This window comes from Roseomonas mucosa ATCC BAA-692 (assembly GCF_000622225.1).
Taxonomy (GTDB): Bacteria; Pseudomonadota; Alphaproteobacteria; order Acetobacterales; family Acetobacteraceae; genus Roseomonas; species Roseomonas mucosa.
This window is the reverse complement of sequence record NZ_KK211413.1, coordinates 55,321-110,658: the sequence shown is the minus strand read 5'-3', so window position 1 is coordinate 110,658 and position 55,338 is coordinate 55,321. Positions and strand designations below refer to the sequence as shown.

Genomic DNA, 55,338 nt, shown 5'->3' with positions numbered 1-55,338 from the left:
ACTTGGTTCTCTTCCAGGCCGGTGCGGGTGATGGCCAAGTTGTCGGCTCCTCCGTGGTGAGCGGGCAACCGATGTCACGCCGCGGGTGTGGTGACGTGGTTAGGCTCGCCAGCCGCAGCAGGCAGCCCGCTTTGCAAGGACCGGAACGGAAAGGTCTTCCAGGAAGGTGCACCGGCTGGCCGGGCCCCGGCGCAAGCCGCCGTGCCATACCCCAGGAAGCCGCGCCCTCGCTGTGGCGCCTGCCCACCTGCTGCTCCTGCCAAGGGCAGCAACGATGGGCAGCGCCGTTATCATCATGCCTGTTGCATGCACCACCAAGCAGGCAAGCTGATAAGTTGATGGCGGCTATCGGTCGGACTGCTGTTCTCCCTGGCCTGCCTTATCAAGGTCGCTACGAGCATCACGGATGATTGCCCAGGCGGATTGCAGGAACAGCCCGGCGATGACGAACGCCACGGCGAGGTCTGGCCACGCAGTTTCGGTCCACCAGACCAGGCCCGCCGCGACCACCACGGCCAGGTTGCCGATGGCATCGTTGCGACTGAACAGCCAGACGGCCCGGACGTTGGCGTCGCCCTCGCGGTGCGGCATGAGGACCGCTGCGGAGGCCACGTTCACCACCAGCGCGACGGCGCCGAAGAGGCCCATGAGCTCGGCCTCGGGCTGGTTCAGCACCAGCACCCGATAGCCGGTGGTGGCGAGCACGCCCACGCCAAGCACGGCAAGAAACAGGCCCTGAATGAGGGCGGAGCGGGCACGCCAGGCGAGGCTCCAGCCGATCGCCAGCAGGCCAAGGAAGCTGATTAGGCCATCGCCGAGGAAGTCGAGGGCGTCCGCCTTGAGCGCCTGGCTGCCGGAGATGAAGCCGCCGACCATCTCCACCAGGCCATAACCGACATTGAGGCCGACCACGATCCAGAGCGCCCGGCGGTAGGCGGGCGTGATGTGGGCGAGGTCCTTGGGCAGGTCGTCGTCGTCGCTCATCCGATGCTCCCGAGCCAAGACCGTACCGATACGTTCAGGGGGTGCCGGATCTGAAATAGCGGACCGGCGCGGCGCCCATGGCCATCAAGATGTCGCGTGCTACGAGGTGACGGGCGCCTTTCGTACATTGGAAAGACCTCAGCACCGCCACCCAGATGCACGGCCCAAGATGACCGTGAGCTCAATGCTGGGATCGCTGGCCGCTTCGGAGAGGCCGTCCAAAACCGGCCGATCATTCTGCGTCCATCGCCCTGGCAGCGCTCGTTCGAAAGCGGTCAATCGGCAGCTTCAGGTATGAGGTGCCATTCGCTTCCGGCTTCGGCAGACGTCCGCCGCGGAGGTTCACTTGCAATGCAAAGAGCATCATCGCTGGCAGAGGAAGCGTTCGATCACGTTCCTCCCGCAGCCGAACGAACCCGTCCTCTCCGCCGCTGTCCCGTAGGTGAATGTTGGTTGCCCGCTGCTCCGCTACGGTGGACTCCCAACGCGGTTCGCGCCCGCCCGGACGGTAATCGTGGCCGGTGAAGAGGCGTGTCGTCGGTGGCAACGCGAGGATGCTCTGGATGCTGCGGTACAAGGCCCGCGCGTTACCACCAGGGAAGTCGGCTCGTGCCGTGCCCGCATCCGGCATGAAGAGGGTGTCATGCACGAACGCGGCGTCGCCAACGACGTAGGTGACCGAGGCCGCGGTGTGGCCTGGGGAAAAAATCACCCTCACTTCCGAGGCGCCAAGATTGAAGCAGTGACCATCTGCAAACATGTGGTCCCAATAGTCGCGGCCACCGACCTCGAGATCGGGGATGTTATAGATGTCCGACCAGATCGCCTGAACTGCGAGGGTCTGTTCGCCAATGCCTGTTGGCACGCCAAGGCGCTCGCCCAGGTAGGCGACGGCAGAAAGGTGGTCAGCATGCGGGTGGGTGTCGAGCACCCATTCCGGGATCAGTCCGCGCTCCCGGATATGGGTGGCAATCTCGTCGGCTGGCTGGGTCGCAAGGCTGCATGAATTGCGGTCGAAGCTTAACAAGGGATCGATAACCGCGCATTTCTTTGTTTGCGGATCCGCCACGACGTAGGAGACGCTTCCGGTCTGATCATCGTAAAAGCCCCGTACGATCGGCTGAGACGGCATTCTGTTCTCCCTGTTTTTGCGCGGTGTCGCGGAAGCCGCGATGGTGGCCACCTTGGGACACCGAGCACGATGTCTTTCGGCAAGGGCGCACCCGGCGAGGGCCGAGGAGCGCTAAACCCAGCCGGGCGGAGTTGCATGCTTCGCGGTGTGGCTGACGGCGTATTAGGCGCGCTTCTTAGAATCCGCGGCGCCGCTCATCCGATGCTCCCGAGCCAGGGGAAGAGTTGGAGCATCAGGATGGCGAAGTCAGTCAGGTGGCCGGTAATCATTGCCACCCCCATCGCCACCATGATGCCACCCGCCACGATCTGAAGAACGCGCCCGACGCGTCGCAGGCTGCGGAACGGGCCGCGTAGAAAGGCGTCGGCGAAGGCGGCCACCAGCAGGAAGGGCACGCCCAGCCCGGCCGCATAGGCGGCCAGGAGCATGATGCCGAGGTGGCTGATTTCGCTGGTGGCGGTCAGCGCCAGGATGGCGCCCAGCACCGGACCGATGCAGGGCGTCCAGCCGAAGGCAAAGGCCAGCCCGAGCACGTAGGCGGAGAGCGGCGTGCCGCCGCTGAGAGTCGGCATGAAGCGGAGGTCGCGTTGTAACGGCATCAATCGCAGAACACCCGCAGTCATCAGGCCGAACAGGATAACGACCACCCCGCCCACGATCCCAGCCTCGTAGCGGTAGCGCAGCAGGGCTTGGCTCAGCGCCGAGGCGCCCGCGCCCATCGCCACGAAGACGGTCGCGAAGCCCAGGACGAAGCAGAGGCCGAGGCCGACCGTGGCGAGGCGATCCGGCGCGGTGCGCTCGGCGGCGACCGAGCGCCCGGCGACATAAGAGACGTAGCCGGGCACCAGCGGCAGCACGCAGGGCGAGAGGAAGGAAACCATCCCCGCCAGGAAAGCGGTCAGGAGGCCGGACATCTGGAGGAGCGGGTTCACGCCGGTCCCGCCCTCAGGGTCGCGCCACGGAGGTCGGCGCGCCCGCCGGTTCGCGCCGCCCGCTGACGAGGAGCAGGAGCGCAACGCCGACGAAGATCGCGCTGTCGGCGAGGTTGAAGGCGGGCCAGTGGTAGCCAGCCACGTGGAAGTCCAGGAAGTCCGTCACGGCGCCGTGCCGCAGCCGGTCGACGACGTTTCCCAGGGCGCCACCGACGATGAACCCGATCGAAGCCGCCATCCCGGGGCGCCGGTCGCGCGTCGTCCAGACGACGAGGCCTGCGATGACGGCGAGCGCGAGGGAGGACAGGAGCCAGGGCGTCGCGGGGTGGTCCGCCGACAGCAGGCCGAAGCTGACGCCCCGGTTCCATGCCAGCACCAGGTTGAAGAACGGGGTGACGGGGATGACGCGGGGCGGATCCATGAGATGGGCCAGCACCCACCACTTCGTCGCCTGGTCCAGCGCGAAGGCCAGCGCGGCCGTCCCCGCGCCCCAGGTCCAGGCGAGCCGCGCCCTAAGCAGGCCCTCAGCCATGCGCCATGCCCTTGAAGCGGTACCCGAGCAGGCGCATGGCGTTGAGGGTCACCAGCACCGTGGCGCCGGTGTCGGCCAGCACGGCGGGCCAGAGGCCGGTGATGCCGACCACCGTCGTCACCAGGAAGACCGCCTTGAGGCCGAGGGCGATGGCCACGTTCTGGTGGATGTTGGCCAGAGTCGCGCGCGACAGCCCGACCAGGGCGGCCACGTCCACGACACGGCTGTTCAGCAGCGCCGCGTCGGCGGTCTCCAAGGCCACGTCGGTCCCGCCACCCATGGCGATGCCGACCGAGGCGGCGGCGAGCGCGGGCGCGTCGTTGATGCCGTCGCCGACCATGGCCACGGGCGCCTTTGCCTTGAGGGCGCCGATCTCGCGCAGCTTGTCCTCCGGCAGCAGCCCCGCCTTCACCTTGAGGCCGAGCGCTCCGGCGATGGCCTGACCCGTGCGGACGTTGTCGCCGGTCAGCATGACGGCCTCGACGCCGAGGGCGTCGAGCGCCCGGATGCCCGCGGCCGCGTCCGGCCGGGGCTCGTCGCGCACCGCGACCAGGCCAGTGGGCGCGCCGTCCACAGAGACGACGACCACGGTCTTTCCTTGATTCTCCCACTCGGCGACCGTCCGCGTTGCGTCAGCCGTGAGCGGCGCCTGAGCGGCAGCGTAGGTGGGTGAGCCGACCGTCACGCGCTTGCCGGTCACGACGGCTTCGACGGCCTTGCCGGGGATGGCGCGGGACTCCTTGGCCGGGCGGAGCGGGATGCCGTCCGCGTCCGCCCGCTCCAGGATGGCGCGGCCGAGCGGATGGCTGGAGCCGTTCTCCACCGCGGCGGCGAGGCCAAGCATCGTGCGTTCCGAGCCAGACAGGGCGAGGAGGTCGGTCACGCGCGGGCGTCCCTCGGTCAGGGTGCCGGTCTTGTCGAAGGCGACGGCGCGGATCCGGCCGATGGTCTCCAGGGCGCCGCCGCCTTTCACCAGCAGGCCCCGCCGGGTGCCGACGGCGAGGCCGGAGGCGATGGCCGCGGGCGTCGAGAGGACGAGGGCGCAGGGGCAGGCGACCAGCAGCAGCGCCAGGCCGCGGTAGATCCAGGTGTCCCAGTCCGCGCCGACGATAAGCGGCGGCGCGACGACAACCAGGGCCGCCACGGCAACTGCGATCGGCGTGTAGATGGCCGAGAACCGCTCGATGAAGCGGGCGGTCGGCGCCTTGGCGTCCTGCGCCTCCTCCACCAGGCGGATGATGCGGGCGATTGTGTTGTCGGAGGCAGGCTTCGTCACCCGGACCTGGAGCGCACCGGAGGCATTGATGCTGCCCGCGAAGACAGGGGCGCCCTCCGCCTTGGGAACGGGGATAGACTCACCGGTCACCGGGCTCTCGTCGACCTCGGATTCGCCCTCGGCCACATCGCCGTCGGCGGAGACGCGGTCACCCGGGCGGACCAGGACGAGGTCGCCGACCTTGAGGCTGGCGGCGGGCACCTCCCGTGCCGTGCCGTCTTCGATGCGCAGCGCGGTCCTCGGCACCAGGGCGCCGAGCGCCTCGATCCCCGCGCGGGCGCGCCCGGCCGCGATGCCCTCCAGGAGTTCGCCGACAGTGAACAGGAACACCACCACGGCCGCCTCGGAGGTTGCTCCGATGGCGATGGCGCCGACAGTGGCGATCGACATCAGCATCTCGATGCTGAAGGGCGAACCGGCGCGCGCCGCGGCGATGGCCTTCCTGCCGAAAAAGACGAGCCCGATCAGGGCGGCGGGTACGTAGGCCCAGTGGTCCAGCGACGGGACGGCGAGCGAAGCGGCGAACCCGGCCACCATGAGGGCGCCGATCGCCGCGGCAAGCCGCGCCTTCTTCCCCTTCCACCAGGGCTGGCGTGGGCGAACGAGCGGTACGTCGGCGGCGACCGCGCCAGGCTCGCCCGCGACCACCCGCGGCGCCTCGACCGGGGCGACGCCGTAGCCGAGCTTGCGGATCCCCTCCTCGACGGACGAACGCGGGGTCGCCGCCTCGTCCAGCCGGAAGGCCAGGACCTGGCTGTGGTAGTTGACCCGGATGTCCTCGGCCCCGCCGAAGCGGCCAACGGCAGTTTCGATCTTCGAGGCGCAGGACGGGCAGTCCATGCCCTCCACGTGGTATCGCAGGGCCGCCCTGGACTTGGGGGCTAGTTGAGCCGTTCCGCCGTCAGCCATGGCTGTCATCCTGTTCCTGTTGGTTACGCCAGGGCCGCGACACCGTAGCCCAGACCGCGGATCTTCTCCTCGACGGCCGAGCGTGGCGTGGTCGCCTCATTCAGGCGGAACTCCAGGGTCTGCGTCTTGTAGTTGACCTGGATGTCCTCGGCGCCGCCGATCTGCTCGACCGCACCCTCGATCTTCAGGGCGCAGCCGGAGCAATCCATGCCCTCCACCCGGTAACGCAGGTCGACCGATGTTCCTGCTGCCGTGTCACCATTCGCCATCGCTTGCCTCCTTCGCAGGTGGGTCCCCGCTGGTTGCGGGGAACTGATGACGTCTTATATAGACCCTGTAGTCGCTACAGGGTCAAGGTGATGTCTTTGGAGAACTTGCTGAACATCGGCGCTCTCGCCAGGGCGACCGGGACGAAGGTGGAAACCATTCGCTGGTATGAGCGTGTGGGGCTGCTCCCGGCCCCGGCCCGCAGCGCCGGGAACTACCGGACCTACGGCGAGGCCCACCTTGGCCGCCTGAGCTTCATCCGGCGTGCGCGGGACCTCGGCTTCTCGCTGGATCAGATCCGCACACTGCTCGACTTGGCCGAGGACCGCGAGCGCTCCTGCGACGCGGTGGACGTCATCGCCAGCGAGCACCTGGAGGATGTGGACCGGAAGATTGCCGACCTCCAGGCACTGCGCCGCGAACTGGATTCCCTCATCGGACAGTGCCGCCACGGCAAGGTGGCGGAGTGCCGCATCATCGAAGCCCTCGGTCCCAGCACTGGCGCCTGACCGTTCACACGGCTCTTCCCAGCCGTGTCCACTCCGGGCCGTTTCAGCGGTTGCCCGCCGGAACGGCCATGATCTTAGGCGCGGATCAGGCTCACCGTGTCACCGTTCGGGTCCTCGGGCGCCGGGGCCGGAGGCTGGCCCTGGGCAGGACGCGGCGCCGAGCGGGCTTTGTTGCTGACATAGGCGAGCCCCGTGCGCCGATCCACGGCCACGGTGTTCGGGTGCGTGCCGGTCTGCAGGCTCGCCAGCACGGTCAGCGCGCGCGTGTCCACCAGGCTGACCGTGCCAGCCCCACGGTTGGTGACATAGGCCAGCGCACCGTCGGTCGAGAAGGTGACGGCCAGCGCGCCCGCACCTGTCTCCAGCACCTTGACCGGCTGGCCGGACGCGGCATCCAGCACGGCCAGTTGGCCGCTCTTCTGGTTGGTGCAGAACAGGCGCCCGCTGGCGGCGTGGAAGGCCAAGTTGATTGGCCCGTCCCCGCCGGAGGCGAAGCGGCGCACCCCGGCGCGGCGGGCAAGGCTCACTTCCACCACCTCGTTCGTCTGCAAGGCGGCCACGAAGACCCGGTCTCCCGCAGGGTCATGGGTAAGGCCCGAGATACCCCCTTCCAGCCCTTCCGTGATGACGCTGGCGAGGGTGTTGGCAGCCGTGTCCACCACCCACACGGCGCTCGGCTTCTCCCGGAAGCCGAAGTTGGAGACGAAGGCGCGGTTGCGCGCCTCGTCCACGACGACCTGCCGCGGATGGTTGTTCTCGCCCTCGCCGATCTCCGTCTTGACCTTGCCGGTGCGGAGGTCAATGGCGAGCACCCTGCCTTTGCGCGTGCCGGTGCCGAACAGCATGCCGGTGCTGTCGTTCACGCCGAGGCCGAAAGCTGTGTTCGCGCCGAGCTCGATGGTGGAGCGGACCTCCAGGGTACGCGGATCCAGGCCAAGGATCTTGGCGTCGTCGGCGCCGCGCGGGCCGGTGCTCGCCACATGCACAAGGCCTGTGGTGGTGCTGACAACCAGTTCGCAGAGGCCGGGCGCCAGCTTCACGCTCTTCTCCACCGCGGCGGCACGCGCCGGTGCAGTCCGCAGGGCAAAGCCAGCCGCGCCGAGCAGCGCGAGCGCGTGGCGGCGGCGAAGCGTGGGCATGGCGGGATAGGTGACGGAGTTCGTGTTTGTCATGGCGGGCCTTTCCCGGTGGACGGGTAGCTGAGATTAACTCTCGTTAACAATAACGCGCCGCACCAACAATCCTGTCAGCTACCTGAGCCCGGCCTTCTCGTGGGCTTGGTGTCAGTGGAAACGTCTTTATCCGTTCACGAGCAGAGGTTGTCCTCTCTTGCCTACTGTCCGCACGAGAGCTCCAGCGCCTATCCGACGGCGCCCGAGAGCTTAGCCAAGTCCGCCTTGGCCTGCTTCTCCGCCCGCTCCTTGCGCTCGCTGTAGCGGTCGGTCAGGTGGCTCGAAATGTCACGAGTCAGCAGGGTGAACTTCACCAGTTCCTCCATGACGTCGACGACGCGGTCATAGAGCGGCCCCGGCAGCATGCGTCCCGCCTCGTCGAACTGCTCATGCGCTTTGGGCACGGAGGATTGGTTGGGGATGGTGATCATCCGCATCCAGCGCCCGAGCAGGCGCAGGGTGTTGACGCTGTTGAAGCTCTGGCTGCCGCCGGAGACCTGCATCACCGCCAGCATGCGCCCCTGGGTCGGACGGACGCCGCGGCTCTCCAGCGGCAGCCAGTCGATCTGGTTCTTCAGGATGCCGGTGACGGCGCCGTGCCGCTCCGGGCTGCACCAAACCTGGCCCTCGGACCACAGGGACAACTCTCGGAGTTCCGCCACCTTGGGGTGGTCGGCGGGTACGCTGTCGACCACCGGCAGGTCGCGGGGGTCGAAGACCCGCGTCTCGGCGCCGAGGCGGCGGAGGATACGCTCGGCCTCGAGGACCAGGAGGCGGCTGTAGGACCGCTCCCGCAGCGAGCCGTAGAGCAGCAGGATGCGCGGCGGATGCTGGCTCGCACCGGAGATGCCCAGCTTACCCAGGTCCGGCGTCTGGAGGTATTCGTCGGCCACGTTGGGGAGCGAGAGGTCGAGGTCGGAGGGCATCAGGGTCTCCCCGTCGTCAGGAACTGTTGGATGGCGTGGACGGTGTCGCGGGCGGACCGGGTGATGCCCGCCAGCGTCGCGGAGGCGGCGCCGGTCCAGTCGCCATAGCCGAGCAGCCAGAGACGCCGCTCGCGCGTGGCGCGGCCGTGTTCGACGGCGACGTGACCCTCCGCCGTCAGCACGCCCAGATGCGCCAGGTGGCTCAGGTTCGCCCGGAAGCCCGTGCACCAGATCACAGCGTCCACGGCCGTACGCGTGCCATCCGGCCAGACCACGCCGTCTGCCACAAAGCGGGAGAACGGCCGGACCGTGTAGAGCACGTCCAGGTCCCGGGCCTCTCGCACGGACGGCACCATGACGATGTCGCCCAGGCCACCCTTCGGCAGATCCGCCTCCCGGCCTTCCATCTGCGCCCGCACCCGCTCTGTCGCGCGCTCGAACAGCACACGGCCGTCCACGCTATCCGGCAGGAAGCGGGGCGGCTCCAATGTGACCCAGGCCGTCTCCGCGACCTTGGAGACCTCGGCCAGGATCTGCGCGCCCGAGTTGCCGCCACCCACCACCAGCACGCGCTGGCCTGCGAACTCGTCGGGGGAGCGGTAGGCAGAGGAATGGACCTGCCTGCCCTGGAACAGCGCTCGGCCGGAGTAGGGCGGAATGTAGGGCTGGCTGGCGCCCCCGGTCGCGCTGATGACCGCCTTCGCCAGCCATGTGCCGCGGTCGGTGCGCACCGACAGCCCGTCCGGCGAGGTCAGGATGTCCCTGACGCGCACCGGCCTCTGGATCGGCAGGCTGTACCGCTGCTCGTACTGCTCCAGGTAGTCGACCACGTGGTCCCGGGTGGGGTAGCCGCCCGCAGATGGGGGCATGGGCCAGCCAGGCAGCGAACTCATCTGCGCTGGCGAGAACAGGCGGAGGGAGTCCCAGGCGTCCGGCCAGGCGCCGCCCGGTCGGTCGTTGGCGTCCAGGATCTCGAAGTCGATGCCCTGACGGCGCAGGAAGTACCCGGCGGCGAGGCCGGACTGCCCGCCACCGATGACCACGACGTCGCGGAAGACCCGACCGCTCATGGCGCGCGGACCACGGGCAGCCAGAGCGCCAGGGCGGCCAGCACGGCCAGCAGCACCGGCGGCGTGATGACGAGGCCGACCCTCATGTACTGCCCCCAGGTGATGGTGGTGCCCTTGCGCGCCAGCACGTGCAGCCACAGCAGCGTCGCCAGGCTGCCGATGGGGGTGAACTTGGGGCCGAGGTCGCAGCCGATGACGTTGGCGTAGACCATGGCCTCGCGGATGGCGGGCGGGATGCCCTCGGCCTGCTCGATGGCCAGGGCGCCGACCAGCACGCTGGGCATGTTGTTCATCACCGAGGAGATCAGCGCAGCGCCGACGCCGGTGCCGATAGTCGCCGCCCATAGGCCATGCCCGGCCAGCCACTCCAGCGTGCCAGCCAGGTGGTCCGTCAGCCCAGCGTTCCGCAGGCCATAGACCACCAGGTACATGCCCAGCGAGAAGACAACGATCTGCCATGGCGCCTCGCTCAGCACCTTGCGGATGGAGACCACGGCGCCGTTGCCGCCCCGGTGCCAGCGCCCGGCCAGCACCAGCAGCACCAGGGCGGCCGCGCTGGTCACCGCCGCGACCGGCACGCCGAGCGGCGCCAGGACGAAGTAGGCCAGCAGCAGCACGGCGAGCAGCGGAAAGGCCGCCCGGAAGACGAGGTGGTCGCGAATGGCGGCGCTCGGCCGCTCCAACTGGTCCAGCGCGTAGGCGGCGGGCACCTGGCGCCCGTAGTAGGCCCAGAGCACGGCCAGCGTCGCGACGAGGGCCACCAGGTTCACCGGCACCATGACGGCGGCGTAGCGGCCGAACTCGATGCCGAAGTAGTTGGCCGAGACAATGTTGACGAGGTTCGAGATCACCAGCGGCAGGCTGGTAGTGTCGGCCACGAAGCCGCAGGCCACGATGAAGGCCAGCGTGGCGCCTGCCGAGAAGTTCAGCCGCAGCAGGATGGCCATGACGATGGGCGTCAGCAGCAGGGCCGCGCCGTCGTTGGCGAAGAAGGCGGCGATGAGCGCGCCCAGCACCACGATCAGCGGGAACAGCCGCCGTCCGTTGCCGCCGCCCCAGCGCGCCACGTGCAGCGCGGCCCACTGGAAGAACCCGGCCTCGTCCAGCAGCAGCGAGATGATGATGAGCGCCACGAAGGTGAAGGTGGCATCCCAGACGATGCCCCAGACCACCGGCACGTCGGCCCAGCCGATGACGCCGGTCAGCAGGGCCAGCGCGGCGCCGCCCATGGCGCTCCAGCCGATGCCGAGGCCGCGGGGCTGCCAGATGACCAGGACGAGGGTGAAGACGAAGATAGCCAAGGCCAGCATGTAGAGGGTGCTCTCAGACTTCAGGGCGCGCCAGGATACCCGCTCACCTGGGACGGAGCGGTGCAGTACGTCGTCGTCAAGGGGGGAGAAGGCGCGGACGCCCGGCTCTCAGATCAGGCGGCGGCCCTGCTCATCGACCACCGGCTCACCACCCTCTTTCGCGTAGGCGCCCTGCTGCGGGTTCGGCAGGATGTCGAGCACCGCCTCGGACGGCCTGCACAGCTTCACGCCGAGCGAGGTCACCACGATGGGACGGTTGATGAGGATGGGGTGCGCCATCATGGCGTCGAGCAACTGGTCGTCCGTAAGAGACGGGTCGCCAAGGCCAAGCTCTGCATAGGGCGTGCCCTTCTGGCGCAGCACGTCGCGCACCGACACGCCCATGCGCTGGATGAGGCCCTTGAGTTCCTCCCGCGTCGGCGGCGTCTTCAGGTACTCGATGACCTGCGGCTCCTCGCCACTGTTGCGGATGAGGGCCAGGGTGTTGCGAGACGTCCCGCAGGCCGGGTTGTGGTAGATGGTCACGTTGCTCATGGGACAGCCTTCTCTTGCGGGCAGCAGGGCAGCAGGTCGGCGATCAGGGGCTGGCACAGGTCGGCGCGGCCGCCGCAGCAGTCCCTGACCAGGAACAGCATCATCTCGCGCAGGCGCTCCAGGTCGGCCCGATAGACGATGGAGCGGCTGAGGCGCTCGGAGCGGAGCAGGCCAGCGCGCGTCAGCACCGCCAGGTGCGTGGACATCGTGTTCTGGGGAACGTCGAGTTGCCGGGCCACCTCACCGGCGGGCAGGCCGTCCGGCTCATGCCGGACCAAGAGCCGGAAGGTTTCCAGGCGCGTGGACTGCGACAGGGCACCGAGGCAGGCCAGGGCGTCATACGATTCCATATATCTGGTATTGCCGATATATTCCCGATGTCAAGCCGGATTGGCGGCCCGAATGAATGCCAGAAGTGCCGCATGCTTTGTCCGTCGGGTCGATACGGCCGCCCGCCGCCTCCATGAAATATCTTGTCACACTCGGGCAATCTTCGGCTCGCACTCGGCCGCCATCCTGACCCCGTCACATCGAGCGTGGGCCTTGCCTTTCCCGCGCCTGCACAGACCGGGGAAGCCTAGAGATGCGTCTTGTCACCTCCGTCGCGGCCGCCGCCCTGGCCCTCCTCGCCGTCGCGGGCCAGACCTGGCCCGCCGCCGCGGACCAGTCCTACCAGGAGTTCGGCACCCTCGGCCGCGCCCAGGACGTCAAGCGAACGATCGACATCGTCATGCGCGACAACAGCTACCAGACGCAGCGCATCCAGGTCCGCGCTGGCGAGACCATCCGCTTCCGGGTGCGCAACGCGGGCGAGCTCCTGCACGAGTTCAACATCGGCACCGCCGCCATGCACCAGCAGCACCAGCGTGAGATGCGGGCCATGTTCGAGAGCGGCATGATGTCGGCGACCCGCAAGGACGCCATGGCAGGCATGGACCACTCCAGCATGCCGGGTATGAACCACGGCGCCATGGGCCACGGCGGCATGAACCATGGCGGCGCTGCGATGCGTCACGACGACCCGAACGCTGTCCTGGTTAACCCAGGTCAGACCGAGGAAATGATCTTCAAGTTCACCAAGGCCGCCGAACTGGAGTTCGCCTGCAACGTGCCGGGCCACTACGAGTCCGGGATGGTGGGCAACGTCGTCTTCTCGCGCTGACCAGCCAGCAAGGCCACGCCGCGCCGTCGCGGCCAAGGATCGAACGATGACCAACAACATGCTGAGCAGGCGGCAGGCGCTGAGCCTTGGGGTCGCCGCCCTGGCGTTCCCAGCCGCCCCTGCTGCCCTGGCACAGCCCGCCGTCGGCCGGGTGATGCCGCGCGAGTTCAACCTGACTCTGTCCCACGTGACGGCCAACATCACCGGGCGCCGCCGCCCGGCCATGGCCATCAACGGGCAGATCCCAGGACCCGTCCTGCGCTTCCGCGAGGGCGAGGAGGTGGTGATCAATGTCACCAACCGGCTGCGCGAGCACACCTCGATCCACTGGCACGGCCTGATCCTGCCGAGCAGCCAGGACGGCGTGCCCGGCATCAGCGACGGCTTCCAAGGTATCGACGCAGGCGGGACGCACCAGTACCGCTTCCCGCTCGTCCAGGCCGGGACCTACTGGTACCACAGCCACTCGGGCTTGCAGGAGCAGTCCGGGATCTACGGCTCCATCGTTATCGACCCCGCGACGCCGGAGCCCTTCGGCTACGACCGCGACTACATCATCCAGTTGTCGGACTGGACGGACGAGACGCCGAGCCACGTCATCGCCAACCTGAAGCGTGACCCCGGCTACTACAACTACAACAAGCGCACCCTGGCCAGCCTGGTCGGTGAGCTCCGCCGCGCGCCAGACGGCGCCGCCCGCTCGGCCATCGTCTCCGACCGCATCATGTGGGGCGACATGCGGATGGACCCGACCGACATCGAAGATGTCGGCGGCTACACTTATCTCGTCAACGGCCACACTCCGGCGCAGAACTTCACCGCAGTGTTCCGGCCGGGCGAGACGGTACGCCTGCGCTTCATCAACAGCGGGGCCATGTCCCACTTCGACGTGCGCGTCCCCGGCCTCGAGATGACCGTGGTGCAGGCGCATGGCAACAACGTGCGCCCGGTCACCGTGGATGAATTCCGCATCGCCCCGGCCGAGACCTTCGACGTGCTGGTCCGCCCGCGCGACGGGCGCCAGTACCAGGTGCTGGCGGAGTCCATGGGCCGCCAGGGTTTCGCGCAGTTCAGCCTCGCCACCCAGGAGGGCATGCCCGCCCTGCCGCTGCCGCCGCACCGCCCGCGCCCGGTCCTGACCATGGCTGACATGGGCATGAACTACGGGCCCAAGGGCCTCGACCGCGGCACGCCGATGCCGGAGGTGGACGCGCCCGGCCACGTCGCGCCGATGGACATGGGCGGCATGGACCACTCCGCCATGCAGATGCCCGCCGGAGGCTCCCAGGGCATGCAGCACGGCTCCATGGGCGGGATGAACCACGGGAGCATGGCCGGGATGGACCATTCCTCCATGGCGGGCATGGACCACTCGGCGATGCCGGGGATGGACCACTCCAACATGGCCGGGATGAACCATGCCGGGATGGCTGGCATGAACCACGGTGCCATGGGCGGCATGGACCACAGCGCCATGGGCCATGGCGGCATGGCGATGCCAGATCCGCTGGTGAACGACGTCGGCGCGCCGCCGGGCGCCCGCGTGCTGTCCTACCGCGATCTGCGGGCCGCGAAGCCGCTCTACCCGGTGCGCGAGCCCACCCGGATCATCGAGATCCGGCTGACCGGCAACATGGAGCGGTACTTCTGGTCCATCAACGGCAACAGCTTCAGTCAGGCGCAGCCCATCCAGTTGCACCTCGGCGAGCGGGCGCGCTTCCGCTTCGTCAACGAGACCATGATGAACCACCCGATGCACCTGCACGGCATGTGGATGATGCCGCAGGTCGGCAACGGGGCGGAGAATCCCTTGCTGCATACGGTCAACATCAAGCCCGGCTCGACGGTCGACGTGGACATCGAGGCCGACGCGCCCGGCGGCTGGGCCTTCCACTGCCACATGCTCTACCACATGGAGACCGGAATGATGCGCAAGGTGTCGGTCGTGTCGATGCCCCGCACGGCTGCGGCGCGGTGACGGCCATGAAGACCAAGAGCATCCTGGCCGCCGCCGCCTCTCTGGCCGTGCTGACCTGGGGCGTCCTCCAGGCCGCACCGGCGCAGGCGCAGGCCATGCAGCACAGCACCGAGCCGCCGTTCAGCCACGAGATCTTCACCGGCGCGGTTCTGTTCGAGAAGCTCGAATACGGCTGGGGGCTGGACGGCCCCAACATCGGCCGCTGGGATGGGCAAGCTTGGTATGGCGGCGACGTCAACCGCGTCTGGCTGAAGACCGAGGGCGAGACGTCTCGGAACGGGACCGTCGAGGGCGCCGAGGTCCAACTGCTCTACTCCCGCCTGCTCAGCTACTACTGGGACTTCCAGGCCGGTGTCCGCTACGACATCCGTCCCCGGCCGGACCGCTTCTATGGCGTCATCGGCCTCCAGGGGCTGGCGCCCGGCATGTTCGAAGTCGACGTCCAGGGCTTCGTCAGCGAGAAGGGCGACCTCTCGGCGCGTGCCGAGGTGTCCTACGATGCCTACATCACCCAGCGGCTGGTGCTTCAGCCCAACGTCGAGGTCAACCTAGCGCTCCAGAAGGTGCCCGAGCTTGGCGTCGGCAGCGGCTTCAATGACATCGAGGCCGGGCTGCGCCTGCGCTACGAGGTCACCCGCGAGGTCTCGCCCTACATCGGCGTCAGCTACGAGCGGAAGCTCGGCGATACCGCGCGCTACGCCCGCAATGAGGGCGAGGACGTCGGCGGCTGGGCCTTCCTGACCGGCATCCGGCTGTTCTTCTGAAGCCGGTCATGGTGCTCCGCACGCCCCCCGCCGCGATGGTGACCTTCGGCCGTCCCGGCGTTTACCCCGTGCGGTGCACACCCCACTCTGGGCTGGGCATGGTCCTGACCGTGATGGGAGACGCCGACATGAACGAACTCGCAGCGCAGACTGCATCCGCCGATGCCGCCGGTCGATCCTGAGACCGAGCGGGAGGCGCGGGCCGCCAGCCCGCTCCCCCCCGAGGCCCACATCCTCGTCGTCGAGGACGACGGCGAGATGCGCACGCTGATCGCCAAGTTCCTGCGCCAGAATGGCTTCCGGGTGACGGGCGCGCGGAACGGCGCGGAGATGTGGGACACCATCGCCCTTGCCCCGGTGGACCTCGTGCTGCTCGACGTGATGCTGCCGGGCCAGTCGGGGCTGGACCTGTGCCGGATGCTCCGCGCCAGGTCGGAGGTTCCGATCATCATGGTGACCGCACGTGGCGAGGAGGCCGACCGGGTCGTAGGCCTGGAACTTGGCGCCGACGACTACCTCCCCAAGCCGTTCGGCCGTCCGGAACTCCTGGCGCGCATCCGCGCCGTGCTTCGTCGTGCGCAGGGAGGAGCCGCGCGGATGGGGCTGGTGACCGGCGACCGCATGGTGTTCTCCGACTGGGTGCTCGACACCCGACGCCGCGAACTGGCGGCGCCGGACGGCTCGGCCGTCGACCTGTCGAGCGGTGAGTACGACCTGCTGCTGGCCTTCTGCGAGCATCCGCAGCGCGTCCTGTCGCGCGACCAGTTGCTGGACCTCGCGCGCAACCGGATCTCGGACAGCATCGACCGCTCAGTCGACGTCATGGTCAGCCGCCTCCGCCGCAAGCTGGAGCCGCTGCCAGACAGTCCCTCCATCATCAAGACCATTCGGGGCGCGGGTTACATGTTCGTCCCCGCGGTGGCCCGACAGTGAGACGCCTGCTGCCCAGCACCCTGGCTGGCCGCATCATCCTGGTGCTGCTGGTCGGCCTGATGGCCTTCCACGTGGGTAGCCTGTGGCTGCACCAGACGGGCAGCGACATCCTGCTGGGCAGCACGCAGCAGAGGGTCACCGCCGAGCGGGTCGCCGCCGCCGCGCGTGCCGTCGGCATGGTGCCGCCGGAGGCCCGCGAGGCCGTGGCGCAGGCTCTGTCCTCGCCGGGTTTCCAGGTGCGCTGGCAACCCGGTGCTGTGGAGGGCACCGTCGCGGCCGAGGACCTCACCATTACGGGCCACCGGGAGGCCCAGGGCACGGTCGGCCTGCCGGAGGGCGGCTCCCTCTGGTACCACGCCGACCCGCTGCAAGCGCAGCCGGAGCACGCCACGCTGCTTTCCACCACGGCGATGGCGGTCGGCATCCTGGTGCTGGGACTGCTGGTGGTGCGCCTCATCGCGCGGCCGCTGCGCGAGCTTTCCAGCGCGGCCGACCGCATCGGCAGGCCGGGGCAGACGGTCACCGTCCCCGAGGAAGGTCCCCGCGAGGTCCGGCAGGCGGCCCAGGCATTCAACCGCATGCAGGCGCGCATCGACCGCCTGATCGCCGATCGCACCCAAGCGCTTGCCGCTGTCAGCCACGACCTCCGCACGCCTCTGGCGCGCCTGCGCCTGCGCGCGGGCTTCCTGGACGACGCCGAGGTGCAGCAGCAGATCGACGCCGACCTCGACGAGATGGACGCCATGATCGGCTCCACGCTGGCCTACCTGCGGGGCGACGAGGAGCAGGAGGAGGTGCGGTCCGCTGACATCGCGGCGATGCTTCAGACGCTCTGCGGCGACGCTGAGGACATGGGCAAGGCGGTGACCTACGAGGGTCCGCCGCAGGCGCGGCTGCCTTGCCGGGCCATCGCGCTCAAGCGTGCCTTCGCCAACGTCATCGACAACGCGGTGAAGTACGGGACTTCGGCCCGGGTGGTGCTGGCCGACCGCGGCCGGGAACTCGTGATCCACGTCGACGACGCCGGACCGGGGGTGCCGGAGGAGCAGTTGGAGAGTGTCTTCCAGCCCTTCTACCGCCTCGAGGAATCCCGCAACCGCGGCACCGGCGGCTCGGGGCTCGGTCTGGCCATCGCCCGCCAGGCGGTCGGCCACCACGGCGGCTCGGTGACGCTCCAGAACCTCGCGGGCGGCGGCCTGCGCGCCAGCATCCGCCTGCCCAGGCTCGCCTAGGAGAATGACGATGCCCGCCCGAAGCACGCGCCGGAGCTTCACCACTGGCCTGCTCGGCCTGGCCGCGTTGCCCACGGCCTGCGGTGGCCCGCCCAAGGTGGAAGCTTGGCGGGACCGCACATGCGGCTGCTGCGGCGGCTGGGTCGAACACCTGCGGGCCGAGGGCTTTGAGGTGGACGACAAGGTGGTGGACGCCGTCGGCCCGCACCGGCAGGCGCTCGGGACGCCTCCCAACCTGATGTCGTGCCACGCTGGGAAGGTCGGCAGCTACGCCCTGGAAGGCCATGTCCCGGCCGCCGCCATCCGGCGGCTGCTCAAGGAAAGGCCCAGCGGCGTCGCCGGGCTATCCGTGCCCGCCATGCCGGTCGGCGTGCCGGGCATGGAAGTCCCGGGCGCGGAGCCCTCGACCTACGAGGTCGTCGCCTTCGGCCGCGACGGCTCTTGGCGGCCGTGGATGCGCTTCTGCGGCCTGGAGGCCGTGTGAGCGCGGCCGCCACCTTCGCTTGCGGCGGGCCGCCCGAGTGCCTGCCTTCACCCCACGTCCTGCACGGCGCGTCGGTCGCGGCGCCTGGCCTCCGACCCACCGTGCAGCGTCGTCACCCTGGCTGGCCGCGGCGGGCCGGGGCGCCCGAAGAACCCCTGCCACCCCTAGGAGGACACATGGTCCACATCACATCGAAGGCGATCGGCAAGGTCGCCTTGGCCGCGACGCTGCTGCTGGGCGTCGCCGCCTGCGCGCAGCCCGGAGGCCCCCCGGCAGCGACCCCGACCTCGTCGCAGATGTCCCTGACCCCGGCGCCGAGCACCCCGCCGGGCTCGTCCGCCGCCACGGCCACCTCGGGCGCCCAGGGCGGCATGGGCTCCATGCCCGGCCACGACATGTCCAGCATGCAGGGCCACAACATGGGTGGCATGGGCGGCATGAACATGCAGCAGATGATGCAGCACTGTCAGCAGATGCGGGCCCAGGCCCAGCGGGGCTCGCTGTCGCCGGAGATGCAGCAGATGATGCAGCACTGCCAAATGATGAACCACTGACCCCCGGGGCGGGGCGCCCCCGGGCGCCCCGTCACGCGACATCGGCCAGCGGCCTCAGGCGGCCACCTGGTTGGCGTAGCCCGCCTGCTCGATGGCCGCGGCGAGTTCCGCCTGCGGCACGGAGGAGGTGACGGTCACCCGCCTGTTTTCGACGTCGGCGCTAAATCCGGCCGACGCGTCCTTGGACTTCACGGCGCGCTCCACCTTCTTGGCGCAGCCGCCGCACTTCATGCCGGGAACCTCGAAGCGGTACATCGTGCTCTCCTCGCGAGTGACCGCGCCACAGGTGGGGCTTGCCCCCGTGGGAAGGTCAAGGCGCTGGCCGAACCCTTGCGGCGCCTTGACCTTCCCACACTGGGAAACTCCATCTCAGCCCAATGGAACGGCCACGGCGGCCGTAGGGAGTGCCGCAGATGGACGAGCGTCATCACGATCACCACCATCACCATGGCCACCATCACGGCCATGATGTGCCACCGGCCGTGCACCCGGCCAACAACAACGCGCCCAAGGTCCGCGACCCCGTTTGCGGGATGGAGGTCGACCCGGCCAAGACGCCGCACCACGCACATCACGGCGGCGCCGCCTTCCATTTCTGCTCGGCGGGCTGCAAGTCAAAGTTCGAGACCGACCCCGACAGATATCTGAAGGCAGAGAAGGTGGCCGCGCTGACGGCGGCGGAGAAGGCCGCGATCTACACCTGCCCGATGCACCCAGAGGTCCGCCAGCAGGGCCCGGGCAACTGCCCAATCTGCGGCATGGCCCTGGAGCCGCTACAGGTTACCGCCGAGGCCGCGCCTAACGCGGAACTCGCCGACATGACGCGGCGGTTCTGGGTCGGCCTGGTCCTGACCCTTCCCATCCTTGTGCTGGAGATGGGTGCGCATATCCCGGGCCTCGACATCCACCACCTGGTGCCGTCCAGGGTCTCTGTGTGGCTCCAGTTCCTGCTCGGGACGCCCGTGGTGCTCTGGGCGGGTTGGCCGTTCTTTGTGCGCGGCTGGCAGTCGGTCGTGAACCGCAGCCTGAACATGTTCAGCCTGATCGCGCTCGGCACCGGCGCCGCCTATCTCTACAGCCTGGTCGCGACCTTCGCGCCCGGCGTCTTCCCCGAAGGGTTCCGCAGGATGGACGACACGGTCGCCGTCTACTTCGAGGCTGCGGCCGTCATCACCGTCCTGGTGCTGCTAGGCCAGGTGCTGGAACTGCGCGCCCGCGAGCAGACCGGCGGCGCCATCCGCGCCCTGCTCAACATGGCGCCCAAGACCGCGCGCCGCATCCGTGCGGACGGCTCGGACGAGGAGATTCCCTTGGCCGAGGTGCATGCGGGTGACCGGCTGCGCGTGCGGCCGGGCGAGAGCGTGCCGGTGGATGGCGAAGTGCTGGAGGGGAGCGGGGCCGTGGACGAGTCCATGGTGACCGGCGAATCCCTGCCGGTCGAGAAGCAGCCCGGCGCCAAGGTCATCGGTGGCACGGTGAACGGCACCGGCGCGCTGGTGATGCGGGCGGACAAGGTCGGCTCCGACACCATGCTGTCGCGCATCGTCGCCATGGTTGCCGAGGCGCAGCGCAGCCGGGCGCCCATCCAGCGCATGGCCGACACGGTGGCGGGCTGGTTCGTCCCCGCCGTCATGGCCATCGCGGTCATCGCCTTCGTCGCCTGGGCGGTCTGGGGTCCGTCGCCAGCGCTCTCCTACGGGCTGATCGCCGCTGTCTCCGTGCTCATCATCGCCTGCCCCTGCGCGCTCGGCCTGGCCACGCCCATGAGCATCATGGTCGGCGTCGGCAAGGGCGCGTCCGCAGGCGTGCTCATCAAGAACGCCGAGGCGCTAGAGCACATGGAGAAGGTCGACACGCTGGTGGTGGACAAGACCGGCACGCTGACGGAAGGCAAGCCGAAGGTCGTGGCCGTGGTTCCGGCTCCCGGCCTGACCGAGGCCGAGGTGCTGCCGTTGGCGGCCAGCCTGGAGCGGTCCAGTGAGCACCCACTGGCGGCGGCAGTCGTGGCCGCCGCCAAGGAGCGCGGCATCGCCTTCGGCGAGCCCGCCGACTTCGCCTCCGTTACCGGCAAGGGCGTGACCGGCATCGTAAGCGGGCGCCGGGTGGCGCTGGGCAACGCGCGGCTGATGCAGGAGCTCGGGGTGGACCTGGGTGGTCTCGCCGCCAAGGCCGACGAACTCCGGCGCGAGGGCGGCACGGCGCTGTTCCTGGCGGTGGACGGAGGCCCGGGCGGCGTCATCGCGGTCGCCGATCCAGTCAAGCAGAGCACCCCCGCAGCGCTGGAGAGCCTGCGCGCCAGCGGCATCCACATCGTCATGCTGACCGGCGACAACCGCACGACGGCGGAAGCGGTGGCCCGCAGGCTCGGCATCGATGAGTTCCAGGGCGACGTGCTGCCCGAGGACAAACACCGCATCGTCCGGGAGCTCCGGGCCCAGGGGAAGGTTGTCGCCATGGCGGGCGACGGGGTGAATGATGCCCCGGCGCTGGCCGAAGCCGATGTCGGCATCGCCATGGGCACCGGCACGGACGTTGCCATGCAGAGCGCGGGTGTGACGTTGGTGAAGGGCGACCTCGCGGGCATCGCGCGGGCCCGGACACTGAGCCGAGCGACGATGAGGAATATCAGGCAGAACCTGTTCTTTGCCTTCGTCTACAACGCGGCTGGGGTGCCCTTGGCGGCGGGTGTGCTCTACCCGGTGTTGGGCCTGTTGCTCAGCCCCATCGTCGCGGCCCTGGCCATGGCGCTGAGCTCCGTCTCGGTGATCGGCAACGCGCTGCGCCTGCGGACCACGCGCATCTGACGGGCGTGGTCGAGGGGAACGCAAATTGACCGACCGCTCCACCACCGACGGTTTCCGGGGCACGTCGCCCGCGGACCTGCCTCCTATGTCCGGCGAGGGGCGGCACGTCCTGGTCGTCGAGGACGACGAGGATCTCCGCAAGCTCCTGCTCTCCCTGCTGCGCCGGAACGGGTTCCGGGCCACCGGCGCCCGGGACGGTGTCGAGATGCGGCGCCTCCTGGCGGCGGCGCCGGTGAACCTCGTCCTGCTCGATGTGATGCTGCCCGGCCAGTCGGGATTCGAACTCTGCCGCGACCTCCGCGCCGAGGGGCGGGTGCCGGTGATCATTCTCACTGCTTTGGCCGAGACCTCGGACCGGGTCATTGGACTGGAACTGGGTGCCGACGACTTCGTCGTGAAGCCAGCCGATCCCCGCGAACTGGTGGCCCGCATCCGCGCTGTTTTGCGCCGGGTCGAAGACCAGGAGGGCTCCCCGGGTGCGCTGGGGCATGAGGTGGCGCGCTTTGCCGTGTGGTCCCTGCACACCAGGCGGCGCGAACTGCTCCGGCCGGACGGGGTGGCCGTCGAACTGACGAGCGGCGAGTACGACCTCCTGCTCGCCTTCGTCGAGCGGCCGCAGCGGATCCTGACGCGCGACCAACTCCTGGACCTCGCCCGGAACCGCCCTTACGGCGGGCTGGACCGCTCCATGGACGTGCAGATCAGCCGGTTACGCGCCAAGCTGGGTCCTCGTCCGCACGAGGATGGTGAGCCGGGCCTGATCAAGACCGTGCGGGGCATCGGCTACCTGCTATCGAGCCCCGTGGAATGGTCGGCGTGAGGCGCTTCATCCCGCAGTCCCTGGCCGCCCGCACGCTCGCGGCACTGACGGTCGGCTTCGCGGTTCTCTTCGCGGCCATGATCGGGGTGCACGACATCCTCCTCCGCCAAGCGGTGGAGCGCGGGACCGAGGAACTGCTGGCCCACCGCCTCGCGACACTGATGGACGCCGTGGGCGCCGCGCCCGAGGCGGACCGCGACCACGTGGCGCACGCCCTTTCCCGGGTGGACCTGAGCGTGCACTGGCGGCGCGACCCGGCGCCCACGCCCGAACACCCTCTTCCGGGTGAGTGGGGCACTCTGGCAGCCCGCACCCTGGCCTTGTCGGGCCTCGCCACCGAGGTGCGGGTCCGCCCCGGGCGCCACGACGCGACATCGGACCGGATCGTCGACATCGCTGCCATGGCGCGCCTCCAGGATGGATCCTGGCTCGACGTGGAGATCGCCTCCCTCAACGTCCTGTCCGCCGACAGGAGTGCGCTGCACCTCTATGCGGCCGCCATCGGCCTGGCGCTGCTGGTGGCCGTAGGCGTCGCCGCGCGCTCGGTCTCGGCGCCGGTTGCCGCCCTGGCAAGGACCGTCTCCGGCATGGACATCGAGCGCGCGGCGCCGCTCCTGGCAGCCTCCGGCCCCCGCGAGGTGAGGCAGTTGGCCGAGGCGCTGAACGACATGGCCGCCAGGACGCGCGACGCGTTCCGGCAGCGGACGCTGGCCCTGGGCGCGCTGTCGCACGACCTAATGTCGCCGATCGCCCGCCTGCGCCTGCGCGCCGAGGAGATGCCCGACGAGGTCCGGGAGCCGGTTCGGCGCGACCTTGCGGAGATGGAGACCATGGTCTCAGACGTGCTCGCCTACCTGCGCGGGGGGCATGCTGGTGAGGCCGTCCAGCCGCTGGCGTTCACCGCGCTCCTCCGCACCGTCGTGGACGAGTTCGCCGAGGCGGGCACCCCCGTCCGGGAGGGGCGCATGGACGAGGAGGCGGTTGCATCGGTGCGGCGCGTCGCTGTGAAGCGGGCCGTGACCAACCTGGTGGCCAATGCCGCGCGCCATGGGCGCGATCCCTGGGTGGAGGTTGAGGCCCACGCCGACGACGTGCTGGTGCGGGTCGGCGACCACGGTCCCGGCATTCCGCCGGAGGATCTGCCAAGGGTTACCGAGCCGTTCTTCCGCGGCGACCGCACGCGTGCGGCGGGCGGCGGGAGCGGCCTCGGCCTCTCGACCGCGCGCGCCATTGTCGAGGCCCACGGCGGCGGGCTAGCCATCGAGAGCGCCGCGGGACGCGGGACGGTGGTGACGGTGCGGTTCCCTCGTGGAACTGTCGGCGTGGGCTGCAATAAAGCGTTGTAATTGGCCGACGATCCCGACGTCCGCAGCGATCGTTAAAGCAGGCGTCGAGAACGATGTTCACCGGCCGTGTCACGCGCGGTCGGTCTCGGGGCATCGCGTCCGACCAGAGCAAAGGACCGAAGCCGATGACGATCGACCGCCGCGCAGCCCATTCGGCCGCCCTGGCTATCATTGCGGCCCCGCTCCTGTGGGCTGCGCCCTCGCTGGCGCAGGGCGCCAGTCAATCCGCGACCGGCCAGGGTGCGGCCGCCCAAGGCGCCACAGCCGGGTACCACGCCGCCATGGAAAAGATGAACCGGGAGATGGCGGCCGAGGCCCCCTCTGGTAACGCCGACCGGGACTTCGCGAGCATGATGGCCAAGCACCATCAAGCCGCCATCGACATGGCTCGCGTGGAACTCGAGCATGGCCGCGACCCCGAGATGCGGAAGATGGCCGAGGAGGTCATCCAGAAGCAGCAGCAGGAGATCAGCCACCTGCGGACTTGGCTGTCCCGGCAGCCCGCGAGGTGAGGTCGTCCATGTTCGCCGTGTTCCCGACGTGGGTAGCAGCCCAGCAGCAATAAAATGGTGGGAAAACGCCGCTGCGGGGTGTCCACTGCCTGCTTATTGAGGGGGTCGGATGATCGCCGGGGCGGCAGGCCGCGGCGAGCGCTGACAGGAGATTTCCATGCTTTCTCGCTCCACCTTCCTCCGCCACGGCATCCTCGCCGCCGCCCTCGGCGTCCTGGTTCCCGGCGCCGCCTCCGCGCACGCGATGATGCACTCGTCCGACCCGGCCGACGGCGCAACGCTGAACGCGTCCCCCCGCACGCTCAGCCTGGCCTTCACCGAAGACTGCCGCGTGACCGCGTTGCGCCTGCTCGACGAGGGCGGCCGGGAGCACCAGGTGCGTCGCGAAGGTGGCCGGGCTGCGTCCAGCCAGGTGACGGCAACGCTGGTGGCTCCCCTGCGTCCCGGCGCCTATCGGCTCGAGTGGCGCGCGATGGGCGACGACGGCCACGTCATGAGCGGGGCGGTGCGGTTTGCGGTGAACGCGGCCCGGTGATCCTCGAACTGCTTGGGCCTGAGCCGGACCTGCTGCGCGCCCTCTCCGTGGCGCTGCGCTTCGCCTACTACGTGTCGTGCCTCGGTGCGGCTGGCCTTGCCATCTTCGCCATGGGCTTCGGGCGCCTACAGGACGCCGGTGACGTCGCCGCATGCCGCCGCCTGACCCTGGTCATGGTGGCGGCGGGATTGGGCTCGAGCCTTGCTTGGCTAGCGGCCCAGGTCGCCCTGGCGTCGGATGGCGATCCGTTCGACGCCGAGATCTGGGAGATGATGCTGGGTTCGCGTCCCGGCATGTCCGTGCTGGTCACCTGGGCGGGCCTGCTGGCCGTGGCGCTGGCGACCCGGATTGGACGCGCGGCCTGGCCGCTCGGGGCCGCTGGCGTGCTCGCGGTCGCCGCAAGCTTCACGGCGGTCGGCCATACGACGCAGCACCAGCCACGGTGGCTGCTGGCCACGGCGCTGGTGGTGCACCTGCTTGCGGCGGCCTTCTGGGCGGGCAGCCTGTGGCCCCTCCTGATCGCCTCCAAGCGAGCGGGCCCGGGGGCCGTCACCGTGGTCGAGGAGTGGGCGCGGGCAGCCTCCTGGGTCGTCGGTGGTCTTATCCTGGCCGGTGTGACGCTGGCGTGGCTGTTGGTCGGACAACTGGACCTGCTGGTGACCACCGCCTACGGCTGGGCCCTGCTCGTCAAGGTCGCGCTGGTCGGCGCCTTATTGGGTTTCGCCGCCTGGCACCGCTTCCGACTGACTCCAGCCCTGGCTGCCGGGGCACCGGGCTCCGGCGCCCGCCTCGCAGCTTCGATCGGCTGGGAAATCGTTGTGATGGTGCTGGTCTTCTGGGCCGTTGCCGAGATGACGTCGACCAGCCCGCGCCCCGAGGGCGTGTAGCCAGCCGCGTGCCAACGCGGAGCGCTGGCCATGTCGGCGCGGCGCTCCGTGCGTGAACCACCTGTCCGCTGGACCCAGCCGGGCGTCGACGCGGAAGGCTCCCCGGTGCCTTGTCCCAGATCAAGGCGCGGGCACGGACCGGAGGGCAATGATCCGGATGTGGGAAGGAGATCCAAGATGCATGACCATGCTGATTCCTCTTGGTGGCGCAGCCGGACCGGCATCGCCGTCATCGGGTTCGCCTTGATCGCCGCGTTCTATGTCCTGCGGGAGCACTACGCGCACGTCCTCGGCGTGCTGCCGTACCTGCTCCTGCTGGCCTGCCCCCTGATGCATCTGTTCATGCACCACGGCCACGGCGGGCATGCCGGTCACGGGGAGGCGCGCGACGACGTCAGGCCGGGAGTGGAGCGCGGTGGGAGTTCCTCGTTCGGCCCTGGCCGCGGCTGACGGCGATCGTACAGGATCCTCGGCAGCCGCAGGCGTCTTGCCAGGTCAACGCAACCCGGCCGTGGCTCCGGCGGCCACTCTGACGCCCTGGTGGCCCAGGTCGGGACGGCGTGTCCCGGATCGCCGCCTTGTGCGGCTGGAAGCGCAACCCGGCCTGGATTGACGCCTTACTGGGGTACCAGTGGAGCGGACGAACCGATGCGCCTGACGGCGAGCGCAATCCAAGCTGTAGTTGTTCTGGCGCTCACCCTGTGCGTGTCCCTGCTTGCCGTGCCCGCTTCGGCCCATCGTGGTGCCCCCATGGCGTCCGCCGTCCCGGTCGCCATGCAGGCCTCCGTCCATGCGGGCCGTCCGGCACCCGCGTCCCAGGCCATGCGCTCATCCGGCCCCGCCATGAAGGGCCGAGGGACTGGGAAGAAGTGCTGCCCGAACTGCGGTGACGACGGCATGCGGCCCGGGTGCTGCACCCTCGGGCATTGCGGGAGCGGCGCCGCGCTGCTGCCGACGACGAGACTTCAGGCCGCGCTCCTGGTCAGCCGTGGCGGCTTCTTCGCCACGCCCACGGCGGCGGTCGTGGGCATCACGCCGGACCTTCCCTCTCCACCACCCCGATAGGGCGCACCAAGCCGTCCGCGGAGCCAATGGCCCGCGGATGGCGGAGCGTGGCCTTACCGCTGCCGAGAGGGCGCGGGACCAAGCCAGCGCTCCACCTGGACCGGCCGTCGGCCCGGCGCACGGGTCGGCGAGCCTTCCCTCATGGAAGCCCTTACGGAGAAGAGAAATGCATCAGATGACCCCCGCCATGCAGGCCTGCATCGAGGAATGCCTGCGCTGCCACTCCACCTGCCTCGGCATGGCCATGAACCACTGCCTCGAGGCGGGCGGCAAGCACGTAGAGCCGCAGCACTTCAGGCTCATGATGGCTTGCGCCACCATCTGCCAGACCTCCGCCAACATGATGCTGATCGGCACGCCCCACCATAAGCACACCTGCGCCGAATGCGCCGAGATCTGCGAGGAGTGCGCCAAAAGCTGCGAGGCCGTGGGTGGCATGGAGGACTGCGTCGCGCAGTGTCGCAAGTGTGCCGCGTCCTGCCGCGAGATGAGCGCCTGACGCCGAGACAGGGACCGGGCATCGGGCCTGGTCCTTGTCGCCTCAACCGGAAGCACAAGCGCTTCCCGAGCGGGTCAACACGTTCTGACGGAGCTTCGGCATGACTTGGGGCCAGCACCACGACAACCTTCTCGCGAGCCTCGCAAACCGTGGGGCGGACAGCCTGCACGGCGCATTGGGCGGGCTTCACTTCAATTTCACGGCCGGTGACCACGTTCATAACGTCACCTTCGGCGGTGAGAACCCCGACACCTTGGGCGGCACTGACGGCGCCGAGTTCACCTGGGGCCTGGGCGGCGACGACCGCATCGGCGGGGGCGGCATGGACGACGTCCTCCATGGCGGTGCGGTCGCCGACCTCGTCTCCGGCAACATGGGCGACGACGAGGTCGAGGGTGGCGACGGCAATGACACCCTGTACGGCGGCGCGGGCGCCGACACGGTGCGGGGTGGCGCCGGGAATGACTACCTCGACGAGGGCGAGGGCCACAGCACCGTCGACGGCGGCATGGGCGACGACACCCTGGTCGGCGGCGGCGGCCCGGATGCCTTCATGATCGGCCGGACGAGCGGCCACGACGTCATCAAGGACTTCACCGCCGGTCCCGGCATGTTCGACCACCTGGCGGTCATGGACGGCCTCCAGTGGACGGATTTGGCCTTTGCCGACACCGCGGACGGGGTACAGGTCAGTTGGGAGGGCGGATCCGTCCTGCTGGAAGGTGTGTCCAAGGCGGCTCTGGCGCAGGACGACTTCATGTTTGGCGACGCGGCCGAACTGCCGCCTGGCTTGCGGGAACCCGTGGGCCCATCCGACGAGGCGCCGACGCCCAGCGTCGCCGGGCCCAACATCGTTGGCGAGCCGCAAGCGGGCGCGGTGTTCGATGTTCTAGCCGACCACCTGTTCAACGGCCGCACCCTAAGCTTCAACATCGAGGGGAACGCCATCCTCCGCGGCACCGACGGTGACGACGCCCTGGCCGGGTCGTCGGAATCGGACACGGTCTTCGGGCTGGCCGGGGACGACCATCTCCAGGGCGGCGACGGCATGGACCGCCTGATGGGCGAGGCTGGCGACGACAGGCTCTCAGGCGGGGCGGAATCCGACGAGCTCATGGGCGGCGACGGGGACGACTACCTCGACGAGGGCGCCGCGCACGGCATGCTGAACGGCGGCATGGGCGACGACACCCTGGTCGGCGGCACCGGCGCTGACGCCTTCATGGTGTCGATGGACAGCGGCCACGACGTGGTCCTGGACTTCGAAGCGACCGGCGATGCCCAGGGCGCCTTCGACCACATCGCCTTCATGGAGGGTATCCAGCCCGCGGATGTCGTGGTCCGGGACACCGCCGAGGGCGCCCTGGTCGGCTGGGGCATGGAGGCGGACGGCACCTTCGCGGGGTCCATTCTCCTCGAGGGCGTCGGCAAGGACGACCTGCGGCAGAGCGACTTCATGTTCGCCGAGGTGCCAGGTTTCGTGGAGGGCATCAGCGACATCGGCTCCTGGTACGTCTTCCCGGAGAGCGGCGGCCCGATCGCCTGAGCCTGACGAACGTCCAATCGGACGGGTTCCCCACATGGCCGATGCCTGCGGGCGTCGGCCACCCCTCAACCGATTCCTGATGCCGAGGCTTGCCGGGACTGAAGATGCCCGGCCTTTCAGAGAGACACTCTGCCATGAGCTATACGCGCTTCGGCCTGATGATCCTGACCTCGACCGTGATCATGTTCGGCCTGATGTACCTGAACACCTACGCCTTGGACCACGTCTTCTACAGCCAGACCCGGACTTGGATGGCACTCGTCATGGGAGCGACCATGGCGGTCATCATGCTGCTGTTCATGTTGGGCATGTATCGCAACCGGACCGCCAACATGGCCATCCTCGGCGCCAGCGTCCTGGTGTTCGCGGGGGCGCTGTGGCTGGTCAGAAGCCAGCAGACGGTGGGCGACGTGGCCTACATGAAGGCGATGATCCCGCACCATTCCATCGCCATCATGACTAGCGAGCGCGCCCGCATCCGGGATCCTCGCGTTCGGCAACTGGCCGACAGCATCATCGAGGCCCAGGTGCGGGAGATCGGCGAGATGAAGCAGTTGATTGCCGAATTGGAAGCTAATCCTCCCGCCTCGTCCTCACCGGTGCTCCAGCCAGCGCAGTAAGCCGCATGGCCGGTCACTCCGGAGGCTTGGCCAGGGCCGAAGATGGCAGCGGCTTCCCGCTTCGTCTCTTACCTGGAAGTGCATCCAGGTGGCCAAGTTGGCTGAGCGGCTAGGCTAGGAGCTCGGGGCGCAATCAGCGGAATGTACTCATCTGAAGGGACGCGTAGCGGCCGTCCATGCGCTCAAGGGAAACCCTCTCCCTCGCTCCAGCCCCGCACGAGGCTCAAGACTCGATCACGCATCTCGCCACCCTGTAGTAGCGCCTCCCTGGGTGTCAGGCCGTCGAGGGTGTCATCAGGGGTGATTAAAAACTCGGATGTCACCCACGGGCCGGAGACTTCGAGGCCCTCCACCACCCTCGCGAGGTAGGGGATTGTTTCCGTCCCGGCGAACTGCGCGCGCGGGTAGGCCCATTCGTCGCCGTGTTGGATAGCCAGGAGAGCTCGCTCCCGGCGCCGCTTGTCGACTTCCTGAAGGGTGACGCCCAGAAGATGTCCGACATCCTCTGCCGACAGGCTGCCCCCGGCACGCATCTCCAGCGCGGACTCGTAGTCCGTCGTTTCCTGCGGCTGGCTATGGCTCATCGTGCGGATCTCCCGGCGAGCGAGGCACTATTGTCTGCCAAGGTGCTCAGCATCGCCAGATTATTTCTCTTCGCGCAGGCGCGATTCAGCGCTTGCAAGCCTCTGAATCTGCATCCTGTTTTGGCCATCTCCCCTACGAATCGCGCTGAACTCACTTCCTATGTTCCCTACAGTTCGCGCCTTGCAACGAGCCTGTGGCAGGTTCCATGCACCCCGGTGAGCCTGCCCACCTCATCACATCGACAGCGGTCTCCACGAATCGCATTTCGTCGTTGACGGCCTACATCGTTCTACATACGTTCTCTCCATGACGGACCGCGCCGACATCTCGGCCTTTGATGCCGCTGCCAGGAGCCTGACCCAGGCTTGGTGGGCGATCCGTCCTCTGGACACCTTGCGAATACGAACAGGGCGGATGGCGCAGGCCTGAGGCGTTAGCGGACTGCCGCTGACCGTGTGAGGCCTGGCTCTTCCGTTCCCCCCACCTCCCGCGCCTCGGTGCGGGAGGTGGGTAAACGCCACTCGAACGCAGGGCTTCACCCCCATGACTATCATGCTGCGCGTCGGGCTGTCCGGTGCCAGGAGATGTGCGCCTCACTACCAGGCGGCGGAGGTGCTCTCATGAGCCGTTCCGGGCAGGTCTCAAACACGCGCCGAGTTATCGACGTCGTCACCGCACGTCGCGATCACCTGAACCACATCTCTGCCGAGGCTTCTGCCGGGAAGCGTGTGCCCTCGCTTCCCGAGGTCCTGGATGGCTGTGCGCTGTTTCGAGATGATGTACACCAAGATGCCGGGCATTTTGCTGCACGCGCAGTCGAGTTCCTGGACCCTCAGGACCTCGCTACCCACGCATTGATCCTGGCTCTTAGCGACCTGACCGAGAAGCCAGTGGTCAAAGACTACATCACGGCAGCCGAAGCCATCGAGGGCTTCCTGGCCCAACGCAGACTGCCCTCCCTGGCACAGATGCATGGGGATATCCGCTGTTATCTCTATGCCGCCCTGTCGGGGCATGCCGCGTCAATCCACAAGGTCGCGGCCTTCGCGGTCGCCCGTGCCTATGAGCCCGGCATCGAGCAGCATGAGGCTATCCATCGTGCCAGGTCAGCCGTCGGCTGGCTGCTGGCAGCGACCGGGCAGATCGAGTTGCCCGAACGTTGGTCCCGAAATGGGGCGACGGTGTTCCTGGAGGCCGCACTCGCTGGCCCCGGCGAGCAGATGATGGCCAAGATGTTGGCTAACCGCTCAGGAAAATCCGGCTCATCACCTACTGCTGACCAGGCACCTGCCCGGACGAAGTCTCAATCTAGCTTGGCCACGCAGTTCATGAAGGAGGATGAGACACCCGCGCCTGACGAGACTGGCGCCTGTGGTACGGGCACTGACGCACGGTGCCAATCGGACATCGTGTTCATGGAGATCGGTAATCTGTCTACCGCGGCTGGGCAGCGGGTTTTCAAGGAGTTCAAGGACCTCCTGAACCTGCGGCTTCCTCTGGAGCCAGTGTCTGACCTGGCAGAGGTACGGCGATCGCTCCATGCAGAATTCCCGCATGCAGCGGCCGTCACGGAGGTTATCCTCGGCGAACTCGTCGGCAGGCCATATGTTGCGCTGCGGCCAACTCTGCTGGTCGGACCGCCCGGCTGCGGGAAGACGACCTACGCCCTGCGGCTGGCCACGCTCCTGAACCTGCCATCGCAGATCTATGGCTGCGGCGGAGTGGCCGATGCAGCCTTCGCGGGTACCGCCCGCCGATGGAGCACCGGCGGTCCCTCCTCTCCAGCAAGCCTCATGCGGGATTATCGACATGCCTCACCTGCCGTCATCCTGGACGAGGTAGACAAGGCGGGCACAGCCAAGGTCAACGGGAGCCTTCTCGATGCCCTTTTGTCGATGCTGGAGCCGCGAACAGCCAGGTGCTGGCGTGATCCTTATCTCGAGGCGCCGGTCAACCTGGCCCATGTGATCTGGTTCGCCACGGCTAACGGACTGGACGATGTGCCAGTCGCGCTGCGGGACCGCTTTCTGGCCCTTTCCTTCCCGAAGCCGAGGTCCGAACACCTCGCTTCCCTAGCTGGTCGCATCCTGGAGAGCCTGACCATTGAGCGCGGCCTGGACCGCCGGTGGGCTTTGCCGCTTGATGGTGTCGAGTTCGCCGCTCTGGAAGCTGCGTGGCAGGGCGGTTCCCTGCGGCGCCTGACCCGGCTGGTCGGTACTGTGCTCGCTACCCGGGAGCGCCCTCATGTCTACCATTGATGGGACCACAGCGGTCGCGGGCTCAGGCCGCCAGGCATTACTGCACGCATGCAAGGACAAGAGGTTCGCGATGACGCCGGAACGGCCGCCTGAAGAACCGTTATGTCCAGCGATCAGGGACTGGACCGCTGGTGCGGGCGCACCGGCCACCCAGGACGATGACAAGGAATTCTGGGCAGGCGGAGGCGGTCGGCGGGGGGACTCAGCGGTGCCTGCGGTGCTTCACTGCCGTCCGGGTGACGCGGTTGACGGGTCCGGATTCGTGGTCCACAAATCCTTCGCGGGCGGCCTGGAAAGCCTTGAAGGCCTAGAGCGTGGTCGGCTGATCAGGGAATCCAGGTTCCCCAGCCAATTTCCTCATCATAGCTTTGATCTGGTTCGCACCACCGGTCTCGACCAGCCCCTGGACCATGGCGCACCATCATGCCCGATCCCTGGACTTCACACCCATCAGTTCCGGGCGTGTTTTCGCATGAGGTTTTTGTTCCCTATTTGTTCTTTTTTCGCTAACCTTCGCCCATGGCCCACGAATCCTCCCCTCCCCCTACGACGCTCGATCTCCTCGCCGCTCGCGAGGCTGCCCGGCAATACGAGGAGTTGCGGCGAACAGGGCATTCCGAAGGCGAATCATGGGCAGTCGCCACCGCCATCTTCGGCGCGGCGCACCAGAACTGGGCAGCGGACATGGTGCAGCGGGAAATGCGCCGGCTGATCAAGCCCCTGGCGGCGCTGCAGGCTACCCGGCGTGAGGAGCGGGTCGAACGTTGCGGGACGGGCCAGCCGGACCGGAAGCTCCTGCCGCGCCCGCTTCTGCTGCGCCTGGCAAAGCCGGCCCTGCCGGATGAGATGGCGGAAGCGGAATCCGGGGAAGATCCGCTTCGGGCCATGGTGCCGCTGTATTCGCCAGGGTGGCGGGACAGGTTGCGCCCTTTCGGCTGATCCCCGCCGCGCCGCTCGGATGAGGCTTCCTCAGCCCTCGCGCTGCGCGGCGACTTCCAACACGCGCTGGATGCGCTGGGCTTCGGCCATATGCGCCATGGCACGGGCGATGTGCTGTGCCTTGATGGCCCGCATCGGGGAAACCAGCGCCGCGTCGATGGCAGCGGAAGCCTGGCGGAGATCCTCGTCGATGGAGGCCAGCAAGGCGGGGTCCTCGGTCACGTGTGGGGGGAGGATGTCCTGGCCGGCGAGCCGTCCGACCCAGTTCATGTCCATGGCGAGCAAACCTTCTGTTCCATGTTCGGGCATCAGTTCCGCATGAAAAGCGTTCAGGAAGGGTGAACACTGCGAGCATCGATGCGCCTTGTGAGATGTCTCATAACACGAGATAAATCTTCACAATAGATAAAACTTCCTGTGATCGCCGGAAGATTGCACAAACTCCGGTTTTCATAACGATCTGGCCCGCTTCCGGTACTTTCTCCATCGGACGGCCTGGCATGGTCCGGAAGCACAAGCATGTCGTGCGCGATGCACGCGTCCCGCCATTCCATGGCCTATTTGCCTGTTTTTCCGCCATAATCGCGCCAGGGCCATTTTCATACCCCGCTCATTTGGGCTAACTTGCGCCGGCTTTCCGCCCCGTATCCGGCCAGCCGGCGGGAAGCCCGGGCAGTTCTGGCCCGCCGCAGCACAGGCCGATCCGGAGCTCCCCGAATCGATGGAACAGGCTGGCGATCGGACGGATCAGCCGTCCCCGGTGCCCCTTCGCCCCGGCGACAAGGTCCTGGTCACGGGCGCATCCGGCTTTCTCGGCTCCGCCGTGGCGCGCAGCCTTCTGGCCCGCGGGCTGGAGGTGCGCGCCCTCATCCGTCCCACCAGCCCACGCAGCAACCTGTCGGGCCTGGGCTTCGAGGTGGTGCAGGGTGACCTCACCGATGCCGCATCCCTCGCCGCCGCGCTCAAGGGGATGCGCTACCTCTTCCACGTGGCAGCGGATTACCGGCTCTGGGCGCCCGATCCCTCGGTGATGACGCGCGCCAATGTGGAGGGCACGCGCAACCTGATGCGCGCCGCGCTGAAGGAAGGCGTGGAGCGCATCGTCCATACCAGCAGCGTGGCCACGCTTCGGATCGCCGGGGCCACCGGCCCGGTGGACGAGACCTCCCCTGCCGCGCCGCAAGAGGCGATCGGCGTCTACAAGCGATCCAAGACCTGGGCCGAGAGGGTGGTCGAGGAGATGGTGGCGAAGGAGAATCTCCCCGCTGTCATCGTGAACCCCTCCACCCCGATCGGGCCGCGCGACATCCGCCCGACACCCACGGGGCGCATGATCCTGGATGCGGCGCGCGGCAAGATGCCCGCCTTCGTCGATACGGGGCTGAACTTCGCGCATGTGGACGACATCGCCGCCGGGCACCTGCTGGCCTTCGAGCGCGGGCGGATCGGCGAACGCTATATCCTGGGCGGCGAGAACGTGTCGCTGAAGGAACTCCTTTCGGTGATCGCCGGGCTGACCGGGCGCAAGCCGCCCCGGATCAGCCTGCCGCGCGGCCCGCTCTACCCCCTCGCCTACGGCTTCGAGGCGGTGGCGCGGATCACCGGCAAGGAGCCGCTGCTGACCGTGGATGGCCTGCGCATGTCGCGCTACCGGATGTTCTTCTCCTCCGCCAAGGCGGAACGGGAGCTGGGCTACAGCGCCCGCCCGTACCAGCAGGGCGTGGCCGATGCCCTGGCCTGGTTTCGCGAGGCAGGCTACCTGCACTGAATGCTTCTCACCCTGCTTGCACTCGTGCCCGTGGCGATCTGGCTCGTCATGCTGCTGGCACGCGGCGGCTTCTGGCTGGCCCGCGACCGCGACGATCGGGACGAGGCCCCCGACCCCGCCTCCTGGCCCGCCGTCACCGCCGTGGTCCCCGCCCGCAACGAGGCCGATGTCATCGCCCGCTCGGTCGGCAGCCTGCTGGCGCAGCGCTATCCCGGCCCCTTCCGCGTCATCCTGGTGGATGACGGCAGCACCGACGGCACGGCCGAGGCGGCACGCGCCATCCCCGGTGCCGAGGAGCGGCTGGAGGTTCTGCCCGGCATCCCGCTGCCGCAGGGCTGGACCGGCAAGCTCTGGGCCGTGCGCCAGGGCGTGGCCCATGCCTGCGCCGGGACTGGCGAGGCGCCGCCGGAATACCTGCTGCTGACCGATGCCGATATCGGCCATACGCCGACCAACCTGCGCGCCCTGGTGGCGCGGGCGGAGCGCGACCGCTGCGCCCTGGTCTCGCTGATGGCGGAGCTTTCCTGCGCCAATGCGGCGGAACGCTTCCTGATCCCCGCTTTCGTCTTCTTCTTCCAGATGCTCTATCCCTCCCGCTGGGTCTCCGACGACCGCAACCCGATGGCCGCCGCCGCCGGGGGCTGCATGCTGGTCCGCCGCACGGCGCTGGAGGCCGCCGGGGGCATCGACTCCATCCGGCACGAGATCATCGACGACTGCGCCCTGGGCCGCCGGCTCAAGGCGCAGGGGCCGATCCGCCTCAGCCTGACCTACCGCGCCGCCAGCCTGCGCCCCTATCGCAGCGTGGCCGAGATCGGTCGGATGGTGTCCCGCTCCGCCTATGCGCAGCTCGGCTATTCGCCCTGGCTCCTGGCCGGGACGGTGCTGGGGATGGTTGTGACCTACATGCTGCCGGTGCTGCTGGCGCTTTTCGCGGGCGGCTGGGCGCAGTTCCTGGGCTTCCTGGCCTGGGGGCTGATGGCCCTGGCCTTCCATCCGATGCTCCGCTTCTACCGGCTGTCCCCGCCGGGCGCGGTGCTCTGGGGCCTGGCCCTGCCTGCCATCGGCCTCGCCTACACGGTCTTCACGCTGCGTTCCGCGCTCGATGTCCGGCGTGGCCGGGGCGGCATGTGGAAGGGCCGCGCCCAGGCGCAGATGGAAACGGCCGGCCAGGGTTCCGGCACCGGCACAAGCACCGGAGGAGCCCGGCCATGACCCAGGCCGCCGATCTCGCTTCCGGCAAGGGCTCGGGGGACGAGAACTTCCCCGTCGCCTCGCATCTCGTCAGCGCCCGGCACCGTCCGGCCATCCTGGCCTTCTACCGCTTCGCCCGGATCGCCGACGACGTGGCCGACCATCCCACCGCCGCCCCGGCGGAGAAGCTGGAGCAGCTCGCCCGCATGGAGCGCGGGCTGCGGGGCGAGGCAGGCGCCAATCCTGAGGGCGAGGCGCTGCACCGGGTGCTGCGCGAGCGCGGGCTGGACGAGCAGCACCCGCTGGACCTGCTGGAAGCCTTTCGCCGCGATGTGACCCGGCTCCGCTACGCGGACTGGGCGGAGCTGATGGACTATTGCCGCTATTCCGCCTCGCCGGTCGGACGCTTCGTGCTGGACGTGCATGGTGAGAGCCGGGCCCTCTGGCCGCGCAACGACGCCCTGTGCAGCGCCCTGCAGATGATCAACCACCTGCAGGACTGCGCCAAGGACCGCCGGAACCTGGACCGGGTCTACCTGCCGCGGGACCTGCTGGAACGCGCCGGGATCGGGGTGGAGGCGCTGGACGCTCCTGCCGCCAGCCCCGCCCTGCGTGGCGTGATCGCCACGCTGGCGGAGAAAACCGCCGGATTGCTGGACGCCTCACGCGCTTTTTCGACACAGATCCAGGATCTGCGTCTCTCTGTGGAAGTAGGAGTGATCCAGAAACTGGCGGAAAGCCTGACGATTCGGCTGCTCCGGCGCGATCCCCTGGCGGAGCGCGTGCATCACCGGCGTGCCGAGGCCCTGGGCCTCGCCCTGCTGGGAGCGGCCGGAACGCTGGGCACCCGCTGGGGCTGGCCCTCCCGGAGAGGCACACGGCTGGCTATGGCATCACCCGATGGGGCCGGCGGAACGGAGAAGGAGGCGCGACGGCGGGAATGACGAGGTGACAGCCGCCGTGAGCACAACCGCCGACCTGGCCGCGCTGGAGCGGCAGGTTTCCGGCAGTTCCTTCTATGCCGCCATGCGCCTGCTGCCGAAGCCGGAACGGGCGGGCATGTTCGCCATCTACGCCTTCTGCCGGCAGGTGGACGACATCGCCGACGACGGCACGCGCCCCCGCCCCTCCCGCGCTGCGGAGCTGGAGGATTGGCGGCGCGACCTCGCCGCCCTCTTCGCCGGCCGGCCGGCCGGGCGCGCGGCCTTCCTGCACGGGACGGTGCGCCGCTACGGGCTGCGGCTAGAGGATTTCCTGGCTGTCGTCGAAGGCATGGCGATGGATGTCGCGGGCGATATCCGCGCCCCGGACCGCGCCACCCTGAACCTCTACTGCGACCGCGTGGCCTGTGCGGTGGGGCGCCTGTCCTGCCGCGTCTTCGGCATGGAGGAAGCGCCCGGCCTCGCCCTGTCGCACAGCCTCGGCATGGCGCTGCAGCTGACCAACATCCTGCGCGACCTGGATGAGGACGCCGCGATCGGGCGGCTCTACCTGCCGCGCGAGGAGCTGGCCGCCGCCGGCATTCCGGCCAGCCTCATGGACGACCCGGCGGCGGTGATCGCCGAGCCGCGTGTGGACATCGCCTGCCATGCCCTCGCCCACGAGGCCCAGGCCCATTTCGCCGGGGCGGAACGGGTCATGCGGGCCCGGCCCCGTGGCCGGCTGATGGCGCCGCGCCTGATGGGGGCGGTGTACCGCCGCATCCTGGACAGGATGCTGGCCCAGGGCTGGCGCGCGCCGCGCCGGAGGGTGCGGATCGGCAAGCCGCGCCTGCTCTGGATCGTGGCGCGGCACGGGCTGTTCGGATGAGCGAACCGGGCATGACAGGTCGGGCGCGGGACCATCTAGGACGGGCCCATGTGGTGGGGGCCGGGATGGCCGGGCTCTCGGCGGCGGTGGCGCTGGCCGGGCGGGGCCTGCCGGTGGAGTTGTCGGAATCGGCCGCGCAGGCCGGGGGGCGTTGCCGCTCCTATCGCGACAGCCAGCTCGGCCTGGTGATCGACAACGGCAACCATCTCATCCTGTCCGGCAATGAATCCGTGACCCGCTATCTCGCCGCCATCGGGGCGGAGGACCGGCTGGCCGGGCCGGAAACGGCCGATTTCGCCTTCACCGACCTGCGCGACGGGGATTCCTGGCGGCTGCGGCCGAATGACGGTCCCCTGCCCTGGTGGATCCTCAGCCCCTCCCGCCGCGTGCCCGGCACCGGGGCGGCGGGCTACCTCGCCCTTGGCAAGCTGCTGCGCCCGCATCCCGGCAAGCGGATCGACGAGGTGCTGGACTGCTCCGGCCCGCTCTGGGAACGCCTGCTCCAGCCCTTCCTGGTCGCCGCCCTGAACACCCGCCCGCAGGAAGGCTCGGCCGACCTCGCCGGCGCCGTGGTGCGGGACAGCCTGGCCCGGGGCGGTGGCGCCTGCCGCCCGCGCATCGCCGAGCCGACCCTGGCCGCCGCCTTCGTGGACCCGGCCCTGGCGCATCTGGGCCGCCAGGGCACCGGAATCCGCCTGTCCCGCCGGCTGCGCGGGCTGGAATTCGAGGGCGAGCGCGTCTCCGCCCTGGCCTTCGCCGATGGCCTCGTGCCGGTCGGGCGGGACGAGGCCGTGGTGCTGGCCGTGCCGCCCTGGGTGGCCACGGAACTGGTGCCGGGGCTGGAGGCGCCGGACGATTTCCGCGCCATCCTGAACGCGCATTTCCGCCTCGCCCCGCCGGAAGGCGCGGAGCCGATGATCGGCGTGGTCGGCGGCACGGCAGAATGGATCTTCGCCTTCCACGACCGCTTCTCCGTCACCATCAGCAATGCCGATGCGCTGCTGGACGCCGATCCGGAGGCGCTGGCCCGGCGCATCTGGGGCGACATCGTGCGCGTGCATGGACTTACCGATGCCCTTCCCCCCTGGCGCATCGTGAAGGAGAAGCGCGCCACCTTCGCCGCCACGCCCGCGCAGGACGCAAGGCGGCCATCCACCCACACCCGCTGGACGAACCTGTTCCTGGCAGGCGATTGGACCGATACCGGACTTCCTTCCACCATCGAGGGCGCCTTGCGCTCCGGAGAGAGGGCTGCCGCTCTGGCCCTCTCCATCATGAACTGAGGCTGCTGCGAAATGTTCGACGCACCGGCTGGTGTACCGCAGGACAACACCGACGACATCGCTTCCCTGGCTTCGCACCCTGCGGCCCCGCATCCCGCGGCTGGGGAACCGGTCAGCGCGGCCACGCTCGATGCGATGGTCGGGCGTGCCGCGCAGGCACTCAAGGAGATGCAGCGCGAGGACGGGCACTGGGTCTTCGAGCTGGAGGCCGACGCCACCATCCCCGCCGAGTACGTCCTGCTGCGCCATCATCTGGCGGAGCCGGAGGACCTGGAGCTGGAGCGGCGCATCGGCAACTACCTGCGCCGCATCCAGGGCGATCATGGCGGCTGGCCGCTGTTTCATGGCGGCGCCTTCGACATCAGCGCGACGGTGAAGGCCTATTTCTGCCTGAAGATGATCGGCGACAGCCCCGACGCGCCGCACATGGCGCGGGCGCGCGAGGCTCTGCTGGCCCGTGGCGGCGCGGGCGCCGCCAATGTCTTCACCCGCATCCTGCTCGCCATGTACGGCGAGATCTCCTGGAGCCGCGTGCCCTCCATGCCGGTGGAGATGGTGCTGCTGCCGCGCTGGTTCCCGATCCACCTGAGCAAGATGGCCTACTGGGCGCGCACGGTGATCGTGCCGCTGCTGGTGCTGCAGGCGAAGAAGGCCCGCGCCCGCAACCCGCGCGGCATCCATATCCCCGAGCTCTTCCTGCCCCGCGACCGCATGCGGCTGCGGCGGGCGAAGACGCATCGGAAGCCGGGCTGGGCGCTGTTCTTCAACAGCCTCGACCTCGGCCTCAAGGCCGCCGAGCCGCTCTGGCCCAAGGGCTCGCGCCAGCGCGCCATCGACTGGTGCGTGAACTTCGTGCGCGAGCGGCTGAACGGCGAGGACGGGCTGGGCGCGATCTATCCGGCCATGGCCAACAGCGTGATGATGTACGACGTGCTCGGCTATCCGGAGGATCATCCGGACCGCGCCATCGCCCGTGCCTCGGTCGAGAAGCTGCTGATCGTCGGCGAGGACGAGGCCTATTGCCAGCCCTGCGTCTCCCCGGTCTGGGACACCGCGCTGACCTGCCACGCGCTGATGGAGGCGGGCGAGCTGGACCATGCCGAGGCGGTGGAGAAGGGCCTGGCTTGGCTGAAGCCGCTGCAGGAGCTGGAGGTGCGCGGCGACTGGGCCGAGATCCGCCCCGACGTGCGCCCCGGCGGCTGGGCCTTCCAGTACCGCAACGCGCACTACCCCGATCTCGACGATACGGCCGTGGTGGTGATGGCGATGGACCGCGCCCGCCGCAGGCTGGACCCGGGCGAGGATTTCGACGAAGCCATCGCGCGCGGCGCGGAATGGACCATCGGGCTGCAAAGCCGCAACGGCGGCTGGGGCGCTTTCGACGCCGACAACAGCTACCATTACCTGAACAACGTCCCTTTCGCCGATCACGGCGCGCTGCTCGACCCGCCGACCGTGGATGTCAGCGCGCGCTGCGTGGCGATGCTGGCACAGCTCGGCGAGACCGAGGCGAACCCACGGATGCGCGCCGCGCTGGACTATATCGTGCGCGAGCAGGAGGCCGACGGAAGCTGGTTCGGCCGCTGGGGCGTCAACTACATCTACGGCACCTGGTCGGCTCTGTGCGGGCTGAACGCGGCGGGCTGGACATCCGAGCATCCGACCGTGTGGCGCGGTGCGCAATGGCTGCTGCGCATCCAGAACGAGGATGGCGGCTGGGGCGAGGACTGCGAAAGCTACAAGCTCGACTACCGCGGCTATGAGAAGGCGCCGTCCAACCCTTGCCAGACCGCCTGGGCGCTGCTCGGGCTGATGGCGGCGGGCCATGTGGACGATCCCGCCGTGGCGCGCGGCGTCGCCTACCTCAAGTCGCAGCAGGACGAGACGGGGCTGTGGAACCAGGAGGCCTATACGGGCGGCGGCTTCCCGCGCGTCTTCTACCTCCGCTACCACGGCTATGCGCGCTTCTTTCCGCTCTGGGCCGTGGCGCGCTACCGCAACCTGCGCAAGGGCAACGCGACCCAGCCTTCCTGGGGCCTCTGAGCCACCCGTGACCTCGATCCCCCCTATACTCCTCGCCGCGACGGGCTTGCGGCGGGAAGCCCGGATCGTGTCCGGTCCCGGTGTCCTCACCGTCTCCGGCGGCGGCGACGCCACGCGGCTGGAGGCGGAGCTGGAGCGGCTGGCACCCCAGGTGCGCGGCATCCTGAGCACCGGCCTGGCCGGCGCCCTCGCCCCGGGGCTGGAACCGGGCGACTGGGTGGTGGCCGGCGCGGTGCTCGACGGCCACAGCCGCATCCCCACCCATCCGGAATGGACGGAATGGCTGCTGCACTACCTGCCTGGCGCCATGCCAGGGCTGGTGGCGGGGTCGGAGGAGATGGTCACCGGCGCGCGCTGGAAGGCCCAACTGCGCAAGGCCTCTGGCGCCGTGGCGGTGGACATGGAATCGCATATCGCGGGGCGTGTGGCACAGCGGCATGGGCTGCCTTTCGCCGTGGCTCGCGCGATCTCGGATTCCGCGAAGCGCAACCTGCCCCCGGCCGCGATGCTGGGCATGCGGCCGGACGGGCGCATGGCGCCGCTCGCCGTGCTGGGTTCGGTGCTGCGCGACCCGCTTCAGATCCCGGCGCTGCTGCGCACCGGGATCGAGGCGGAGAAGGCGTTCCGCGCTCTACTCCGCGGCAATCGTCGCCTGGGCGCCGGGCTTGGTGCTCCCGCCGTGCTTGGCGCTCTTCGTACGGCGGATCTCCACTAGCTTCTTCTCCACATGGCCGGAGAAGACGAACTGCGCCGGACGCTGGTTCTCGATCGAGATATCGGGCGCCATCGGCCCGTCCGTCCGCACGCCGCGCAGGAAGACCATCGCCGCCTTCACCGGGTTCTGCACCGTGTGCTTCACCGCCGAGGCCTCGAAGCCTGAATGGACCATGCAGTCGGCGCACTTCTCGTAGTTGCCGACGCCGTACTTGTCCCACTCCGTGTCGTCCATCAGCTCCCGGAAGGTCTTCGCATAGCCTTCGCCGAGCAGGTAGCAGGGCTTCTGCCAGCCGAAGACCGTGCGCGTCGGGTTGCCCCAGGGCGTGCAGGCATAGGCCTCGTTGCCGGCCAGGAAGTTCAGGAACATGGTGGACTGGCTGAAGGGCCACTTCTTGCCGCCCTTGCCCCGCGCCAGGATGCCGCGGAACAGCTCCTTGGTCTTGGTGCGGTTCAGGAAGTGCTGCTGGTCCGGCGCGCGCTCATAGGCATAGCCCGGGGAGACGGTGATGCCGTCCAGTCCGATCGCCTTCATGTCGTCGAAGAAGTCGGCGGTCTGCTGCGGGTCGGCGTCGTTGAACAGCGTGCAGTTGATGCTGACGCGGAAGCCCTTGCTCTTCGCGAGCCTGATGGCCGCGACAGCCTTGTCATAGACGCCCGCCTGGCAGACCGACTTGTCGTGCATCGCCTCGTTGCCATCCAGGTGGATGGACCAGGTGAAGGCGGGATGCGGCTTGTAGTCGTCGATCTTCTTTTCCAGCAGAAGTGCGTTCGTGCAGAGGATCACGAACTTCTTCCTCGCCAGATAGCCCTCGACGATCTTCGGCATCTCCTTGTGCAGCAGCGGCTCGCCGCCCGCGATCGAGACGACGGGGGCGCCGCATTCGTCGATCGCCTCCATGCACTCGTCGTAGGAGAGACGCTGGTTCAGGATCTCCGACGGATAGTCGATCTTGCCGCAGCCCGCGCAGGCGAGGTTGCAACGGAACAGGGGCTCCAGCATGAGCACGAGCGGATAGCGCTTCCGCCCCGAAAGGTGCTGCCCGAAAATATAGGACCCGATCCGGGCCGCCTGCAGCATGGGAATGCCCAAAGCCGCGCTCCTTGCTGTCTCTCACGGCCGCCGCGTCGGGCGGCCAGGTTCCATCTCAACATGCCGCCGGGCACCCGGCCCGGACGGATCTCCCGGCAGACCAAGCCGTTCGGGCGATCCATCCTGGGCCATCCTCCTCCGGAACGGCTTCCGGCACGATCCGGCGGGCAGCTCCGGGCCCGGTCGCCCGGACCCGTTCACGGCCAGGATTCGCGAGCTTCCTCCGTCTCCTAGCACGCATGGCCGGACCGCACGCCCGCACAGGCCGCACATCGGCCCTGCCCTCCGCACCAAGGCCGAGTTCCGGGGTTCGAGACCGTACCGGTCGGGTTCATCCTTCCTGATTGGAGCCGCAAGTGCAGGGCAACAAGCCGGTGAGCCCCTTCTTCCGTCAGGATTGTGGCTGATCCGCCACAGCCCGGACCACCCCGCCGCCACAGACGACCGGAAACCGGACAGGGGCATGGAGGCCCGCCCACGCAGCTTTGTACCGGGCCACCGCGCGCCGCCCACCGGCCAGGCTTGCCAAGCGGCGGCGCGCCGGGGAAACACAGGCATGCCCATTTCCCGCCGGCAGGGGCTCCTCGTGGCCGTCCTGCTTCCCGCCCTCGCCCCGGTTGCCATGCCCCGGTCCGCCATGGCCCAGGCTGCCGATCCCGCCGCGGCGCAGATCGAGCGGCTGCATGCCACGTTGCTCGACGTGATGAAGCGGGCGCAGGCGCTGGGCATTCAGGGCCGCTACCAGCAGCTCGCCCCGGTGGTGCAGGCGGTCTTCGACATTCCGGCCATGTCCCGCTTCGCCGTGGGGTCCCGCTGGACCTCCTTCACCCCGCAGGAACAGCAGGCGGTCATCCAGGCCTTCACCCGGATGACCGTCGCCAGCTACGCCAGCAACTTCGATGGCTACAGCGGCCAGGGCTTCGAGACCCAGCGGGTCGAGGACCGGGGCGACGAGAAGATCGTGGTGAGCCGGCTGCTGAACCCCTCGGGGAAGCCGGTGGACCTCACCTACCGCATGCACCAGGCGGACGGGGCCTGGCGCATCACCGACGTGCTGCACGATTCGATCAGCGAGCTGAGCATCCGCCGTTCGGAATTCGCCGCCCCCGTCCGCCAGGGCGCGGCGACCCTGGTGCAAAGGCTGAACGAGCTCAGCGACCGGCTGATGAAGCCAGCTTGAGGCGCCGCACCTGAGGCACGGGACGCCGGGCGGCGGTCAGCGCTTCCCGGCCGCCGGCCTCGCCAGCAGTGCCGGCTGCAGCAGCAGGATCACCAGCAGCACGCAGGCGAGCGAGATCATCAGCAGCCGCCCCATGCTGGCCGTGCCCGGATGGGTGGAGAGCCAGAGGCTGCCGAAGCCCGTCGCCGTGGTCAGGGCGCTGAAGACGATGGCGCGGGTCAGGCTGCTGGACAGCAGCGCCGTCTCCCCATGTCGCCAGGCCATCACGTAGTAGATGTTGAAGGCCACGCCGATGCCGAAGAGCAGCGGCAGGGCGATGATGTTGGCGAAGTTCAGCGCCTCCCCCAGCACCACGCAGGCGCCCAGGGTCAGCAGGCCGCTGGCGATCACCGGCAGGATGGTCAGCAGCACGTCCCGCAGCCGCCGCAGCACCAGGGCCAGCAGCAGGGTGATGACGATGGCCGAAAGCACCCCGGCCTGGAGGAAGGCGCGGACGATGCTGTCCCCGGCCTCCTGCAGCGAGATCGGCGCGCCGGTGGCCTGGGGCGCCACCGCCTGCACCGCGGCGGCGAAGCGGCGCAGCGCCTCGTTGCTGCTGGTGCCACCCTGGGGAAAGACCTGCACCCGCGCCCGCCCGTCCGCCGCGACCCAGTCGGCCCGCAGCTCCGGCGGCAGGGTTTCCGCCGTCACCGGCCCGGCCGAGAGCATGTCGCGGATCTGGGCCAGCAGGACGCGCAGCGGGGTGATTACCGCCTCCGAGGCCCGCGCCCGCACCTCCGGTGCAGCGGCGGCCAGGCGCTCCAGCGCCGAAGCGAGGCCCCGTGCCGCCTCCGCCCCCGAATCATGCGCCTCGCCCGCCGCGCGGCGCAGCCCGGCCGCCGTCGCGCGGAAGCTCTCCACCACCTCGGCATCGCTGGGTGGCGGGCGGCCCGTCACCGGGTCCAGGGTCAGGGAAAGAAGGTCGGCCGCGTCGTGGATGGCGGCCAGCTTCTCCTCCTGCTGGCCGGGCACGAAGCTGTCCAGGGTGACGACCTGGGCCACCTCGGGCAGCGGCGCGATGCGCTTCGCCAGCGCGTCGGCATCGGCCAGAGAGGGCATCAGCACGTCGACCGTATAGGGAGAGCGGTCGGGGTCCTTCATCAGGTCCTCGATCGTCGAGACGGACTCCACCTTCTCGCTGCGCAGGTGCAGCGGGTTGAAGTCGAAGTCCAGCCGCGGCATCAGCGCCACCGATCCCAGGACCAGCAGCACCGCGGCGCCGATCACCCCCCGGTGGTGGCGGTGCAGCCAGGTCTCGACCGGGACCAGGGCGGCAAAGCCGACCTCCCGCGCCTCGCCCGCCGGGCGCAGCAGGGCCAGGAGGGCCGGCAGCAGGGTGATGCTGAGCACGAAGGCCACCACCATCCCCACCCCGGCGATGGCCCCGAGCTCGGAAACGCCGATATAGCTGGTGGGCAGGAAGGCGAAGAAGCCCGCCGCGATGGCCGCCGCCGCCAGGGCCAGAGAGCCGCCTACGCCATTCCCGGCCGCCACCAGCGCATCGCCCAGCGCCGGGTGGCGCAGGCGCTCCGCCCGGGCGCGGACCGACACCTGGATGCCGAAATCCACCCCCAGCCCCACGAAGAGCGGGATGAAGGCGACCGAGATCAGGTTGAAGCGCCCGATCACCAGCAGCCCCGCCCCGGCCGTCAGCACCAGGCCCAGGATGGTGCTGAACAGGATGGCCAGGGTGAAGCGCCAGGACCGCACGGCGAGCCAGACCATGGCGACGAGGCAGACGACCATGGCGATGCCCATCAGCGAGGCGCCTTCCGCCAGGGTGGCGAATTCCTCGTCCGAGAGCGGCACGCTGCCGGTCAGGCGCACGCTCACGCCATGGGCCGCGTCCAGCCCCAGCCCGCGCGCCGCCTCGCGGATCGCGGCGCTGGCCCGGGCGCCGGGCTCCAGCGAGCCGTAGTCGAGCTTCGCCTGGACCAGGATGAACTTGCGCGTTTCCCGCACCCCGGCCGGCCGGTCGGAGAAGAGGTTGCGCCAGGAGAAGAAGCCTGGCCCGCCCTCCGCCACGGCACCGAAGCTGGTGGCCAGGGCCACCAGCGGCCGGCGGATGTCTTCCAGCTTCGCCTGCCCGCGCTCCACCCCCAGCAGCACCGTGTCCAGTGCCCCCATCACCCCGCGCAGGCTGGGATCGGCGGCCAGTGGCCCCAGGAAAGGCTGGGCCTGGATCAGCTGGTCGGTATTGGCCTGCACCTCGGGCAGCGGCAGCAGCATCAGCCCATAGCGGGCGAAGAAGGGGCCGCCATCGGGGCGGCGGACGCTGCGGAACAGGTCCTCACGGCCCTTCAGCCGGTCATAGAGCCGCGCCGCCCCCAGTTCCGCCAGTTCCGGCGTGGCCCCGTCCAGCACCACCACCGTCATGTCCTGGTTCTGCGGAAAGGCGGCGTTGAGCGCGATCTCCCGCTGGCGGTAGGGCAGCTCGGGCGAGATCAGCTCCGCCGTGTCCGTGGTCATGGCGAAGTGCCGGGCGCTGTACACCCCGGCGGCCGCCGTCAGCAGCAGGGCCAGCAGCAGGACCCACCAGGCATGGCGGCAGCAGGCGCCGACGATCCGCCCGGTGAGCGAGTCCGGCGCGGCGGCGGGCGGGTTGTGGGGCGGCTGGGCCATGCAGTCCGGCATCCTCTGGCATGGCCCGCGAGAGCCGGTGGCGGCCGTCCGATCCTGGCGCGGCGGGTGGGGCAGCGCCCGGGGATGGCGGCGTCGTGACATTGCATCCCGGCCGGGCGGTGGCTAAGCAAGGAAGCCGGTCGGGGGTTGCCCGGCGCTATCATCGGTGTTGCCCATGTCGTCAAGACCCGTGCCGCCCGGAGCGTTCGACGGCAATGCCGAGCATCCGGCCGAATGGGACGTCCCGCTCAACAGCATGATCGTGGCCGCGGCCGACCGGACGGCCCGGTACTGGACCTTCGGCAAGCCCGGCCGCATCCGCATCGGCAGCCACGACCACATGATCATGTTCGCGCGGATGCTGCTGGAGACGCACAACCCCTACAAGCCGCGCGTGCTGGACTGGCCGAAGCTGGACCCGGAGGCGCATGCCCGCCTCACCGGCCTGCCGATCTGGGACATCGCCGTGCAGACGGAGGGACGCGCCTCGCTGCGCGTGCTCGACTACGCCGCCGCCATCGAGGACCCGCTGCTCAAGGAGGCGATGGTCATGGATGGCAACGAGGAGGCGCGCCACAAGGTGGTGCTGTCCAACCTCGTCGAGGCCTATGGCGTGGTGCTGGAGCCGGAGCCGGAATATACCGGCTTCAAGGACACCGAATGGGGCTGGATGCGCACGGGCTACAGCGAGTGCATCGACAGCTTCTTCGCCTTCGGCCTGTTCGAGGCCGCGCGCCGCTCCGGCTTCTTCCCGCCCGACCTGGTGGAGACCTTCGAGCCGGTGATCCAGGAGGAGAGCCGGCACATCCTCTTCTTCGCCAATTGGGCGGCCTGGAAGCGCAGGCAGCAGCCCTGGTGGCGCAAGCCGTACTTCCTGGCCAAGACCGCCGCCGTCTGGGCGGTGCTGGTCTGGGACCGGCTGGTGATGGCCCGCGACATGAGCGGCGCCTCCAAGGACACGAACTTCACCGCCAATTCCCAGTCCATCGGCGTCAGCATGAGCGCGGCGGAGCTGATCGACATCTGCCTCGCCGAGAACGACCGGCGGCTGGGCGGCTACGATCCCCGCCTGCTGCGGCCAACGACGGTTCCCTTCGTCATCCGGATCGCGCGCCGCTTCATGCGCGGCCCGAAGCAAAAGGAAGCGGCTCAGGCCGCCTGAGACCCTCCCCGTGAGCCACGACACCATCATCCACCGCATCGTCCGGCCGGCAGTACGGCGAGTCGCGCTGACCGGCGTGACCCCCAACCAGATCACCACGCTGCGCCTGCTGGGCGGCATCGCCGCCGCCCTGGCCTTCGCCGGCCCCGCGCCCTGGCCCGCCATCGGCGGCGGGATCTTCCTGTTCTCCATGCTGCTCGACCGGGCGGATGGCGAGTTGGCGCGGCAGACCCGGCAGTTCAGCGCGGGCGGCCACCGCTATGACCTGATCAGCGACTGCTCGTCGGGCATCATCGCCTTCATCGGCATCGGCGTGGGGCTGATGCCCATCCTGGATCTCACCGGGCCACTGCTGGGCGTGGTGGCCGGCCTCGGCATCGGGGCGCTGTTCTGGCAGCTCAACGTGCTGAAGCTGGGCGAGCTGCGCGGCTATCAGATCGCCCCGGGCCTGACCGTCGATCCCGACGATGCCATGGTCTTCGTACCCGTGCTGGTCTGGCTCGGCCTGTCCGAGCCGATGCTCTGGGCCGCCGCGGTCATCACGCCGCTGGCCGCGCTCTGGCTGGGCCTGACGGGGCGGCGACGGGACCGGATCGCTTCCTGACCTCCGCGCCCGGGCGGTCTCCGCACCCGTTTTCCGGCTAGGCAGAGGCCCGGACCTCCTCCACGGCGGCGAGGAGCCGCTCGAAATCCCCCTGCCCCAGCGCGCCGATGCAGCCGATGCGGAAGCTCTCCGCCTGGGTCAGCTTGCCCGGGTAGATCAGGAATCCCCGTTCCGCCAGCGCGTCGTAGAAGCGCCGGAAACCGAAGCCCTCCGGCGAGCGGAAGGTGGCGATGATGGGCGCCTGCACCGCCTCGTCGAGGTAGAGGTCGAAGCCCATGCGGCGCATCCCGGCCAGCAGCACCCGCAGGTTGTTCGCGTAGCGAGCCCGGCGCGCCTCCGGCCCGCCCTCGGCCTCCAGCAGCCGCAGCGCCTCGACCAGCGCCGCCACCACCTGCACCGGCGGGGTGAAACGCCACTGGCCATTGCTCTCGAAGCCGCGCCACTGCGCCTCCAGGTCCAGGCTGACCGAGGGGCTGTTGCCCTTACGCGCCGCCAGCATTTCCTCACGCACCAGGGCGAAGCCGATCCCCGGCACGCCCTCCAGGCATTTGTTCGAGGAAGCCAGCACCGCCGCTACGGGCTGGGTGGCGAGGTCGACCGGCAGGGCGCCGAAGCTGCTCATCGCGTCCAGCAGCAGGTGCCGCCCTGCCCCCGCTACGGCGGCGGCGATCTCCGGCAGGGGGTTCAGGATGCCGGTGGTGGTCTCGCAATGGACCAGGGCGACATGGGTGACGGCGGGATCGCCCCGCAGCGCCTCGGCGACGCGGGCGGGCTCCACCACCCGGTCCTCCGGCCAGCTCAGCGCCTCCACCTGCCGCCCCATGCGACGGGCGATGGTCACCATGCGTTCGCCATAGGCGCCGTTGCAGAGGACCAGCAGCTTGTCCCCCGGCGCGATCAGCGTGGCGATCGCAGCCTCGACGATGAAGGTGCCGGAGCCCTGGAGGGGCACCGCGGCATGGCTCCCCTGCCCCTTCGCGACATCCAGCAGCCGCTGCCGCAGCTCCGCCGTCAGGGCGATGAAGCCCGGATCGCGCGAGCCCCAGTCGCGCAGCATGGCCTGCCGCGTCCTGAGCTGCGTGGTCAGGGGCCCCGGAGTCAGGAGGATCGGTTCCGGTGCCATGTCAGTGCTTCCCCATTCCCGGTTTCGCCATGCCCACCAGAGCGGGTTTGCCGAGGTGCGGCCCGGAGGCGTCCAGGCGCCAGGCGACCAGCCCCGGCAGGCCCAGGGCGATGTCGCGCAAGCGGCGGACCAGCGCCAGGGCGAGCGCCTGATCGGCCGGGATGCCGAAGAGGCCGCAGAGCAGGACATAGCCGCCCTCCTGCACCCCCAGCGCGCCGGGGATGAAGAAGCCGGCGCTGCGGACCGCCTGGGCCAGGCTCTCGATCACCATGGCCTCGGCAAAGCTGGCCTCGATGCCCAGCAGCCACATGGCCGCCCAGGTCTCCACCACGCCGATCAGCCAGGAGGCCAGATGCCCCGCACCGCTGCGCCAGAGATGGGAGGGCTGGCGGTAGAGGCGCAGCACCGCCTCGTTCAGCCCGGTCATGTCGCCGAGCGAGGCCCAGCCGGCCCGGGCGGCGAAGCGCGGCAGCAGCTTCTCCACCAGCCGGAACAGGCCGAAACGCTGCGCCAGCATGAAGGCGACAGTCAGGCCGCCGCCCAGCAGCGTGGCCGCGATCAACCAATGCGTTACCGTATCGCCGCCCTCATGCGGGATCAGCAGCAGCACGGCCACGCCCATCAGCGAGAAGACGATCTGCGAGGCCATCTCCGTGGCAAGGTCCACGGCGATGCTGGCCACCACCCGGATGCGCCCGACGCCCCGGCGGAGCAGGAGCTGCGCCCGCGCCAGCTCGCCCGCCACCTGCACGAAGGGCAGCATGGCATTGGCGGATTCCCGCACCCAGCGCAGCTTGGTGAGGGTGAGCAGCCCCGGCCTGCGCGTGTCCTCGATCAGCGGCTGCCAGCCCAGGGCGGAGCAGAAGATCTGCGGCACGTGCAGCGCCGCCACCAGCAGCAGGCCCCAGCCCGTCTGGAGCAGCAGCGCCAGGATCTGGGCCGGGTCGCTGGTGAGGATCAGGGTCAGGAAGGCGGCGAGGCCGATGACGAGGCTGAGGGCGGTGGACCAGATCACGCGGCAGGTGCCCCCGCGGGCGGGCGGGCGAGGAAGGCGCGGAAGCGCCGCGCCACCTCCGGCGGCCTGACCGTGGGCCGGCCCAGCTTCTCCATGGAGCCGGGCGCGATCCTGGCATGGATCAGCGCCGGGCCGCGCGTGGCCAGGGCCTCGCGGAAGGCGGCCTCGAACCCATTCAGCGAGGCACAGACGGCGGCGCTGCGATAGCCGCAGGCCAGCGCGACGCCGGCGAAGTCCACCGAGGCGGAGACCGTCGCCTGCCCGCCGGTCGAGTCGTGAACGCCGTTGTCGAGGATGACGTGGATCAGCCGCTCCGGCGCGTGGGCGCCGATCGTGGCGAGGCTGCCGAGCTTCATCAGCGCCGCGCCGTCGCCATCCAGCACCACCACGGGGCGCGGGCTGTTCAGGGCGATGCCCAGCCCCATGCCGCTGGCCCCGCCCATGGAGCCGACCTGATAGAGGTGCTGTTCCCGGTCCGCGAGGGTGAAGAGCTCTCGTCCACATTTGCCGGTGGTGGCGACCACCGCCGCCTCCTCCGGCACGATGGCGAGGAAGCGCTCCAGCACGGCAGCGCGCGCGGGGCGCCCGCCCTCACCCGGATGGTCGGTGCGCCGGCCCGGCGGCGGCAGGGGCCGGGGCGCCTGGTCCAGCGGGCTGTCGGTGACATCGCCCTTGCGCATGACGAAGGCATAGGGGAGCCCGGTCGCCTCCATTCGCGCGGCCGCCTGCGCCAGGGCCAGCGCCAGGGCGACGGGCCCGCCCGGGAAAGGCGCCTGTTCCAGCCGCATCAGGGCGATCAGGTCCTGGGTGATCTGGCCCATCAGCTCGTGCTGCGGCTCGTCCGGGATGCCCGGTTCCCCACGCCAGGTGGTGACGAAGAGGGTCGGGATGCGGAAGGGATGGTTCAGCGAGGTCAGCGGGTTCACCGCGTTCCCCAGACCCGAGTTCTGGCACATCACCACCGTCCGCCGTCCCGCCAGCCAGGCACCGGCGGCGATGGCCACGGCCTCCCCCTCGCTGGCCGCGCCAACATAGGCGAGGCCCGGCGCGGACAGCACGCCGTTGATCAGCGGGGTCAGGAAGGAACAGGGCACGCCCGTATAGAAGTCGAAGCCGGCTTTGCCGGCTTCGTGGAGGAACTCCGATGCTGTGATCATGGTCTCAGGTGAAGTTTCGGGCCTCGGCGAGGTCGGTCAGCGTGTCCACGTCGAGCCAGTGGCCGGTGAAGTACTTCACCCGCACCGGATGCTTCGCGGCGAGGCGCGTCAGCAACAGCGGCATGTCACCGCCCTCCAATAGACCCTCGGCCGCCATGGCGTCGAGTTCCTCCCGCAGCCATTGGGCGCCACGGGCGCTGAAGCGGGCGAGGCCGATCCATTCGCCACAGCTTTCCTCGGAAGCCGAGCCGCCATGCGTCATGGAGACGAGATGCGCCGGCGCGTCGTCGAGATAGTCGCCGGAGAAGCGCTTGTCGGCCACCACGCCGTCGCGCTTGTTCGGGCGGGTGCCGTCCTGCGTCTTGTCCAGCGCATCCACCGCCACGACGATGTCGGCGGAGGAGGAGAGCAGGCTGTCCAGGATGTAGCGGCGGAACAGCACGTCGCCATAGGCGATCACCGTCTCGCCCTGGAGCGCCTCGCGCGCCTGGGCCAGCGACCAGGTTTCTCCCGTTTCGGCGTAGCGATCATTGTCGATCATCTGCACGCCGGACATCACGACCGCTTCCTTGCGGTATCCACGCACCACCGATACGTCGCGGACGCCGCTCTCGCGCAGCGTGCCTACCAGGCGTTGCAACAGCGACTGGCCGCGCACATCGACCATGCATTTCGGCTGGTCCGCGGTGAGGCCACCGAGTTCGCCGCCCGAGGCGGCCAGCACCACCGCGCCCGCCGCGGCCCGGGACGGGAGGTAGCGCTTCTCGGCCTCCTCCAGCTCGGCATTGCCGGCGAGGCGGAAGATGTCCTTCACCGAGGCAACGCTGCCCTCGACGCGCATCAGCGACTCATCCTCGTGGATGCGTGCCGCCGTCTCGCGCATCGCCGTGATCGAGGCGCGCAGCAGGTGGTTGGCCCAGATGATGGTGGAGATGCCAGCCTGGCGGAACAGGTCCGTCGGCGTCGCATAGTACATGGTCGGCACGATCACGAGCGGGCAGCGGTTGCCCCAGCGTTCCGCGAAGGTGAAGATCTCGTCGGCCTTCGCCTTCTTGGAATGGATCAGGATCGCATCGGCCCCGGCCGCGTGATAGCGCTCGGCCCGGTGCAGCGCCTCCTCCATGCTATGGCCGGAGATCAGCGCTTCGACACGCGCGACGAGGACGAAGTCGTCATCCGTCTGGCTGTCCTTGCCCGCCTTGATGCGGCCGCAGAACTCGTCGATGTCGGCGAGCGGCTGCGCCTCCCCGATGAACGAGTTGGTCTTCGGGAAGAGCTTGTCCTCGATGCACACGCCGGCAATGCCGCGCTCGCAGAGCTTGCGCACGAAGCGGCGGACATTGTTGAAGTTGCCATGGCCCGTGTCGCCGTCCACCAGGATCGGCAGCGTCGTCGCATCAGCCATGTATTCCAGCACGTCGAGCACCTGGGTCCAGGACGCCTCGTTGCTGTCGCGCAGGCCGAGTGCGGCGGAGGTCGTGAGTCCGGAGGCCCAGACGCCGCGGAAGCCGGCCTCCTCGACGATCTTCGCGGAGAGGCCGTCATGGGCCTCCATCAGGAAGGAAAGGGTCGGCGAGGTGATTTCCCGGCGCAGGGCCGCAAAGCGGCTCTCCTTTCGCCGCGACAGGTCCGGGCGCGGCGAGGCGAGCTGATCCAGATCACTTCTCAAAGCTTGGTTCCCCAATAACCGGGACAGGTGCGCCAAGACACCGTTGGCCGGTCTTGTCTACATCGAACTGTCATCCTTATCGTTCAATGGGCCGGAAGCCAGAAACGGAAACCTTGATTTGTCGTCATATCTTGCTGCGCCGCAATGTTCTGCTGTCGCGATCATCCTGGCCGCAGGTGTCGGGCGCCGCCTGGGCGGTGCCGATGACAGGCCCAAGGTCCTGCTGGAATTCGGCGGCCTGACCCTGCTCGCGCGGCATCTGGCGGCGCTGGAGACGCATGGCATCCAACGGGTGGCGATCACCATCGGCTATCAAGCAGATCTGATCCGGGAAGAGGTCGCACGCCTCGGCTGGCAGGACCGGGTGCGCTTTGTCGAGAACCGGGATTTCCGTCAGGGCAGCCTCGTGTCGCTGTCCGTGCAGGCCGAAACGCTGCGTGAGGGTGTTCCAGTGCTGCTGATGGATGGCGATGTCCTCTACGATCCCGCCATGCTTGGCCGTCTGCTGCGTGCCCCGGGCGAGAACCTGCTGCTGGTGGACCGGGAGATCGAGCCGGGGGACGAGCCGGTGAAAATCTGTTTCCGCGATGGGCTGATCGTGGATTTCCGCAAAAAGCCGGAACGCGTGCATGACTGGCATGGCGAGTCCGTGGGCTTTTTCCGCTTCTCTCCGGAGATGGCGGGGCTTCTGGCGGCGCGTTGTGAGGACTATCTTCAGCGCGGGGAAAGGCAGGTCGAGTACGAGGAGGCGATCCGTGACCTGATCCTGGCCGGACCGGCGCGTTTCCAGGCCGTGGAGATCAGTGACTTGTCCTGGACCGAGATCGACTTTCCCGAAGACGTTGTCCGCGCGGAGAACGTGATCCTCCCACATCTTCAGGTTGCGAGCCCAGCATGAACGAGACTTTGAGGCTTTCCGTTCCGGCGGAGGCAGGCCCCCTCTCCACGGATGACGTGGCGCATTATGCGCGGACCGGTTGGGTCGCGGCACGCGGCTTCTACAGCCCGGAGGAAGCGCAGGCGATCTCGCGCTGGACGAACGAACTGGTTGCCGCTCCCGAAGTTCCGGGGCGCCACATGGTCTATCGCGAGGACAGCCTGTTGCGCAGTGGCGAGCGCGTGATTCAGCGTATCGAGAACTTCTGCCCCTTCCACCAGGGGTTCAAGGATCTCGTCCGCGACAGCCGTCTGGAAGCGGCCGTGGCGCAGTTGATGGGCGGGCCGGTGACGCTCTTCAAGGACAAGATTAACTTCAAGATGCCGGGTGGCGCGGGGTTCGAACCGCATCAGGACCAGCAGGCGGGCTGGTCGGTCTATGCGCCGATCTTCGTTACCGCGTTGGTCTGCATCGATCGCGCCACAGAGGAGAACGGCTGTCTGCAGATGACCGATGCACCGCGCCTAGCCGGATTGATCGGCGAGGAATGGAAGCCATTGAGCACCGAGCAGATGGCGCGATTCAAGCTGATTTCGGTACCGACGGAGCCAGGCGATGTGTTGTTCTTCGACAGCTATGCTCCCCATGCCTCGGAACCGAACATGACGGCTGCGGCGCGGCGGATCCTGTACCTGACCTACAACCTGCTTTCGGACGGCGACCATTGCGGCAGGTACTTCGCGGACAAGCGGGCGAGCTTTCCGCCGGATGTCGAACGCAAGCCGGGTAAGAACTACAAGTTCCGGGTGTGAGAGGTAAGCGAGGCCAACAAGCCCTTGGCGGTTTGACCTGAGGGTCAGCCTGCGTCGGCGGTCCAGCACCAGGGCATGAGTTCGTCGAGGCGGCTATT

General features: G+C 69.1%; 55 protein-coding genes (1 of these 55 only partly in view). 33 read left to right on the top strand and 22 right to left on the bottom strand.

The genetic code is table 11. The features are described 5' to 3' along the window. The 7 genes from BT98_RS0122055 to BT98_RS25680 all read right to left on the bottom strand — a co-directional run. Positions 1-38, bottom strand: partial view of an arsenic resistance protein gene (locus BT98_RS0122055; protein WP_027297501.1) — the 5' portion only. The gene continues 940 nt to the left of window position 1, outside the view; only the first 38 of its 978 coding nucleotides appear in the window; its start codon is at positions 36-38; its stop codon lies off the left edge, out of view. Positions 39-345: 307 nt separating this feature from the next. Next, a complete protein-coding gene (locus BT98_RS0122050) occupies positions 346-984 on the bottom strand; it encodes a cation diffusion facilitator family transporter (protein ID WP_007002449.1) in 639 nt (212 codons plus the stop codon). Between the two features lie 232 nt (positions 985-1,216). Next, the gene (locus tag BT98_RS0122045; protein ID WP_306302903.1) at positions 1,217-2,167 is read right to left on the bottom strand and encodes an MBL fold metallo-hydrolase; all 951 of its coding nucleotides are present in this window, start codon (positions 2,165-2,167) and stop codon (positions 1,217-1,219) included. 143 nt (positions 2,168-2,310) lie between these two features. Then, positions 2,311-3,048 (bottom strand): cytochrome c biogenesis CcdA family protein, encoded by a 738-nt coding sequence (locus BT98_RS0122040; protein ID WP_007002451.1) that lies wholly within the window; start codon positions 3,046-3,048, stop codon positions 2,311-2,313. A gap of 13 nt (positions 3,049-3,061) precedes the next feature. After that, complete coding sequence (gene lspA, locus BT98_RS0122035; protein WP_007002452.1) at positions 3,062-3,580, bottom strand: signal peptidase II; 519 nt, start codon at positions 3,578-3,580, stop codon at positions 3,062-3,064. After that, positions 3,573-5,765, bottom strand: a complete 2,193-nt coding sequence (locus BT98_RS0122030) for a heavy metal translocating P-type ATPase (protein WP_442970744.1) — start codon at positions 5,763-5,765, stop codon at positions 3,573-3,575. The genes lspA and BT98_RS0122030 overlap by 8 nt, the downstream gene beginning before the upstream one ends. A 23-nt stretch (positions 5,766-5,788) precedes the next feature. Then, entirely contained in the window at positions 5,789-6,034 is a 246-nt protein-coding gene (locus tag BT98_RS25680) for a heavy-metal-associated domain-containing protein (protein ID WP_007002454.1), read from the bottom strand. A gap of 105 nt (positions 6,035-6,139) precedes the next feature. Here BT98_RS25680 and BT98_RS0122020 point away from each other — a divergent pair, with 105 nt between their 5' ends. Continuing rightward, positions 6,140-6,541, top strand: a complete 402-nt coding sequence (locus BT98_RS0122020) for a MerR family transcriptional regulator (RefSeq protein WP_198368137.1) — start codon at positions 6,140-6,142, stop codon at positions 6,539-6,541. Between the two features lie 74 nt (positions 6,542-6,615). Here the strand turns inward: BT98_RS0122020 and BT98_RS0122015 are convergent, their stop codons facing one another. The 6 genes from BT98_RS0122015 to BT98_RS0121990 all read right to left on the bottom strand — a co-directional run bounded on the left by BT98_RS0122015 (position 6,616) and on the right by BT98_RS0121990 (position 11,903). Next, the gene (locus BT98_RS0122015) at positions 6,616-7,713 is read right to left on the bottom strand and encodes a YncE family protein (RefSeq protein WP_007002456.1); all 1,098 of its coding nucleotides are present in this window, start codon (positions 7,711-7,713) and stop codon (positions 6,616-6,618) included. Positions 7,714-7,901: 188 nt separating this feature from the next. Beyond that, positions 7,902-8,639, bottom strand: a complete 738-nt coding sequence (gene arsH, locus BT98_RS0122010) for an arsenical resistance protein ArsH (RefSeq protein WP_019460588.1) — start codon at positions 8,637-8,639, stop codon at positions 7,902-7,904. After that, positions 8,639-9,709 (bottom strand): ArsO family NAD(P)H-dependent flavin-containing monooxygenase, encoded by a 1,071-nt coding sequence (locus BT98_RS0122005; RefSeq protein WP_019460587.1) that lies wholly within the window; start codon positions 9,707-9,709, stop codon positions 8,639-8,641. The genes arsH and BT98_RS0122005 overlap by 1 nt, the downstream gene beginning before the upstream one ends. Then, on the bottom strand, positions 9,706-11,019 hold the full coding sequence (locus BT98_RS0122000; protein WP_019460586.1) for an arsenic transporter: 1,314 nt from the start codon (positions 11,017-11,019) through the stop codon (positions 9,706-9,708). Before BT98_RS0122000 ends, BT98_RS0122005 begins: the two co-directional genes overlap by 4 nt. A 108-nt stretch (positions 11,020-11,127) precedes the next feature. Next, a complete protein-coding gene (arsC, locus tag BT98_RS0121995) occupies positions 11,128-11,553 on the bottom strand; it encodes an arsenate reductase (glutaredoxin) (RefSeq protein WP_019460585.1) in 426 nt (141 codons plus the stop codon). Beyond that, positions 11,550-11,903 (bottom strand): ArsR/SmtB family transcription factor, encoded by a 354-nt coding sequence (locus tag BT98_RS0121990; protein ID WP_019460584.1) that lies wholly within the window; start codon positions 11,901-11,903, stop codon positions 11,550-11,552. The genes arsC and BT98_RS0121990 overlap by 4 nt, the downstream gene beginning before the upstream one ends. Positions 11,904-12,136: 233 nt before the next feature. Here BT98_RS0121990 and BT98_RS0121985 point away from each other — a divergent pair, with 233 nt between their 5' ends. The 8 genes from BT98_RS0121985 (at position 12,137) to BT98_RS0121950 (ending at position 18,660) form a co-directional block, all read left to right on the top strand. Beyond that, positions 12,137-12,715: a cupredoxin domain-containing protein gene (locus BT98_RS0121985; RefSeq protein WP_019460583.1), complete on the top strand. Its 579-nt coding sequence runs from the start codon at positions 12,137-12,139 to the stop codon at positions 12,713-12,715. A 46-nt stretch (positions 12,716-12,761) separates the two neighbouring features. Further along, positions 12,762-14,693: a copper resistance system multicopper oxidase gene (locus tag BT98_RS0121980; protein ID WP_019460582.1), complete on the top strand. Its 1,932-nt coding sequence runs from the start codon at positions 12,762-12,764 to the stop codon at positions 14,691-14,693. Positions 14,694-14,698: 5 nt separating this feature from the next. Beyond that, complete coding sequence (locus tag BT98_RS0121975) at positions 14,699-15,457, top strand: copper resistance protein B (protein ID WP_037252131.1); 759 nt, start codon at positions 14,699-14,701, stop codon at positions 15,455-15,457. Between the two features lie 8 nt (positions 15,458-15,465). After that, complete coding sequence (locus BT98_RS28635; protein WP_338929323.1) at positions 15,466-15,639, top strand: plastocyanin/azurin family copper-binding protein; 174 nt, start codon at positions 15,466-15,468, stop codon at positions 15,637-15,639. After that, positions 15,620-16,390, top strand: coding sequence for a response regulator (locus BT98_RS0121965; RefSeq protein WP_019460580.1), 771 nt, complete (start codon positions 15,620-15,622; stop codon positions 16,388-16,390). The genes BT98_RS28635 and BT98_RS0121965 overlap by 20 nt, the downstream gene beginning before the upstream one ends. Continuing rightward, entirely contained in the window at positions 16,387-17,622 is a 1,236-nt protein-coding gene (locus BT98_RS0121960; RefSeq protein WP_019460579.1) for an ATP-binding protein, read from the top strand. The genes BT98_RS0121965 and BT98_RS0121960 overlap by 4 nt, the downstream gene beginning before the upstream one ends. A 10-nt stretch (positions 17,623-17,632) precedes the next feature. Next, positions 17,633-18,106, top strand: a complete 474-nt coding sequence (locus tag BT98_RS0121955) for a DUF411 domain-containing protein (protein WP_237183255.1) — start codon at positions 17,633-17,635, stop codon at positions 18,104-18,106. Between the two features lie 176 nt (positions 18,107-18,282). Then, positions 18,283-18,660 (top strand): hypothetical protein, encoded by a 378-nt coding sequence (locus BT98_RS0121950; protein WP_019460577.1) that lies wholly within the window; start codon positions 18,283-18,285, stop codon positions 18,658-18,660. A gap of 54 nt (positions 18,661-18,714) precedes the next feature. On the opposite strand, the gene BT98_RS0121945 is transcribed toward BT98_RS0121950, so the two are convergent. Further along, on the bottom strand, positions 18,715-18,915 hold the full coding sequence (locus BT98_RS0121945; RefSeq protein ID WP_019460576.1) for a heavy-metal-associated domain-containing protein: 201 nt from the start codon (positions 18,913-18,915) through the stop codon (positions 18,715-18,717). A 158-nt stretch (positions 18,916-19,073) separates the two neighbouring features. Here BT98_RS0121945 and BT98_RS0121940 point away from each other — a divergent pair, with 158 nt between their 5' ends. The 10 genes from BT98_RS0121940 to BT98_RS0121895 all read left to right on the top strand — a co-directional run bounded on the left by BT98_RS0121940 (position 19,074) and on the right by BT98_RS0121895 (position 29,294). Further along, a complete protein-coding gene (locus BT98_RS0121940) occupies positions 19,074-21,464 on the top strand; it encodes a heavy metal translocating P-type ATPase (RefSeq protein WP_019460575.1) in 2,391 nt (796 codons plus the stop codon). 85 nt (positions 21,465-21,549) lie between these two features. Beyond that, the gene (locus BT98_RS0121935; RefSeq protein ID WP_027297500.1) at positions 21,550-22,284 is read left to right on the top strand and encodes a response regulator; all 735 of its coding nucleotides are present in this window, start codon (positions 21,550-21,552) and stop codon (positions 22,282-22,284) included. Continuing rightward, positions 22,272-23,630 carry an ATP-binding protein gene (locus BT98_RS0121930; RefSeq protein WP_019460573.1) on the top strand — a complete coding sequence of 453 codons (1,359 nt, stop codon included), beginning with the start codon at positions 22,272-22,274 and terminating at the stop codon, positions 23,628-23,630. Before BT98_RS0121935 ends, BT98_RS0121930 begins: the two co-directional genes overlap by 13 nt. Positions 23,631-23,755: 125 nt before the next feature. Further along, positions 23,756-24,142, top strand: a complete 387-nt coding sequence (gene copM, locus BT98_RS0121925; RefSeq protein WP_019460572.1) for a CopM family metallochaperone — start codon at positions 23,756-23,758, stop codon at positions 24,140-24,142. A gap of 157 nt (positions 24,143-24,299) precedes the next feature. Next, positions 24,300-24,677 carry a copper resistance CopC family protein gene (locus BT98_RS0121920; protein ID WP_019460571.1) on the top strand — a complete coding sequence of 126 codons (378 nt, stop codon included), beginning with the start codon at positions 24,300-24,302 and terminating at the stop codon, positions 24,675-24,677. Then, entirely contained in the window at positions 24,674-25,564 is an 891-nt protein-coding gene (locus BT98_RS0121915; RefSeq protein WP_019460570.1) for a CopD family protein, read from the top strand. Before BT98_RS0121920 ends, BT98_RS0121915 begins: the two co-directional genes overlap by 4 nt. 177 nt (positions 25,565-25,741) lie before the next feature. Beyond that, the gene (locus BT98_RS0121910; protein WP_019460569.1) at positions 25,742-26,014 is read left to right on the top strand and encodes a DUF2933 domain-containing protein; all 273 of its coding nucleotides are present in this window, start codon (positions 25,742-25,744) and stop codon (positions 26,012-26,014) included. Between the two features lie 781 nt (positions 26,015-26,795). Continuing rightward, positions 26,796-27,128, top strand: a complete 333-nt coding sequence (locus tag BT98_RS0121905; protein ID WP_019460568.1) for a four-helix bundle copper-binding protein — start codon at positions 26,796-26,798, stop codon at positions 27,126-27,128. A 100-nt stretch (positions 27,129-27,228) separates the two neighbouring features. Next, entirely contained in the window at positions 27,229-28,674 is a 1,446-nt protein-coding gene (locus BT98_RS28495; RefSeq protein ID WP_037252090.1) for a calcium-binding protein, read from the top strand. Between the two features lie 134 nt (positions 28,675-28,808). Further along, positions 28,809-29,294 (top strand): DUF305 domain-containing protein, encoded by a 486-nt coding sequence (locus BT98_RS0121895; protein WP_019460566.1) that lies wholly within the window; start codon positions 28,809-28,811, stop codon positions 29,292-29,294. A gap of 182 nt (positions 29,295-29,476) precedes the next feature. Here BT98_RS0121895 and BT98_RS25675 read toward each other — a convergent pair whose 3' ends face one another. Continuing rightward, the gene (locus BT98_RS25675; protein ID WP_019460565.1) at positions 29,477-29,878 is read right to left on the bottom strand and encodes a hypothetical protein; all 402 of its coding nucleotides are present in this window, start codon (positions 29,876-29,878) and stop codon (positions 29,477-29,479) included. 621 nt (positions 29,879-30,499) lie between these two features. On the opposite strand from BT98_RS25675, the gene BT98_RS26380 reads away from it, so the two are divergent. Both BT98_RS26380 and BT98_RS0121875 read left to right on the top strand, forming a co-directional pair. Further along, positions 30,500-32,137, top strand: coding sequence for an AAA family ATPase (locus BT98_RS26380; RefSeq protein WP_157223101.1), 1,638 nt, complete (start codon positions 30,500-30,502; stop codon positions 32,135-32,137). A 519-nt stretch (positions 32,138-32,656) separates the two neighbouring features. Then, on the top strand, positions 32,657-33,076 hold the full coding sequence (locus tag BT98_RS0121875) for a hypothetical protein (protein ID WP_147292481.1): 420 nt from the start codon (positions 32,657-32,659) through the stop codon (positions 33,074-33,076). A gap of 30 nt (positions 33,077-33,106) precedes the next feature. On the opposite strand, the gene BT98_RS25670 is transcribed toward BT98_RS0121875, so the two are convergent. Then, positions 33,107-33,361 carry a hypothetical protein gene (locus tag BT98_RS25670; RefSeq protein ID WP_019460561.1) on the bottom strand — a complete coding sequence of 85 codons (255 nt, stop codon included), beginning with the start codon at positions 33,359-33,361 and terminating at the stop codon, positions 33,107-33,109. Between the two features lie 475 nt (positions 33,362-33,836). Here BT98_RS25670 and hpnA point away from each other — a divergent pair, with 475 nt between their 5' ends. From hpnA to BT98_RS0121835, 7 genes are all read left to right on the top strand, one after another. Next, complete coding sequence (gene hpnA, locus BT98_RS0121865) at positions 33,837-34,844, top strand: hopanoid-associated sugar epimerase (RefSeq protein ID WP_019460560.1); 1,008 nt, start codon at positions 33,837-33,839, stop codon at positions 34,842-34,844. Further along, complete coding sequence (locus tag BT98_RS0121860) at positions 34,845-36,059, top strand: glycosyltransferase (protein WP_019460559.1); 1,215 nt, start codon at positions 34,845-34,847, stop codon at positions 36,057-36,059. Beyond that, entirely contained in the window at positions 36,056-36,982 is a 927-nt protein-coding gene (hpnC, locus tag BT98_RS0121855; RefSeq protein WP_019460558.1) for a squalene synthase HpnC, read from the top strand. The genes BT98_RS0121860 and hpnC overlap by 4 nt, the downstream gene beginning before the upstream one ends. Positions 36,983-36,998: 16 nt before the next feature. After that, complete coding sequence (hpnD, locus tag BT98_RS0121850; RefSeq protein WP_019460557.1) at positions 36,999-37,847, top strand: presqualene diphosphate synthase HpnD; 849 nt, start codon at positions 36,999-37,001, stop codon at positions 37,845-37,847. Continuing rightward, complete coding sequence (gene hpnE / locus BT98_RS0121845; RefSeq protein ID WP_237719349.1) at positions 37,844-39,130, top strand: hydroxysqualene dehydroxylase HpnE; 1,287 nt, start codon at positions 37,844-37,846, stop codon at positions 39,128-39,130. The genes hpnD and hpnE overlap by 4 nt, the downstream gene beginning before the upstream one ends. A 12-nt stretch (positions 39,131-39,142) precedes the next feature. After that, positions 39,143-41,173 (top strand): squalene--hopene cyclase, encoded by a 2,031-nt coding sequence (gene shc / locus BT98_RS0121840; RefSeq protein WP_019460555.1) that lies wholly within the window; start codon positions 39,143-39,145, stop codon positions 41,171-41,173. Positions 41,174-41,240: 67 nt separating this feature from the next. Then, positions 41,241-41,888, top strand: coding sequence for a phosphorylase family protein (locus tag BT98_RS0121835; RefSeq protein ID WP_019460554.1), 648 nt, complete (start codon positions 41,241-41,243; stop codon positions 41,886-41,888). On the opposite strand, the gene hpnH is transcribed toward BT98_RS0121835, so the two are convergent. Continuing rightward, a complete protein-coding gene (hpnH, locus tag BT98_RS0121830) occupies positions 41,805-42,968 on the bottom strand; it encodes an adenosyl-hopene transferase HpnH (RefSeq protein WP_019460553.1) in 1,164 nt (387 codons plus the stop codon). The two genes, BT98_RS0121835 and hpnH, sit on opposite strands and share 84 nt — an antisense overlap. A gap of 568 nt (positions 42,969-43,536) precedes the next feature. On the opposite strand from hpnH, the gene BT98_RS27675 reads away from it, so the two are divergent. Then, positions 43,537-44,160 (top strand): ABC transporter substrate-binding protein, encoded by a 624-nt coding sequence (locus BT98_RS27675; RefSeq protein ID WP_019460552.1) that lies wholly within the window; start codon positions 43,537-43,539, stop codon positions 44,158-44,160. A gap of 36 nt (positions 44,161-44,196) precedes the next feature. Here BT98_RS27675 and hpnN read toward each other — a convergent pair whose 3' ends face one another. Further along, a complete protein-coding gene (gene hpnN / locus BT98_RS0121820) occupies positions 44,197-46,821 on the bottom strand; it encodes a hopanoid transporter HpnN (RefSeq protein ID WP_019460551.1) in 2,625 nt (874 codons plus the stop codon). Between the two features lie 175 nt (positions 46,822-46,996). Between hpnN and BT98_RS25665 the strand changes: the two genes are divergently transcribed. Further along, positions 46,997-47,983, top strand: coding sequence for a ferritin-like domain-containing protein (locus tag BT98_RS25665; protein ID WP_237719347.1), 987 nt, complete (start codon positions 46,997-46,999; stop codon positions 47,981-47,983). Positions 47,984-47,993: 10 nt separating this feature from the next. Beyond that, complete coding sequence (locus BT98_RS0121810; RefSeq protein ID WP_019460549.1) at positions 47,994-48,587, top strand: CDP-alcohol phosphatidyltransferase family protein; 594 nt, start codon at positions 47,994-47,996, stop codon at positions 48,585-48,587. Positions 48,588-48,624: 37 nt separating this feature from the next. Here the strand turns inward: BT98_RS0121810 and BT98_RS0121805 are convergent, their stop codons facing one another. Genes BT98_RS0121805 through aepX form a run of 4 tightly spaced genes read right to left on the bottom strand, consistent with a single transcriptional unit; the run spans position 48,625 to position 53,551 of the window. Beyond that, the gene (locus BT98_RS0121805) at positions 48,625-49,710 is read right to left on the bottom strand and encodes a 2-aminoethylphosphonate--pyruvate transaminase (protein WP_019460548.1); all 1,086 of its coding nucleotides are present in this window, start codon (positions 49,708-49,710) and stop codon (positions 48,625-48,627) included. A 1-nt stretch (position 49,711) separates the two neighbouring features. Then, positions 49,712-50,725 (bottom strand): lysylphosphatidylglycerol synthase domain-containing protein, encoded by a 1,014-nt coding sequence (locus BT98_RS0121800; RefSeq protein WP_019460547.1) that lies wholly within the window; start codon positions 50,723-50,725, stop codon positions 49,712-49,714. Further along, positions 50,722-51,882 (bottom strand): phosphonopyruvate decarboxylase, encoded by a 1,161-nt coding sequence (gene aepY / locus BT98_RS0121795; protein ID WP_019460546.1) that lies wholly within the window; start codon positions 51,880-51,882, stop codon positions 50,722-50,724. The genes BT98_RS0121800 and aepY overlap by 4 nt, the downstream gene beginning before the upstream one ends. Before the next feature lie 4 nt (positions 51,883-51,886). Continuing rightward, entirely contained in the window at positions 51,887-53,551 is a 1,665-nt protein-coding gene (aepX, locus tag BT98_RS0121790; RefSeq protein WP_019460545.1) for a phosphoenolpyruvate mutase, read from the bottom strand. A gap of 43 nt (positions 53,552-53,594) precedes the next feature. On the opposite strand from aepX, the gene BT98_RS0121785 reads away from it, so the two are divergent. After that, positions 53,595-54,449 carry a phosphocholine cytidylyltransferase family protein gene (locus tag BT98_RS0121785; RefSeq protein WP_237719346.1) on the top strand — a complete coding sequence of 285 codons (855 nt, stop codon included), beginning with the start codon at positions 53,595-53,597 and terminating at the stop codon, positions 54,447-54,449. Next, the gene (locus BT98_RS0121780; protein ID WP_076970313.1) at positions 54,446-55,240 is read left to right on the top strand and encodes a phytanoyl-CoA dioxygenase family protein; all 795 of its coding nucleotides are present in this window, start codon (positions 54,446-54,448) and stop codon (positions 55,238-55,240) included. Before BT98_RS0121785 ends, BT98_RS0121780 begins: the two co-directional genes overlap by 4 nt. The last annotated feature ends 98 nt before the right edge of the window (positions 55,241-55,338 follow it).

What these genes read in the sequence shown, in the direction of transcription:
- BT98_RS0121920 (WP_019460571.1), top strand. Translation starts at nt 24,300, where the DNA reads ATGCTTTCTCGCTCCACCTTCCTCCGCCACGGCATCCTCGCCGCCGCC.
- BT98_RS0121985 (WP_019460583.1), top strand. Translation starts at nt 12,137, where the DNA reads ATGCGTCTTGTCACCTCCGTCGCGGCCGCCGCCCTGGCCCTCCTCGCC.
- BT98_RS0121935 (WP_027297500.1), top strand. Translation starts at nt 21,550, where the DNA reads ATGTCCGGCGAGGGGCGGCACGTCCTGGTCGTCGAGGACGACGAGGAT.
- BT98_RS0122030 (WP_442970744.1), bottom strand. Translation starts at nt 5,765, where the DNA reads ATGGCTGACGGCGGAACGGCTCAACTAGCCCCCAAGTCCAGGGCGGCC.
- BT98_RS0121910 (WP_019460569.1), top strand. Translation starts at nt 25,742, where the DNA reads ATGCATGACCATGCTGATTCCTCTTGGTGGCGCAGCCGGACCGGCATC.
- BT98_RS0121955 (WP_237183255.1), top strand. Translation starts at nt 17,633, where the DNA reads ATGCCCGCCCGAAGCACGCGCCGGAGCTTCACCACTGGCCTGCTCGGC.
- hpnH (WP_019460553.1), bottom strand. Translation starts at nt 42,968, where the DNA reads ATGCTGCAGGCGGCCCGGATCGGGTCCTATATTTTCGGGCAGCACCTT.
- BT98_RS0121945 (WP_019460576.1), bottom strand. Translation starts at nt 18,915, where the DNA reads ATGTACCGCTTCGAGGTTCCCGGCATGAAGTGCGGCGGCTGCGCCAAG.
- BT98_RS25665 (WP_237719347.1), top strand. Translation starts at nt 46,997, where the DNA reads ATGTCGTCAAGACCCGTGCCGCCCGGAGCGTTCGACGGCAATGCCGAG.
- lspA (WP_007002452.1), bottom strand. Translation starts at nt 3,580, where the DNA reads ATGGCTGAGGGCCTGCTTAGGGCGCGGCTCGCCTGGACCTGGGGCGCG.
- BT98_RS0121930 (WP_019460573.1), top strand. Translation starts at nt 22,272, where the DNA reads ATGGTCGGCGTGAGGCGCTTCATCCCGCAGTCCCTGGCCGCCCGCACG.
- BT98_RS0121860 (WP_019460559.1), top strand. Translation starts at nt 34,845, where the DNA reads ATGCTTCTCACCCTGCTTGCACTCGTGCCCGTGGCGATCTGGCTCGTC.
- BT98_RS0121940 (WP_019460575.1), top strand. Translation starts at nt 19,074, where the DNA reads ATGGACGAGCGTCATCACGATCACCACCATCACCATGGCCACCATCAC.
- shc (WP_019460555.1), top strand. Translation starts at nt 39,143, where the DNA reads ATGTTCGACGCACCGGCTGGTGTACCGCAGGACAACACCGACGACATC.
- BT98_RS0122000 (WP_019460586.1), bottom strand. Translation starts at nt 11,019, where the DNA reads ATGCTGGCCTTGGCTATCTTCGTCTTCACCCTCGTCCTGGTCATCTGG.
- BT98_RS27675 (WP_019460552.1), top strand. Translation starts at nt 43,537, where the DNA reads ATGCCCATTTCCCGCCGGCAGGGGCTCCTCGTGGCCGTCCTGCTTCCC.
- BT98_RS0121990 (WP_019460584.1), bottom strand. Translation starts at nt 11,903, where the DNA reads ATGGAATCGTATGACGCCCTGGCCTGCCTCGGTGCCCTGTCGCAGTCC.
- BT98_RS28635 (WP_338929323.1), top strand. Translation starts at nt 15,466, where the DNA reads ATGGTGCTCCGCACGCCCCCCGCCGCGATGGTGACCTTCGGCCGTCCC.
- BT98_RS0121950 (WP_019460577.1), top strand. Translation starts at nt 18,283, where the DNA reads ATGGTCCACATCACATCGAAGGCGATCGGCAAGGTCGCCTTGGCCGCG.
- BT98_RS0121975 (WP_037252131.1), top strand. Translation starts at nt 14,699, where the DNA reads ATGAAGACCAAGAGCATCCTGGCCGCCGCCGCCTCTCTGGCCGTGCTG.
- aepY (WP_019460546.1), bottom strand. Translation starts at nt 51,882, where the DNA reads ATGATCACAGCATCGGAGTTCCTCCACGAAGCCGGCAAAGCCGGCTTC.
- arsH (WP_019460588.1), bottom strand. Translation starts at nt 8,639, where the DNA reads ATGCCCTCCGACCTCGACCTCTCGCTCCCCAACGTGGCCGACGAATAC.
- copM (WP_019460572.1), top strand. Translation starts at nt 23,756, where the DNA reads ATGACGATCGACCGCCGCGCAGCCCATTCGGCCGCCCTGGCTATCATT.
- BT98_RS26380 (WP_157223101.1), top strand. Translation starts at nt 30,500, where the DNA reads ATGAGCCGTTCCGGGCAGGTCTCAAACACGCGCCGAGTTATCGACGTC.
- BT98_RS0121805 (WP_019460548.1), bottom strand. Translation starts at nt 49,710, where the DNA reads ATGGCACCGGAACCGATCCTCCTGACTCCGGGGCCCCTGACCACGCAG.
- hpnE (WP_237719349.1), top strand. Translation starts at nt 37,844, where the DNA reads ATGAGCGAACCGGGCATGACAGGTCGGGCGCGGGACCATCTAGGACGG.
- BT98_RS0122015 (WP_007002456.1), bottom strand. Translation starts at nt 7,713, where the DNA reads ATGACAAACACGAACTCCGTCACCTATCCCGCCATGCCCACGCTTCGC.
- BT98_RS0121905 (WP_019460568.1), top strand. Translation starts at nt 26,796, where the DNA reads ATGCATCAGATGACCCCCGCCATGCAGGCCTGCATCGAGGAATGCCTG.
- BT98_RS0121980 (WP_019460582.1), top strand. Translation starts at nt 12,762, where the DNA reads ATGACCAACAACATGCTGAGCAGGCGGCAGGCGCTGAGCCTTGGGGTC.
- hpnN (WP_019460551.1), bottom strand. Translation starts at nt 46,821, where the DNA reads ATGGCCCAGCCGCCCCACAACCCGCCCGCCGCCGCGCCGGACTCGCTC.
- BT98_RS0122005 (WP_019460587.1), bottom strand. Translation starts at nt 9,709, where the DNA reads ATGAGCGGTCGGGTCTTCCGCGACGTCGTGGTCATCGGTGGCGGGCAG.
- arsC (WP_019460585.1), bottom strand. Translation starts at nt 11,553, where the DNA reads ATGAGCAACGTGACCATCTACCACAACCCGGCCTGCGGGACGTCTCGC.
- BT98_RS25680 (WP_007002454.1), bottom strand. Translation starts at nt 6,034, where the DNA reads ATGGCGAATGGTGACACGGCAGCAGGAACATCGGTCGACCTGCGTTAC.
- BT98_RS0121965 (WP_019460580.1), top strand. Translation starts at nt 15,620, where the DNA reads ATGCCGCCGGTCGATCCTGAGACCGAGCGGGAGGCGCGGGCCGCCAGC.
- BT98_RS25675 (WP_019460565.1), bottom strand. Translation starts at nt 29,878, where the DNA reads ATGAGCCATAGCCAGCCGCAGGAAACGACGGACTACGAGTCCGCGCTG.
- BT98_RS0121875 (WP_147292481.1), top strand. Translation starts at nt 32,657, where the DNA reads ATGGCCCACGAATCCTCCCCTCCCCCTACGACGCTCGATCTCCTCGCC.
- BT98_RS0121780 (WP_076970313.1), top strand. Translation starts at nt 54,446, where the DNA reads ATGAACGAGACTTTGAGGCTTTCCGTTCCGGCGGAGGCAGGCCCCCTC.
- hpnC (WP_019460558.1), top strand. Translation starts at nt 36,056, where the DNA reads ATGACCCAGGCCGCCGATCTCGCTTCCGGCAAGGGCTCGGGGGACGAG.
- BT98_RS0122050 (WP_007002449.1), bottom strand. Translation starts at nt 984, where the DNA reads ATGAGCGACGACGACGACCTGCCCAAGGACCTCGCCCACATCACGCCC.
- BT98_RS0121895 (WP_019460566.1), top strand. Translation starts at nt 28,809, where the DNA reads ATGAGCTATACGCGCTTCGGCCTGATGATCCTGACCTCGACCGTGATC.
- BT98_RS28495 (WP_037252090.1), top strand. Translation starts at nt 27,229, where the DNA reads ATGACTTGGGGCCAGCACCACGACAACCTTCTCGCGAGCCTCGCAAAC.